Source organism: Dyella marensis, from assembly GCF_049532885.1.
In the GTDB taxonomy this organism is placed as follows: domain Bacteria; phylum Pseudomonadota; class Gammaproteobacteria; order Xanthomonadales; family Rhodanobacteraceae; genus Dyella_D; species Dyella_D marensis.
The window spans coordinates 571,752-625,046 of the sequence record NZ_CP064029.1 but is presented as its reverse complement, the minus strand read 5'-3'; the positions used below and the strand labels follow the sequence as shown (position 1 = coordinate 625,046).

General features: G+C 65.6%; 66 protein-coding genes, 1 tRNA gene and 1 other RNA gene (2 of these 68 running past the window's edge). 30 read left to right on the top strand and 38 right to left on the bottom strand.

Annotated elements, in window-relative coordinates; translation table 11 throughout:
* The 7 genes from dld to cydX all read left to right on the top strand — a co-directional run.
* Positions 1-617, top strand: the end of a protein-coding gene (gene dld, locus ISN75_RS02760; protein ID WP_343819471.1) for a D-lactate dehydrogenase. The gene continues 1,087 nt to the left of window position 1, outside the view; only the last 617 of its 1,704 coding nucleotides appear in the window; its start codon lies off the left edge, out of view; its stop codon occupies positions 615-617.
* A gap of 95 nt (positions 618-712) precedes the next feature.
* Positions 713-2,035, top strand: a complete 1,323-nt coding sequence (gene pepQ, locus ISN75_RS02755; protein ID WP_343819473.1) for a Xaa-Pro dipeptidase — start codon at positions 713-715, stop codon at positions 2,033-2,035.
* 8 nt (positions 2,036-2,043) lie between these two features.
* Complete coding sequence (locus ISN75_RS02750; protein ID WP_167252589.1) at positions 2,044-2,499, top strand: hypothetical protein; 456 nt, start codon at positions 2,044-2,046, stop codon at positions 2,497-2,499.
* Between the two features lie 131 nt (positions 2,500-2,630).
* Positions 2,631-2,858, top strand: a complete 228-nt coding sequence (cydP, locus tag ISN75_RS02745; protein WP_167252590.1) for a cytochrome oxidase putative small subunit CydP — start codon at positions 2,631-2,633, stop codon at positions 2,856-2,858.
* On the top strand, positions 2,855-4,432 hold the full coding sequence (locus ISN75_RS02740) for a cytochrome ubiquinol oxidase subunit I (RefSeq protein WP_167252591.1): 1,578 nt from the start codon (positions 2,855-2,857) through the stop codon (positions 4,430-4,432). The genes cydP and ISN75_RS02740 overlap by 4 nt, the downstream gene beginning before the upstream one ends.
* 10 nt (positions 4,433-4,442) lie before the next feature.
* A complete protein-coding gene (gene cydB / locus ISN75_RS02735) occupies positions 4,443-5,573 on the top strand; it encodes a cytochrome d ubiquinol oxidase subunit II (protein ID WP_343819476.1) in 1,131 nt (376 codons plus the stop codon).
* 15 nt (positions 5,574-5,588) lie between these two features.
* A complete protein-coding gene (gene cydX, locus ISN75_RS02730) occupies positions 5,589-5,720 on the top strand; it encodes a cytochrome bd-I oxidase subunit CydX (RefSeq protein ID WP_167252593.1) in 132 nt (43 codons plus the stop codon).
* 141 nt (positions 5,721-5,861) lie between these two features.
* Here cydX and ISN75_RS02725 read toward each other — a convergent pair whose 3' ends face one another.
* Entirely contained in the window at positions 5,862-7,214 is a 1,353-nt protein-coding gene (locus tag ISN75_RS02725) for an aminopeptidase P N-terminal domain-containing protein (protein ID WP_343819479.1), read from the bottom strand.
* Positions 7,169-7,738, bottom strand: a complete 570-nt coding sequence (locus tag ISN75_RS02720; protein ID WP_167252595.1) for a UPF0149 family protein — start codon at positions 7,736-7,738, stop codon at positions 7,169-7,171. Before ISN75_RS02720 ends, ISN75_RS02725 begins: the two co-directional genes overlap by 46 nt.
* Before the next feature lie 102 nt (positions 7,739-7,840).
* Here ISN75_RS02720 and ISN75_RS02715 point away from each other — a divergent pair, with 102 nt between their 5' ends.
* The 6 genes from ISN75_RS02715 to rpiA all read left to right on the top strand — a co-directional run bounded on the left by ISN75_RS02715 (position 7,841) and on the right by rpiA (position 10,417).
* Positions 7,841-8,074, top strand: a complete 234-nt coding sequence (locus ISN75_RS02715) for a TIGR02449 family protein (protein WP_167252596.1) — start codon at positions 7,841-7,843, stop codon at positions 8,072-8,074.
* An 8-nt stretch (positions 8,075-8,082) separates the two neighbouring features.
* Positions 8,083-8,388, top strand: a complete 306-nt coding sequence (locus ISN75_RS02710) for a cell division protein ZapA (protein ID WP_167252597.1) — start codon at positions 8,083-8,085, stop codon at positions 8,386-8,388.
* Between the two features lie 7 nt (positions 8,389-8,395).
* Positions 8,396-8,582, top strand: a non-coding RNA gene (gene ssrS, locus ISN75_RS02705) — 6S RNA.
* 103 nt (positions 8,583-8,685) lie between these two features.
* Positions 8,686-9,309, top strand: a complete 624-nt coding sequence (locus ISN75_RS02700; protein WP_168647996.1) for a 5-formyltetrahydrofolate cyclo-ligase — start codon at positions 8,686-8,688, stop codon at positions 9,307-9,309.
* Positions 9,306-9,758: an EVE domain-containing protein gene (locus ISN75_RS02695; RefSeq protein ID WP_167252599.1), complete on the top strand. Its 453-nt coding sequence runs from the start codon at positions 9,306-9,308 to the stop codon at positions 9,756-9,758. The genes ISN75_RS02700 and ISN75_RS02695 overlap by 4 nt, the downstream gene beginning before the upstream one ends.
* 23 nt (positions 9,759-9,781) lie before the next feature.
* A complete protein-coding gene (rpiA, locus tag ISN75_RS02690; protein WP_167252600.1) occupies positions 9,782-10,417 on the top strand; it encodes a ribose-5-phosphate isomerase RpiA in 636 nt (211 codons plus the stop codon).
* A 46-nt stretch (positions 10,418-10,463) separates the two neighbouring features.
* Here the strand turns inward: rpiA and ISN75_RS02685 are convergent, their stop codons facing one another.
* The 5 genes from ISN75_RS02685 to rplM all read right to left on the bottom strand — a co-directional run bounded on the left by ISN75_RS02685 (position 10,464) and on the right by rplM (position 13,285).
* Positions 10,464-10,742, bottom strand: a complete 279-nt coding sequence (locus ISN75_RS02685) for a hypothetical protein (protein ID WP_167252601.1) — start codon at positions 10,740-10,742, stop codon at positions 10,464-10,466.
* Between the two features lie 178 nt (positions 10,743-10,920).
* A complete protein-coding gene (locus ISN75_RS02680; RefSeq protein ID WP_167252602.1) occupies positions 10,921-11,799 on the bottom strand; it encodes a hypothetical protein in 879 nt (292 codons plus the stop codon).
* Between the two features lie 512 nt (positions 11,800-12,311).
* Positions 12,312-12,385 (bottom strand) — tRNA-Gln (locus tag ISN75_RS02675).
* 69 nt (positions 12,386-12,454) lie between these two features.
* Complete coding sequence (gene rpsI / locus ISN75_RS02670) at positions 12,455-12,847, bottom strand: 30S ribosomal protein S9 (RefSeq protein WP_167252603.1); 393 nt, start codon at positions 12,845-12,847, stop codon at positions 12,455-12,457.
* A 9-nt stretch (positions 12,848-12,856) separates the two neighbouring features.
* Positions 12,857-13,285: a 50S ribosomal protein L13 gene (rplM, locus tag ISN75_RS02665; RefSeq protein ID WP_167252604.1), complete on the bottom strand. Its 429-nt coding sequence runs from the start codon at positions 13,283-13,285 to the stop codon at positions 12,857-12,859.
* 130 nt (positions 13,286-13,415) lie between these two features.
* Between rplM and ISN75_RS02660 the strand changes: the two genes are divergently transcribed.
* A complete protein-coding gene (locus ISN75_RS02660; RefSeq protein ID WP_343819482.1) occupies positions 13,416-14,618 on the top strand; it encodes a (Fe-S)-binding protein in 1,203 nt (400 codons plus the stop codon).
* A gap of 14 nt (positions 14,619-14,632) precedes the next feature.
* The gene (gene coq7, locus ISN75_RS02655; RefSeq protein ID WP_343819483.1) at positions 14,633-15,274 is read left to right on the top strand and encodes a 2-polyprenyl-3-methyl-6-methoxy-1,4-benzoquinone monooxygenase; all 642 of its coding nucleotides are present in this window, start codon (positions 14,633-14,635) and stop codon (positions 15,272-15,274) included.
* A 127-nt stretch (positions 15,275-15,401) separates the two neighbouring features.
* On the opposite strand, the gene speD is transcribed toward coq7, so the two are convergent.
* Positions 15,402-16,187: an adenosylmethionine decarboxylase gene (gene speD, locus ISN75_RS02650; RefSeq protein ID WP_026633844.1), complete on the bottom strand. Its 786-nt coding sequence runs from the start codon at positions 16,185-16,187 to the stop codon at positions 15,402-15,404.
* 374 nt (positions 16,188-16,561) lie between these two features.
* Between speD and crp the strand changes: the two genes are divergently transcribed.
* Positions 16,562-17,176, top strand: coding sequence for a cAMP-activated global transcriptional regulator CRP (crp, locus tag ISN75_RS02645; RefSeq protein ID WP_208399577.1), 615 nt, complete (start codon positions 16,562-16,564; stop codon positions 17,174-17,176).
* 65 nt (positions 17,177-17,241) lie between these two features.
* Here crp and ISN75_RS02640 read toward each other — a convergent pair whose 3' ends face one another.
* The 5 genes from ISN75_RS02640 to ISN75_RS02620 all read right to left on the bottom strand — a co-directional run bounded on the left by ISN75_RS02640 (position 17,242) and on the right by ISN75_RS02620 (position 21,567).
* Entirely contained in the window at positions 17,242-18,210 is a 969-nt protein-coding gene (locus ISN75_RS02640) for a helix-turn-helix domain-containing GNAT family N-acetyltransferase (protein ID WP_343819486.1), read from the bottom strand.
* 79 nt (positions 18,211-18,289) lie between these two features.
* Positions 18,290-18,988, bottom strand: coding sequence for an HAD family hydrolase (locus ISN75_RS02635; protein WP_168649284.1), 699 nt, complete (start codon positions 18,986-18,988; stop codon positions 18,290-18,292).
* A gap of 11 nt (positions 18,989-18,999) precedes the next feature.
* Positions 19,000-19,794: an indole-3-glycerol phosphate synthase TrpC gene (gene trpC, locus ISN75_RS02630; protein ID WP_167252609.1), complete on the bottom strand. Its 795-nt coding sequence runs from the start codon at positions 19,792-19,794 to the stop codon at positions 19,000-19,002.
* A gap of 121 nt (positions 19,795-19,915) precedes the next feature.
* Positions 19,916-20,974: an anthranilate phosphoribosyltransferase gene (trpD, locus tag ISN75_RS02625; protein WP_208399578.1), complete on the bottom strand. Its 1,059-nt coding sequence runs from the start codon at positions 20,972-20,974 to the stop codon at positions 19,916-19,918.
* Complete coding sequence (locus tag ISN75_RS02620) at positions 20,971-21,567, bottom strand: aminodeoxychorismate/anthranilate synthase component II (RefSeq protein WP_343819489.1); 597 nt, start codon at positions 21,565-21,567, stop codon at positions 20,971-20,973. The genes trpD and ISN75_RS02620 overlap by 4 nt, the downstream gene beginning before the upstream one ends.
* A 191-nt stretch (positions 21,568-21,758) precedes the next feature.
* On the opposite strand from ISN75_RS02620, the gene ISN75_RS02615 reads away from it, so the two are divergent.
* The 3 genes from ISN75_RS02615 (at position 21,759) to ISN75_RS02605 (ending at position 23,575) form a co-directional block, all read left to right on the top strand.
* Positions 21,759-21,956 (top strand): hypothetical protein, encoded by a 198-nt coding sequence (locus ISN75_RS02615; protein ID WP_343819491.1) that lies wholly within the window; start codon positions 21,759-21,761, stop codon positions 21,954-21,956.
* 681 nt (positions 21,957-22,637) lie between these two features.
* Positions 22,638-23,102, top strand: a complete 465-nt coding sequence (locus ISN75_RS02610; RefSeq protein ID WP_343819492.1) for a helix-turn-helix transcriptional regulator — start codon at positions 22,638-22,640, stop codon at positions 23,100-23,102.
* Positions 23,103-23,107: 5 nt separating this feature from the next.
* On the top strand, positions 23,108-23,575 hold the full coding sequence (locus tag ISN75_RS02605) for a DUF6941 family protein (RefSeq protein ID WP_343819493.1): 468 nt from the start codon (positions 23,108-23,110) through the stop codon (positions 23,573-23,575).
* Positions 23,576-23,741: 166 nt separating this feature from the next.
* Here ISN75_RS02605 and ISN75_RS02600 read toward each other — a convergent pair whose 3' ends face one another.
* From ISN75_RS02600 to ISN75_RS02585, 4 genes are all read right to left on the bottom strand, one after another.
* A complete protein-coding gene (locus tag ISN75_RS02600; RefSeq protein WP_343819495.1) occupies positions 23,742-24,497 on the bottom strand; it encodes an SDH family Clp fold serine proteinase in 756 nt (251 codons plus the stop codon).
* 124 nt (positions 24,498-24,621) lie between these two features.
* Entirely contained in the window at positions 24,622-24,834 is a 213-nt protein-coding gene (locus tag ISN75_RS02595; RefSeq protein ID WP_343819496.1) for a hypothetical protein, read from the bottom strand.
* Between the two features lie 251 nt (positions 24,835-25,085).
* Positions 25,086-25,346 (bottom strand): hypothetical protein, encoded by a 261-nt coding sequence (locus ISN75_RS02590; protein WP_343819498.1) that lies wholly within the window; start codon positions 25,344-25,346, stop codon positions 25,086-25,088.
* A 235-nt stretch (positions 25,347-25,581) separates the two neighbouring features.
* Positions 25,582-25,761 carry a hypothetical protein gene (locus tag ISN75_RS02585; RefSeq protein ID WP_343819500.1) on the bottom strand — a complete coding sequence of 60 codons (180 nt, stop codon included), beginning with the start codon at positions 25,759-25,761 and terminating at the stop codon, positions 25,582-25,584.
* 96 nt (positions 25,762-25,857) lie between these two features.
* Here ISN75_RS02585 and ISN75_RS02580 point away from each other — a divergent pair, with 96 nt between their 5' ends.
* Complete coding sequence (locus tag ISN75_RS02580) at positions 25,858-26,256, top strand: Arc family DNA-binding protein (protein WP_343819501.1); 399 nt, start codon at positions 25,858-25,860, stop codon at positions 26,254-26,256.
* A gap of 21 nt (positions 26,257-26,277) precedes the next feature.
* Here ISN75_RS02580 and ISN75_RS02575 read toward each other — a convergent pair whose 3' ends face one another.
* The 13 genes from ISN75_RS02575 to ISN75_RS02515 form a co-directional block, all read right to left on the bottom strand.
* The gene (locus ISN75_RS02575) at positions 26,278-26,766 is read right to left on the bottom strand and encodes a hypothetical protein (RefSeq protein ID WP_343819502.1); all 489 of its coding nucleotides are present in this window, start codon (positions 26,764-26,766) and stop codon (positions 26,278-26,280) included.
* 9 nt (positions 26,767-26,775) lie between these two features.
* Positions 26,776-29,127: a fibronectin type III domain-containing protein gene (locus ISN75_RS02570; protein WP_343819504.1), complete on the bottom strand. Its 2,352-nt coding sequence runs from the start codon at positions 29,125-29,127 to the stop codon at positions 26,776-26,778.
* Positions 29,127-31,949, bottom strand: coding sequence for a host specificity factor TipJ family phage tail protein (locus ISN75_RS02565; RefSeq protein WP_343819506.1), 2,823 nt, complete (start codon positions 31,947-31,949; stop codon positions 29,127-29,129). Before ISN75_RS02565 ends, ISN75_RS02570 begins: the two co-directional genes overlap by 1 nt.
* A 59-nt stretch (positions 31,950-32,008) precedes the next feature.
* Complete coding sequence (locus ISN75_RS02560) at positions 32,009-32,350, bottom strand: hypothetical protein (RefSeq protein ID WP_343819508.1); 342 nt, start codon at positions 32,348-32,350, stop codon at positions 32,009-32,011.
* Positions 32,351-32,360: 10 nt separating this feature from the next.
* Positions 32,361-32,771 (bottom strand): C40 family peptidase, encoded by a 411-nt coding sequence (locus ISN75_RS02555; protein ID WP_343819509.1) that lies wholly within the window; start codon positions 32,769-32,771, stop codon positions 32,361-32,363.
* Positions 32,768-33,394, bottom strand: a complete 627-nt coding sequence (locus ISN75_RS02550; RefSeq protein WP_343819510.1) for a hypothetical protein — start codon at positions 33,392-33,394, stop codon at positions 32,768-32,770. Before ISN75_RS02550 ends, ISN75_RS02555 begins: the two co-directional genes overlap by 4 nt.
* A gap of 45 nt (positions 33,395-33,439) precedes the next feature.
* On the bottom strand, positions 33,440-33,760 hold the full coding sequence (locus ISN75_RS02545; protein WP_343819584.1) for a DUF1833 family protein: 321 nt from the start codon (positions 33,758-33,760) through the stop codon (positions 33,440-33,442).
* Positions 33,761-33,893: 133 nt separating this feature from the next.
* Positions 33,894-34,337: a DUF1376 domain-containing protein gene (locus ISN75_RS02540; RefSeq protein WP_343819511.1), complete on the bottom strand. Its 444-nt coding sequence runs from the start codon at positions 34,335-34,337 to the stop codon at positions 33,894-33,896.
* Positions 34,337-34,555, bottom strand: coding sequence for a hypothetical protein (locus tag ISN75_RS02535; RefSeq protein WP_343819512.1), 219 nt, complete (start codon positions 34,553-34,555; stop codon positions 34,337-34,339). The genes ISN75_RS02540 and ISN75_RS02535 overlap by 1 nt, the downstream gene beginning before the upstream one ends.
* Before the next feature lie 144 nt (positions 34,556-34,699).
* Positions 34,700-34,996: a hypothetical protein gene (locus ISN75_RS02530; RefSeq protein ID WP_343819514.1), complete on the bottom strand. Its 297-nt coding sequence runs from the start codon at positions 34,994-34,996 to the stop codon at positions 34,700-34,702.
* Entirely contained in the window at positions 34,993-35,451 is a 459-nt protein-coding gene (locus tag ISN75_RS02525; RefSeq protein WP_343819515.1) for a phage regulatory CII family protein, read from the bottom strand. The genes ISN75_RS02530 and ISN75_RS02525 overlap by 4 nt, the downstream gene beginning before the upstream one ends.
* A 172-nt stretch (positions 35,452-35,623) precedes the next feature.
* A complete protein-coding gene (locus ISN75_RS02520; RefSeq protein WP_343819516.1) occupies positions 35,624-36,079 on the bottom strand; it encodes a hypothetical protein in 456 nt (151 codons plus the stop codon).
* Position 36,080: 1 nt separating this feature from the next.
* Positions 36,081-36,365 carry a transcriptional regulator gene (locus ISN75_RS02515; RefSeq protein ID WP_343819517.1) on the bottom strand — a complete coding sequence of 95 codons (285 nt, stop codon included), beginning with the start codon at positions 36,363-36,365 and terminating at the stop codon, positions 36,081-36,083.
* A gap of 84 nt (positions 36,366-36,449) precedes the next feature.
* Here ISN75_RS02515 and ISN75_RS02510 point away from each other — a divergent pair, with 84 nt between their 5' ends.
* The 6 genes from ISN75_RS02510 to ISN75_RS02485 all read left to right on the top strand — a co-directional run bounded on the left by ISN75_RS02510 (position 36,450) and on the right by ISN75_RS02485 (position 40,473).
* Complete coding sequence (locus ISN75_RS02510; protein ID WP_343819519.1) at positions 36,450-37,142, top strand: S24 family peptidase; 693 nt, start codon at positions 36,450-36,452, stop codon at positions 37,140-37,142.
* Positions 37,143-37,268: 126 nt separating this feature from the next.
* Positions 37,269-38,417, top strand: coding sequence for a transcriptional regulator (locus ISN75_RS02505; protein ID WP_343819521.1), 1,149 nt, complete (start codon positions 37,269-37,271; stop codon positions 38,415-38,417).
* Positions 38,414-39,055: a hypothetical protein gene (locus ISN75_RS02500; protein ID WP_343819523.1), complete on the top strand. Its 642-nt coding sequence runs from the start codon at positions 38,414-38,416 to the stop codon at positions 39,053-39,055. The genes ISN75_RS02505 and ISN75_RS02500 overlap by 4 nt, the downstream gene beginning before the upstream one ends.
* Positions 39,056-39,188: 133 nt before the next feature.
* Positions 39,189-39,893, top strand: a complete 705-nt coding sequence (locus ISN75_RS02495) for an HNH endonuclease signature motif containing protein (protein WP_423385124.1) — start codon at positions 39,189-39,191, stop codon at positions 39,891-39,893.
* Positions 39,890-40,168, top strand: coding sequence for a hypothetical protein (locus tag ISN75_RS02490; protein WP_343819524.1), 279 nt, complete (start codon positions 39,890-39,892; stop codon positions 40,166-40,168). Before ISN75_RS02495 ends, ISN75_RS02490 begins: the two co-directional genes overlap by 4 nt.
* 77 nt (positions 40,169-40,245) lie before the next feature.
* Positions 40,246-40,473: a helix-turn-helix transcriptional regulator gene (locus ISN75_RS02485; protein WP_423385123.1), complete on the top strand. Its 228-nt coding sequence runs from the start codon at positions 40,246-40,248 to the stop codon at positions 40,471-40,473.
* Here the strand turns inward: ISN75_RS02485 and ISN75_RS02480 are convergent.
* Positions 40,367-41,746, bottom strand: a complete 1,380-nt coding sequence (locus ISN75_RS02480; RefSeq protein WP_343819526.1) for a tyrosine-type recombinase/integrase — start codon at positions 41,744-41,746, stop codon at positions 40,367-40,369. The genes ISN75_RS02485 and ISN75_RS02480 overlap by 107 nt on opposite strands.
* A gap of 447 nt (positions 41,747-42,193) precedes the next feature.
* On the opposite strand from ISN75_RS02480, the gene ISN75_RS02475 reads away from it, so the two are divergent.
* Both ISN75_RS02475 and ISN75_RS02470 read left to right on the top strand, forming a co-directional pair.
* Complete coding sequence (locus tag ISN75_RS02475; protein ID WP_167252611.1) at positions 42,194-42,406, top strand: hypothetical protein; 213 nt, start codon at positions 42,194-42,196, stop codon at positions 42,404-42,406.
* Between the two features lie 93 nt (positions 42,407-42,499).
* Positions 42,500-43,636, top strand: a complete 1,137-nt coding sequence (locus tag ISN75_RS02470; protein WP_343819527.1) for an acyltransferase — start codon at positions 42,500-42,502, stop codon at positions 43,634-43,636.
* 37 nt (positions 43,637-43,673) lie between these two features.
* Here the strand turns inward: ISN75_RS02470 and ISN75_RS02465 are convergent, their stop codons facing one another.
* The 7 genes from ISN75_RS02465 to ISN75_RS02435 form a co-directional block, all read right to left on the bottom strand.
* Positions 43,674-44,801, bottom strand: coding sequence for an FAD-dependent oxidoreductase (locus ISN75_RS02465; protein ID WP_343819528.1), 1,128 nt, complete (start codon positions 44,799-44,801; stop codon positions 43,674-43,676).
* Complete coding sequence (locus ISN75_RS02460) at positions 44,798-46,051, bottom strand: dicarboxylate/amino acid:cation symporter (protein ID WP_343819529.1); 1,254 nt, start codon at positions 46,049-46,051, stop codon at positions 44,798-44,800. Before ISN75_RS02460 ends, ISN75_RS02465 begins: the two co-directional genes overlap by 4 nt.
* Complete coding sequence (locus tag ISN75_RS02455) at positions 46,048-46,839, bottom strand: hypothetical protein (protein WP_343819531.1); 792 nt, start codon at positions 46,837-46,839, stop codon at positions 46,048-46,050. Before ISN75_RS02455 ends, ISN75_RS02460 begins: the two co-directional genes overlap by 4 nt.
* Positions 46,840-46,862: 23 nt before the next feature.
* A complete protein-coding gene (locus tag ISN75_RS02450) occupies positions 46,863-47,711 on the bottom strand; it encodes a MurR/RpiR family transcriptional regulator (protein WP_343819532.1) in 849 nt (282 codons plus the stop codon).
* Between the two features lie 37 nt (positions 47,712-47,748).
* A complete protein-coding gene (locus tag ISN75_RS02445) occupies positions 47,749-48,846 on the bottom strand; it encodes a dipeptide epimerase (protein WP_168649278.1) in 1,098 nt (365 codons plus the stop codon).
* Positions 48,847-48,880: 34 nt separating this feature from the next.
* Positions 48,881-50,266, bottom strand: coding sequence for an SH3 domain-containing protein (locus ISN75_RS02440; protein ID WP_343819534.1), 1,386 nt, complete (start codon positions 50,264-50,266; stop codon positions 48,881-48,883).
* Positions 50,267-50,337: 71 nt separating this feature from the next.
* Positions 50,338-51,486, bottom strand: coding sequence for a DUF819 domain-containing protein (locus ISN75_RS02435; protein ID WP_167252620.1), 1,149 nt, complete (start codon positions 51,484-51,486; stop codon positions 50,338-50,340).
* Between the two features lie 248 nt (positions 51,487-51,734).
* On the opposite strand from ISN75_RS02435, the gene ISN75_RS02430 reads away from it, so the two are divergent.
* Together ISN75_RS02430 and ISN75_RS02425 are read left to right on the top strand one after the other, a co-directional pair.
* A complete protein-coding gene (locus ISN75_RS02430; protein WP_343819536.1) occupies positions 51,735-53,168 on the top strand; it encodes a transglutaminase domain-containing protein in 1,434 nt (477 codons plus the stop codon).
* Positions 53,169-53,221: 53 nt separating this feature from the next.
* Positions 53,222-53,295: the start of a TonB-dependent receptor gene (locus ISN75_RS02425; protein WP_167252622.1), read on the top strand. It continues 2,923 nt past the right edge of the window; only the first 74 of its 2,997 coding nucleotides appear in the window; its start codon is at positions 53,222-53,224; the stop codon falls past the right edge of the window.

The window sequence follows — 53,295 nt, the reverse complement described above, 5'->3', positions numbered from 1 at the left end:
TCATGCAGTGGCTGAGCGAACGGCTGCCGGAACACCTGCCGGAGCGGCTGCGGCTGTATCGCAACCGCTACGAGCATCACCTGCTGCTCAAGGTGCCGGCCGCGGGCATCGACGAGGCGCGCGGTTTCCTGTCCGCACATTTTTCCGGCGAAGACGGCGCGTACTTCGAATGCACGGACGAGGAAGGCCACAAGGCCTTCCTGCACCGCTTCGCGGCGGCGAGCGCGGCGGTGCGCTACCGCGCCGTGCATCCGCGCGAGGTCGAGGACATCGTCGCGCTGGATATCGCCCTGCCGCGCAACCAGCGCGACTGGTTCGAGCGACTGCCGGCGGACATCGAGGCTTCGATACGGCGGAAGCTCTATTACGGGCACTTCCTGTGCCATGTGTTCCACCAGGACTACATCGTGGCGAAGGGCACGGATTGCGCGGCACTGGAACATCGGATGCTCGAACTGCTCGACCAGCGCGGTGCCGAATATCCGGCGGAGCACAACGTGGGCCATCTGTACAAGGCAAAACCCGCGCTCGCCGGCTTCTATGCGCAGCTGGACCCCTGCAACTGTTTCAACCCCGGCATCGGCGGCACGGCGAAGTCTGCCAGTCCACACCCTTAAGCGCCCGGACTGGCGGCGGCAGCGCCCGCGCGCGATCATGCGGCGGTTATCCGTCCGCCCCGGCCCCGCGCGGCGGACTCAAGCCAGGAAACCGCATGATCGACCGCCTCGCCCCGCTCTATCCCCAGCACCTGGCCACGGTGCGCCAGCACGCCGACCAGGCGCTTGCGCTGACCGGCCACGACCACCTGGTGATCGCCGCCGGCCTGCCGCCGCGCAAGTTCCTGGACGACCAGGACTACCCCTTTATCGCCAGCCCCCATTTCCGCCACTGGCTGCCGCTGATCGACGCGCCGGGCAGCTGGGTCGTGCATACGCCAGGCCAGCGGCCGCGGCTGGTGTTCCTGCAGCCGCGCGATTACTGGCATGTGGTGCCGCAGGCGCCCAGCGGCTACTGGGTCGAGCATTTCGACATCACCATCGTGCGCACGGCCGAAGAAGCGGTCGCCCAACTGCCCGGCGCGCAGACGCGCCGCGCGGTGATCGCGCCGGCCCAGCCCGCGCTGGCCGGCATCGAGCCGAACAACCCGCAGGACGTGCTCGACATCCTGCACTGGCACCGCTCGTACAAGACGCCCTACGAACTGGCGCTGATGCGCGAAGCCAGCCGCATCGGCGCGCGCGCGCACCGCGCCGCCGAGCAGGCGTTCCGCGCCGGGGCCAGCGAGCTGGGCATTCACCAGGCTTATCTGGCGGCGGCCGGCGCGATCGATGCGGAACTGCCGTACGCCAGCATCGTGGCGCTGAACCAGCACGGCGCCGTGCTGCACTACACGCACTTCGGCCGCGTGGCGCCGGAGTATCACCGCTCCTTTCTGATCGACGCCGGCGCGAGCGCGTTCGGCTACGCCAGCGACATCACCCGCACCTACGCCGGCCGCGGCGAGGACGAGTTCCAGGCGCTGATCGACAGCGTGGAAGCCGCCCAGCTCACGTTCGCCGCCAAGGTGCGCGCGGGACAGAGCTATCCGGACCTGCACATCCACGCCCACCACGTGCTGGCCGGCGTGCTGCGCGAGCACGGCTTTATCCGCATGGCCGCCGAGAGCGCGGTGGAAACCGGTGTGACCGCGGCGTTCTTCCCGCATGGCCTGGGCCATCCGATCGGCCTGCAGGTGCACGACGTGGCCGGCTTCCAGCAGGGCGAGCGCGGCGGCAGCATTCCGCGCCCCGCCGGACATCCGTACCTGCGCATGACGCGCACGCTGGAACCGGGCATGGTGGTCACCATCGAACCGGGCCTGTACTTCATCGACATGCTGCTCGACGAACTGCGCGATACGCCGGTGGCCAAGGACATCGACTGGGAGCGCATCGAGCTGTTCAAGCCCTACGGCGGCATCCGCATCGAGGACGACGTGGCCTGCACCGCCGGCGAACCCGAAAACCTCACGCGCGACGCGTTCGCGCAAGCCTGAGCCACGCCATGGACCCGCTGCCGCCGCTAGGCCCCGCCCCGCTGCCCCCGCCGCCGGTAGCCGCACCGCCGCGCAAGCGCGTGCCGCTGTGGCTGATCCTGCTGGGCAGCCTGATCGTGGCCATCGTGGCCGCGGTCGGCGGGCTGGCCTGGTGGGGCTGGCTGGCATTCGAGCAGCAGGCGGTGGTGGCGATGGCGGCCGACCCGGTCATCGCCGAACACATCGGCAGCATCCGCAGCAGCGAGTTCGACTGGACCTTGACCAGTTCCGAACCCGACGAGGACACCTTCGCCTTTCATCTGAAAGGCGAGCGCGGCAGCGGCACCGTGGTCGCGCGCTTCATCACCGAGGACGCCGACAGCGAGACCATCGACGGCGGCGTGCTGATCATGCAGGACGGCTCGCGCATCCCCCTGCGCAGCCGCGGCACGCAGGACGGCAGCGCAGACGACGAACACGGCTGAGGCCCCGGCGGCCCTGCCGTTTCCTGATCTGGATCAAGCCCCTGCGGCCGGCTGCCGCGCGGCAATGCTTCGCGCGACATGCACGTGAACGCGGCGTATCCTGCCCTGCAGCTGAAGCAGGGGAGCCTCGGATGTCCACGCCGTCGACCCAACCCGGCAGCCGCGAGCCGCAGCGACCGGTGCTGCGCCGGCTGGCCCGCGAGCTGATCCTGATCGTGATCGCCAAGATCGTGCTGCTCACCCTGATCTGGTGGGTGGCGATCGCCCCGCATCCCCGTCCCGATACCCGTCCGGCCGCGATCGAGCATCTGCTCGCGCCGGCCGCTCCGTCCTCCGCCGCGAGCCAAGGCCACCCATGATCATCGACGCCGATGTCGTCACCTTGTCGCGCCTGCAGTTCGCACTGACGGCGCTCTATCACTTCCTGTTCGTGCCGCTCACGCTGGGACTGGTGTGGATCCTCGCCATCATGGAGAGCGTCTACGTCATGACCGGCCGCGAAGTATGGAAACGCATGACCCAGTTCTGGGGCGTGCTGTTCGGCATCAACTTCGCCATGGGCGTGGCCACCGGCATCACCATGGAATTCCAGTTCGGCATGAACTGGGCCTATTACGCGCACTACGTCGGCGACGTGTTCGGCACGCCGCTGGCGATCGAAGGACTGATGGCGTTCTTCCTGGAAGGCACCCTGATCGGCGTGTTCTTCATGGGCTGGACGCGCGTGTCGCCGGTGAAGCACCTGCTGGTGACCTGGTTCCTGGCGCTGGCCACCAGCCTGTCCGCGCTGTGGATCCTGGTGGCCAATGCGTGGATGCAGAATCCGGTGGGCTCGGCCTTCAATCCCGAGACCATGCGCATGGAAGTGACCTCGTTCGCCGAGGTGTTCTTCAATCCGGTGGCGCAGGCCAAGTTCGTGCACACGGTGAGCGCGGGCTATGTGCTGGGCTCGATGTTCGTGCTGTCGATCAGCGCCTGGTACCTGCTGCGCGGACGCAACGTGGATTTCGCCAAGCGCTCGATGACGGTGGCCGCCAGCTTCGGCCTGGCCGCGGCGCTGTCGGTGGTGGTGCTGGGCGACGAATCCGGCTACGCGGTGTCGGAGAACCAGAAGATGAAGATGGCCGCGATCGAGGCCATGTGGGAGACGGAACCGGCGCCCGCTTCGTTCACCGTGTTCGGCATTCCCGACGTCAGGAACCGCACCACGCACTACGCGCTGCAGGTGCCGTGGGTGATGGGCCTGATCGGCACGCGCTCTACGACCAAGCCGATCCCCGGCATCAACAACCTGGTGGAAGACACCAAGGGCAAGATCGACAACGGCATCCGCGCCTACGACGCCATGCTGGTGCTGCGCGAGGACAAGCACAACGCGCAGGCCAAGGAGATTCTGGCCGCGCACGACAAGGATCTCGGCTACGCCCTGCTGCTGAAGCACTTCGTCGAAGACCCGCGCAAGGCCACGCCGGAAGACATCCAGAAGGCCGCCGACAGCACCATCCCGAACGTGCCGGTGCTGTTCTGGTCGTTCCGCATCATGGTGGCCTGCGGCTTCTACTTCATCGCGCTGTTCGCGTATTCGTTCTGGCTGTCCAGCCGGCGCCGGCTGGACCGCAACCGCTGGTACCTGAAGCTGGCCTTCTACAGCCTGCCGCTGCCGTGGCTGGCGGCGGAGCTGGGCTGGATCGTGGCCGAATACGGCCGCCAGCCCTGGGCCATCGAAGGCATCCTGCCGACCTCGCTGGGCGTGTCCAGCGTGAGCGCCGGCCAGGTATGGACCTCGCTCGGCGGCTTCGTGCTGTTCTACACGGCGCTGGCGGTGGTGGACGTGGTGCTGATGCTGAAGTTCGCTCGCAAGGGGCCGGATGGATTAGGCATCTGGCCCATGGTCACGCGCGACCCGTCGCTGCGTCCCGCCCTGGAAGATTGAGGAGCCTGCCATGTTCGATCTCGACACTCTGCGGGTGATCTGGTGGGCGCTGCTGGGCATCCTGCTGGTCGCCTTCGCCGTCACCGACGGCTTCGACTTCGGCACCGCGGCGCTGCTGCGCGTGCTCGGCCGCGACTCCGACGAGCGCCACGTGCTGCTGGAAACCATCGAGCCGACCTGGGAAGGCAACCAGGTGTGGTTCGTGCTGGGCGGCGGCGCCGCGTTCGCGGCCTGGCCGATGCTGTATGCCGTGTCGTTCTCCGGCATGTACCTGGCGATCTTCCTGGTGCTGGTCGCCTTCATCCTGCGGCCGGTGGGCTTCAATTTCCGCAGCAAGATCGAGCACACGCGCTGGCAGGGACTGTGGGACTGGGTGCTGGTCGCCTCCGGCACCGCGGTGCCGCTGCTCACCGGCGTGGCCTTCGGCAACCTGTTCCTGGGCGTGCCGTTCCGCTTCGACGACGACCTGCGCATGAGCTGGCACGGCAGCTTCTTCGAGCTGCTGCATCCGTTCGCACTGGTCGCGGGGCTGGTGTCGCTGAGCATGCTGCTGGCTCACGGCGCCGCCTGGGTAGCGTTCAAGGCCGACCGCAGCATCGCCGCGCGCGCCGCCCGCGTCGCGCGCTGGACCTGCCTGGCCTGGGCCGTGCTGTACGTGGCCGCGGGCATCTGGCTGGCCTACGGCATTCCCGGCTATGCGATCGCCAGCGAGGTGGTGCCGGGCGGCCCGTCCAACCCGCTGTTCAAGCAGGTGGCGACGGGCAGCAGCTGGTTCGCCAGCTATATGCGCCATCCGTGGTTCTGGGCGGCGCCGCTGGTGGCGTTCGGCGGCGCGCTGCTGCTGCAGTGGCAGGTGGCGAAGCAGGGCTTCGCGGGCTTCCTGGGCAGCAGCCTGATGGTGATCGGCACCATTCTGTCGGCCGGCTTCGCGCTGTTTCCCTTCCTGCTGCCGTCGAGCATCGACCCGCGTTCCAGCCTCACGGTGTGGGACGCCTCCTCCAGCCGCAGCACCCTGCTGCTGATGCTCGGCGCCGTCATGGTGTTCCTGCCCTTGATCGTGCTGTACACCTCATGGGTGTTCCGCGTGATGCGCGGCCGGGTGACCCTGGAACACGTGCGCGGCACGCACCGCAGCTACTGATACGGAGAGCGGACCATGTGGTATTTCAGCTGGATTCTCGGCCTGGGCCTGGCCTGCGCCTTCGGCATCCTCAATGCGATGTGGTACGAGGTGCATGCGTCGGATGAAGCGCGGCAGCGCGAGGACACAAATCCGCCGGAACATTAAAGCTCGTCATCCCGGCGCAGGCCGGGATCCAGTGGCGTCATCGTTCGGTGGTCGCCGGAGACTCAAGAGCCGGGCTTTGGGGTGTGTTTGCTCTTATGGAACTTATCGCTACTGGATCCCGGCCTGCGCCGGGATGACGAGCTAACGTTCCGCGAGCATCGCTTCAATCGCCTCCGCTTCCTTCGGCACCGCGGCGGTAAGCACTTCGTTGCCGTCGCGGGTCACCGCCACGTCGTCCTCGATGCGGATGCCGATGCCGCGCCAGCGCTCGTGCACCGAGCGCTCGCCGGGCGGCACGTAGAGGCCCGGCTCCACCGTCACCACCATGCCCGGCTCCAGGATGCGCGGCTCGCCGTCGATGCGGTAATCGCCCACGTCGTGCACGTCCAGGCCCAGCCAGTGGCCGGTCTTGGCGGGGAAGAAACGCTTGTAGCTGCCTTCGGCGATGGCGGTTTCGGCGTCGCCCTGCAGCAGGCCCAGCGAACACAGGCCTTCGGCGAGCAGATACACGGCCGCCTCGTGCGCGGCGCTGAACGGGCGGCCGGGCCGCACCTCGTCGATGGCGGCCTGCTGCGCGGCCAGTACCACCTCGTAAAGCGCGCGCTGTTCGCGGCTGTAGCGGCCGTTGACGGGGAAGCTGCGGCTGATGTCCGAGGCGTAGCAGTCCAGTTCCGCGCCGGCGTCGATCAGCAGCAGGTCGCCGTCGCGCAGCGGCGCGCGGTTGGCCTGGTAGTGCATGACGCAGGCGTTGGCGCCGGAGGCCACGATCGGCGGGAAGGCCGGCACCGCGCCGCGGCTGCGCATGGTGCGCACCAGCTCGGCTTCCACTTCGTATTCGTGCCGGCCCGGCTGCGCCATGCGCATGGCCGAAAGATGCGCCTCGGCGGCAATGGCGGCGGAGCTGCGCATCAGGCGCAGTTCGGCGCGCGACTTGTACAGGCGCAGGTCGTGCAGCAGATGGCCCAGCGCCACGAATTCCTTCGGCACCACGCCGCCGCCGCGCAGCTGGCGCAGGCGGCGCATCCAGCCGAGCAGGCGGGCGTCGAATTCCGGCTCGCGGCCGAAGTGGCAATACACGCGGCCGCGGCCTTCGATCATGCCGGGCAGGATGTCGTCGATGTCGTCGATCGGGAAGGCGTCGTCCATGCCGTGCTCGGACACGGCGCGCTCGGTGCCGATCGATTCGCCGTGCCAGCGCTCGCGCTCGTCGTCGCGCTCGCGGCAGAACAGCACCGCCTCGCCGTGCAGGCGGCCGGGCAGCAGGGCCAGCACGGCGTCCGGCTCGGGGAAGCCCGAGAGGTAATGCAGGTCGGAGTCCTGGCGGTAGGGCCAGGCGGCGTCGGCGTTGCGGATGCGTTCGGGCGCGGCGGCGACCAGCAGCACCGCGTCCTCGCCGGCCATCTTCATCAGCTGCCGGCGGCGGCGGGCGTATTCGTCCTGCGCGATGCTCAATGCACGGTGTCGCTGTTGGGCTTGTTGCGGCCGCCCACGCATTCGGCGTGCAGCAGCATGGCGGCGACGCGCACGAATTCGTGCAGTTCGATCAGCGCGTCCTCGTCGTCGCGGCTGTCGCCGAATTCGAATTCGGAAGCGGCGATGGTGTTCAGGTCGCGCAGGATCTCCTGCGCTTCGTCGGACAGCTTGCCGAACTTCTCCGGCCCGGCCAGGCCGAAGCCGCCGAGGAAGCCGCGGCACCAGTCGCCCAGCGAGTCGGCGCGTTCTTCCAGCGGGCGGTCGTCGGCGGGGAGCAGCGGCTCGAAGCCCAGTTCCGGGTCGGCCAGTTCCTGTTCGCTCTGGCGCACCAGCTGTTCGAGCAGGGCGCGGTCGTTGGCCGAGGGGCTGACCTGTTCGCCGCCATCGAGCTGCAACACGGCCAGCAGCGCATCCTTGCCGACGCGGCCGCCGCCGCTGAGATAGCCGCAGAGCGAACCGTGCAGTTCGCTGGCGTCGACGGCCAGTTTCAGGCGCGCCGCGACGCCGTCCAGTTCCTCGTGACCGATCAGCTCGGCAGGCGCCATGGAAGTACTCCTTCGGGGTCAAGACGGCAGTTTAATGCAGCCTCCGGAAATGCGCCGGGAGTGGCAGCTGACACGGCCGGGCCTCCTGCTATAGTTCCGCGCATGAGCACCGCCCCGTTCAACGATCCGGTCAAGCAGGAACTTGCCGCGCTAGGCGAGCAGGTCGACCGCCTGCTGGACGCGGTGCGCCGCCTGGCCGAGGAAAACCGCAGCCTGCGCCACAGCCAGGAACAGCTGGCCAGCGAGCGAGCCGGCCTGATGGCCCGCAACGAGCAGGCGCGCAGTCGCGTCGAAGCGATGATCCAGCGCCTCAAGGCACTTGAGAACAACGGCTGAGCACCCAGATGACGAACTCCAGTGAACCCGTCGCGCTGCGGCTGATCGATCGCGAATTCCTGATCGCCTGCGCGCCGGAGGAACGGGAGGGCCTGCTGGAATCGGCCGCCTACCTGGACCGCAAGATGCGCGAGCTGCGCGCCAACGCCAAGACCCCGGGCTTCGACCGCCTGGCCGTGCTGGCGGCGATCAGCATCACCCACGAGTTCCTGGCCCTGCGCAAAACCCATAGCGGAGCTGACCAGAGCGTGGGCGATACACTTGCCGCGATGCGGCGCAAGCTTGAAGCGGCCCTCGACGGGCAACTAAAATAGTCCTCGGCGTTTACTGCGGTGTGCGCCAGCACACTCTTACATTTGCCTTGTTCCTAAATACGGCCCCGGGTCGGCTTTTCATCGGCTGTTGTGCATGTCCGCTGCGTGCGGAAAGCCTTGAGGCCATGTAGCCCTCCCACCTGATCCATCGTGGATCAAGGTCGTTTGGTGGGCAGCGGCACCGCGGTGGACGCCACCTTTTTACCGCTACGGCCGAGCTTGTTCCGACATCGGCCGGGCCCGCGGAAACCGCCCGCAGCGCTTGCGCTGCGGGCGTTCTCTTGAGGAGACCTCGACGTGGACGCCACCGCCCAGCGCCGCGAGCTACGCCAACGGCTGGCCGAACGCCGCCGGGAGCTCTCCCCGCCCCAGCGCATGGCCGCCGCCCAGGGGCTGCGCCGCAGCCTGGAGCAGCTGCCCGAATACCACACCGACGTCCGCGTGGCCGGCTACTGGGCCACCAACGGCGAGCTGCCGCTGAACCTGGCGATCCCGCCCCTGGCCACGCGCGGCCAGCAGTTCATGCTGCCGGTGATCGGCCCCGGCAAGCGCCTGCGCTTCGCGCCGTGGAGCGCCGGCCAGGACGTGCAGCCGAACCGCTACGGCATTCCCGAACCCGTGGACCCCGCCGAGCTGTTCGAGCCCTTCCAGCTCGATCTGGTGCTGCTGCCCCTGCTCGCCTTCGACCGGCTCGGCAACCGCCTGGGCTACGGCGGCGGCTATTACGACCGCGGCTTCGCCTTCCTCAAGGACCAGGCGCGCCCCACCGAACCGCTGCTGGTCGGCATCGGCTACGCCTTCCAGGAACTGCCCGCGATCGAGCCGGCCGCCTGGGACGTGCAGCTGGACTACATCGCGACCGAGCAGGAACTGATCGATTGCCACGCCGACGCGGCCGGCAACGGAGACGCCCACGCATGAACCACTGGCTGATGAAGTCCGAGCCGGACGCCTTTTCCATCGACGACCTCAAGCGCAAGGGCAAGGAGGCCTGGGACGGCGTGCGCAACTACCAGGCGCGCAATTACATGCGCGACGGCATGCGCAAGGGCGACAAGGTGTTCTTCTACCACTCCAACTGCGCCGAGCCGGGCATCGTCGGCGTGGCCGAAGTGGTGACCGAGGCCTATCCGGACCCGACCCAGTTCGACCCCAAGAGCAACTACTTCGACCCCGGCAGTTCGCGCGACAACCCGCGCTGGATGCTGGTCGAGGTGAAGTTCGTGAAGAAGCTCAAGCGCACCATCTCGCTGAAGGAACTGCAGGCCGACCCGGCCCTGGCGGAGATGCCGCTGGTGCGCAAGGGCAACCGCCTGTCGGTGATGCCGGTGGCCGCCGCCGAGTGGCGCCACATCCTCACGCTCGAATAATTCCCTACTGTCCGGACTGCATCATGAGCAACGAAAAACGCCTGGCGGGCGAAGCCGCCATCCGCTACGTCGAGGAAGGCGGCATCGTCGGCGTCGGCACCGGCTCCACCGTGGCGTTCTTCATCGACGCGCTGGCGGACCTGAAGGACCGCATCCAGGGCGCGGTGTCCAGCTCCGAGCAGTCGACCGCGCAGCTCAAGCGCCTCGGCATCCCGGTGCTCGACCTCAACGCCACCGGCCCGCTGTCGATCTACGTCGACGGCGCCGACGAATGCGACCCCTACAAGCGCCTGATCAAGGGCGGCGGCGCCGCGCTGACGCGCGAGAAGATCATCGCCGCGGCCAGCGCGAAGTTCGTGTGCATCATCGATTCCAGCAAGCGCGTGGAACTGCTGGGCAAGTTCCCGCTGCCGATCGAGGTGATCCCGATGGCGCGCAGCCTGGTCGGCCGCGAGATCGTCAAGCGCGGCGGCAACCCGGTGTGGCGCGACGGCGTGGTCACCGACAACGGCAACTGGGTGATCGACGTGCACGGCTGGCAGATCGCCGACCCGGTGGCGCTGGAGAAAGAGCTCAACCAGATTCCCGGCATCGTCACCGTGGGCCTGTTCGCGCAGCGCGCGGCGGACGTGGTGCTGATCGGCGACCGCGAGATGTAAGCCGCTCGGCGAACCGCGTCCGCAAGCGCGGACGCGGTTGCGCCTTTCAGTGGATCGCCGCCTTGCTGATGGCCACGTGCGCGGCGAATGCGCCGGATACGGCGTCGCCGGCCTTGGCGTTGTCGAGCAAGGCACCGTAGACCGCATTCAATTCGCTCTGCAGCTGTTTTTTCGCGGCAGCGGTGAGCGCACCGTTCTTGGTTGGACCGCCCATCGGCACGATCACATCCCACAGCGCGGGATTGCGCAGCGCCGCCAGTGCGGCGACACCGTATTTCTCCACCAGCCCTTCCAGGGTCAGGGCCTGCCTCTTCTGCGTAGCCATCGTCGCCTCCTTTCGCGCCCAATGCGCGGTGCGGGCAGGGAAGCTACATCCGGCGTGCCGGCCTCGCAGCTAGCCAGGGGCGATAGGGCTTATTGCCGGGCGTGGCTGCTGGATATGTGCGTCAGCGCACGGCGCGGGCGAGGAATTCGGAGGCGCAATACGCGGTTGCCCGCTCCGTCTACTTCAGGGTCTTGGCCCCGCCGCGCAGCGCGAACGGCGCCAGCGTGGCGGCATTCTTGACGAAGACATCCTCGAAGTTGCGGCCACCCTTGACGTGCTCCAGCGCGCCGCTCACCTTGCTGCTGTCGGCACCGCCGCCGCCGTGCAATTCCCTGCCGCGCTCGGCAAGCATCAGCGTGCCCATCTTGTGCACCCACTTGAGGCCCTTGGCGGTGAGTCCGGCGTTGTCGAACGATTCCTGGGCCTTGTCGTTATGCCCGGCAATCAGGTGCTGCAGGCCTTGGGTGACGCGGGAGCGGCGGTCGGCCGCTTTGATCTTGCTGTCGAAGTAGGTCTTGCCCTTGGCTTTGCCATTGCTCTGCAAGCGCTTGTCGAGCTTGGGGGCGAGATCCGGATAGTCGTAGACCTTGCTGGTGCGGCTATTGGACACCGCGGCGATGTCATTGGCGACGTGCAGCGAATGGACGTCGGACGCGCCCTCGCGGTAGACGACCTGGCGATTGACCGGCTTTACCTTCTTGCGGACCGCGGTGATGTTCTTGTTCCCGCGAACCTGCTGCGACATCTTCAAGATGGCGGGCAGCTCGGTATCGAGTTTGGCGAAATCGAGCCTGGTCAGTTTCGTTACGGCTGCCTTGGTTCGCGGACCGGGAATGCCCACGCCGCCATGCATGTTGATGGTGGGCTGCCGGTTGCCCAAGTCGATCGCCGCGCGATAGGCCGCCTCCGGCATTTTCTCGAGGCGCCGCGTCGAACGGCGCAGATCCGGCGCCTTGTGCGCATCGATCAGCTTCTTGGGAGGAATGACCTTGTGCTTCTTGTCGGTCGCACTCTTGCCGGCCGCGCTCTTTCGCGGCTGCGTCTTGACCTTGCCCATGACTCACCCCCTGACAGGACTGGAGCAGGCTGTGCCTGGGCAGGCGGGCTGTCAAGGGTATGGGCGCGCAAAAAGGTTACCTGGACTTCCGGGCGTGCTCCGCAGACCAAAAATGAAAAACCCGCCACGAGGGCGGGTTCTTCATTTTTGGCTGGGAGACTAGGATTGCGAGCCCCATCCATGGGGCTCGCCCCTCCGCGCTACGCGCTCCGGGGCCAGCGCTGCGCGCTGTCCAAATTCGTTCCCGACGAATTTGTCGAACGTGGTTCGCCTCCTGTGCTCCGCAGACCAAAAATGAAAAACCCGCCACAAGGGCGGGTTCTTCATTTTTGGCTGGGAGACTAGGATTGCGAGCCCCATCCATGGGGCTCGCCCCTCCGCGCTACGCGCTCCGGGGCCAGCGCTGCGCGCTGTCCAAATTCGTTCCTGACGAATTTGTCGAACGTGGTTCGCCTCCTGTGCTCCGCAGATCAAAAATGAAAAACCCGCCACGAGGGCGGGTTCTTCATTTTTGGCTGGGAGACTAGGATTCGAACCTAGATAAACGGAGTCAGAGTCCGTTGTCCTACCGTTAGACGATCTCCCAACATTCTGCCGATGCGGCGCGCTCTGACCTGCATGCGCTGCATCGTTGAAACGAAACCCCCGAAGGGAATTAGCGCTTCGAGAACTGGGTAGCGCGACGTGCCTTGTGCAGACCGACCTTCTTACGCTCGACCTCACGGGCGTCGCGGGTCACGAAGCCGGCCTTGCGCAGCTGGGTCTTCAGGCTTTCGTCGTACTCGATCAGCGCGCGGGCGATGCCCAGGCGGATCGCACCGGCCTGGCCGGTGATGCCGCCGCCGGCGACGGTGACGAGCACGTCGAACTTGTCGGTGGCTTCGATCAGTTCGAGCGGCTGGCGCACGATCATGCGCGAGGTCTCGCGACCGAAGAACTGATCAAGCGGCTTGCCGTTGACGACAATGTCGCCCTTGCCCTTGCGCAGGAACACGCGGGCGGCGGAGGTCTTGCGGCGGCCGGTGCCGTAATTCTGCTGGATCGCCATGTTGGTTCCTTAGATTTCCAGCGCCTGCGGCTGCTGTGCGGTATGCGGATGCTCGGCGCCGCCGTAGACCTTGAGCTTGCGGTACATGGCGCGGCCCAGCGGGTTCTTCGGCAGCATGCCCTTCACGGCGATCTCGATGACGCGCTCGGGGTGGCTGGCCAGCATGTCCTTCAGACTGGTGGTCTTCAGGTTGCCGACGTAGCCGGTGAAGCGGTGGTACATCTTGTCGTCCAGCTTGGCGCCGGTGACGTGCACCTTCTCGGCGTTGATCACGACGATGTAGTCGCCGGTATCGACGTGCGGGGTGAACTCCGGCTTGTGCTTGCCGCGCAGGCGACGAGCGATCTCGGTCGAGAGACGACCGAGCGTCTTGTCAGTCGCGTCGATCACGAACCAATCGCGCTTGACGCTTTCCGGCTTGGCGCTGAACGTTTTCATTTCGGAATACCTAGTCTGCCGCCACATGGGCGGTTGGCATAATCGGCGGTGCAAAGGCGCGAGATGATAGCGGAGCTTGCATCGATCGCGCAAGCCCACCGTCGGCGGGCTGCGAGCTGGCAATAATAGCATGATGAACCGGTCCGAAGAAAAGCCCCCTACACGCATTGCCGCACTGGCCGACCAGTGCGTGCAGTGCGGCCTGTGCCTGCCCGTCTGCCCCACGTATGCGCTGGATCGCAATGAGGCCGAGTCGCCGCGCGGGCGCATCGCCATCGCCGCCGCGCTCGCCCGCGGCCAGGCGGAATCCACCGAGGAGCTGCGCGAGCACCTGGATCACTGCCTGGGCTGCATGGGCTGCGAGAAGGTCTGCCCGGCCAACGTCCGCTATGGCGAATTGCTGGTGGAGACGCGGGCGTTGCTGGGGCCGGCCCCGGGGCGGCCGGAGCGGGAAATCGGACTTATCCGTCAGCCAATGCGTTGGCGGCGCCTGCGGCAGGTCCTCGGCGGAGTGGGCTTCGCCGGCTGGAAATCGCTGGTGGCGAAAAGCCTGCCCGAGAAGTCCGCGCTGCGCAGCGCCCTGGCGCTGTGGCCGCGCACCCCGCTGCCGGCGCCCTATATCCCGCAGCCCGCGTCCGATGCTCCCCCGGATGCCGACACCATCGCCCTCTTTCCCGGCTGCATCGCCAGCGTCGAGGACGCCGACGCGCAGCGCGCCGCACTCACGCTGCTGCGCGCCGCCGGCTATCGCATCGTCGAGCTTCCCGCCTTCTGCTGCGGCGCCATGGATCTGCACGGCGGCGACACGGCCAACGCCAAGCGTGCGGCCGCGCAGGTCGACGCCGCCTGGCGGAGCGCGAAGGCGGCCCACCTGGTGACGATTACTCCTGGCTGCATCGGCACGCTGCGCCACGCCCTGCCCGGCGTGCGCGTGGCCGATCCCGTGGCACTGCTGGCAGCACGCGCCGAACGCCTGTCGTTCCGCCCGCTGCAGGCGCGCGTCGCCGTCCATCTGCCCTGCACGCAGACCAATGTCGCCCGCAGCGACGATGCGCTGCTGCGGCTGCTGCGCCGCGTGCCCGGACTCGACGTCGCCCCGCTGCCCAAGCCCCCGCACTGCTGCGGCGCCGCCGGCACGCACATGCTGGAATTCCCCGAACGCGCCGCCCGCCTGCGCGAAGACGCCCTGCGGCAGGTCGCCGCGTTGGCGCCGCAGCGGCTGTTGTCGTCCAATATCGGCTGTCGCCTGCATCTCGCCGCAGGCATGCAGGACGCGCGGCAGTGGCCGCACCAGCACCCGCTGGTCCTGCTGGCGCAGCAGCTGGAAACTTAGAGATGGAGGCCGCCATGAATGTCCGCACCCTGTCGTCGCTCGACCGCCTGCTGGTCGGCCTGGAACGCGCCCTGGAAACCGTGGGTGGCAGCCCCGAAGCCGCCCGCCCCTCGCCTTCCGCCGGTATCGGCGAGGCCGAGCTGGACGACGCCGAGCGCCGCCACGCCGCCGGCCTGATGCGCATCAACCACACCGGCGAGGTCTGCGCGCAGGCGCTGTACGACGGCCAGGCCGCGCTCGCCCGCAGCGAGCAGAACCGCGAGCACCTGCTGCATGCCGCCGCCGAGGAAACCGACCACCTCGCCTGGTGCGCCGAGCGCCTGAAGGAACTGGACAGCCGCCCCAGCCTGCTCAATCCGCTGTGGTACGCCGGCAGCTACGCGATCGGCGCCCTGGCCGCGCTGGCGGGCGATCCGGTGAGCCTGGGCTTCGTGGTGGAAACCGAGCGGCAGGTGGAAGCGCACCTGGAGGAACACCTGGAAACGCTGCCGGCGCAGGACCAGCGCTCGCGCGCCGTGCTCGCACAGATGCAGGAAGACGAAGTGCGCCATGCGGAGCAGGCGAAGGAACGCGGCGGCATCGAGCTGCCATTCCCGCTGCCCGGGCTGATGCATCTGAGTTCGATGGTGATGAAGAAGGTGGCGTACCGGATCTGAGGCCGCCGAAACCCGCAAAAGAAAAACCCGCCTTCCGGCGGGTGCCACGCTCAAAAGAAAAACCCGCCTTCCGGCGGGTGCCACGCTCAAAAGAAAAACCCGCCTTCCGGCGGGTTTTTCATGCACGTCACATCAGGTTGCGCCCGTGGAACAGCTCTTCGATCTCGCGCCGCAACAGCGACTCGATGCGCTGGCGCTCCTTGAACGACAGATCGTCCGCATGCGCCTCGAACAGGTAGGTGTCGAGGTCGAAGTCCTTGATGTGCATCTTCGTGTGGAACATGTTTTCCTGGTACACGTTGACGTCGAACATCTCGTACTTCTGGCGGATGTGCTTGGCCAGGTAGTCCTGCACCGAGTTGATCTTGTGGTCGATGAAGTGCTTCTTGCCCTTCACGTCGCGGGTGAAGCCGCGCACGCGGTAGTCGGCGATCACGATGTCCGACTCGAAGCTGTCGATCAGGTAGTTCAGGGCCTTCAGCGGCGAGATCACGCCGCAGGTGGCCACGTCGATGTCCGCGCGGAAGGTGGCGATGCCGTTGTGCGGATGCGTTTCCGGATAGGTGTGGACGGTGATGTGGCTCTTGTCCATGTGCGCCACCACGGCACCGGAAATGGTGTCGCGGCCGAGCTTCTCCACCACCGGCTCCTCGGAGATGAGGATGGTCACGGACGCACCCTGCGGGTCGTAGTCCTGGCGGGCGATGTTGAGGATGTTGGCGCCGATGATCTCCGCCACGTCCGTGAGGATCTGGGTAAGGCGGTCGGCGTCGTACTGCTCGTCGATGTATTCGATGTAGCGCTGGCGCTGTTCTTCCGACACCGCGTAGCAGATGTCGTAGATGTTGAAGCTCAGGGCCTTGGTCAGGTTGTTGAAGCCCTGCAGGCGCAGGCGCGGGAGGGGTTTCACCACGGCGACTCTCCATGGCCGGGGGGCGGCCAGCAGTAGAGGCGGGTTAGCGACAAGGGTCCCCGCAGAAAAAGAAAAACGACGCGAAGACGTAAGCCTCCGCGACCCTTGTGACCGGGCGGCGACAACGCCGTGACCGAAAGACCGTGAAGTATGCGACAAAATAGGGAGAAACTGAACCTTGGCAGGCTGCGCTGGTTTGCCATAATGCCGCGGGGTCAACAGAAGAACGAACCGAAGTCCAGCCGCCGCCCTCAGGGGCCTGGCGGCTGCCGCCCTCCAAGCTGGGATAGATCGTGGCGCAACTCAAATACCAACTCCAACAAGCTTTTGAACGCTCCCAGGCCCCTGCCAGCTTCGCCCCCGACCCGGCGTCGATGGAGCGCTTCCTGGCCCTTTGCCACCGTCGCCGCTATCCCGGCAAGACGGCGATCATCCGGCCGGGCGACCCGGCCAACACCTTGTATTACATCGTCGACGGCTCGCTGGCGGTCTGCACCGAGGACGAGCAGGGCCGCGAACTGATCCTGGCCTACCTCAGCCGCGGCCAGTTCATCGGCGAAATGGGGCTGTTCGTGGAGCAGGCCCAGCGCGAGTCGATGGTGCGCACCCGCACCCCCTGCGAAATGGCCGAAATCAGCTACGAGCGCCTGTTCCACCTGATGGAAGGCCCGCTGCGCGAGGAATGCCCGAAGATCCTGTTCGCGATCGGTTCCCAGCTCACCCATCGCCTGCTGCGCACCTCCCGCCAGGTCAGCCGCATGGCCTTCATGGACGTGACCAACCGCATCTCCCGCACCCTGCTGGACCTGTGCCAGGAACCGGACGCCATGAGCCACCCGGACGGCACCCAGATCCGCATCTCCCGCCAGGAAGTCAGCCGCATCGTGGGCTGCTCGCGCGAGATGGTGGGCCGCGTGCTCAAGCAGCTGGAGGAGCAGGGCATGATCGACGTGGCCGGCAAGACCATCGTGGTGCGCGGCACCCGCTGAGCGCTCCGCCCCGTCCGATCCCGACGAACCCGGCCCCGGCCGGGTTCGTTCGTTTCAGGGACGGCTCAACCGGCCAGGCGCTCGGCGGGCGCCCGGTAGATCATGTACACGTCGGCCCGCTCGTAATGCGAACCGGCGCGGGTGGACGGCTGCAGCTCGAAACCGGCCTGCTCGTACATGCGCAGGGCCGTGCGCAGCCTGCTGTTGGATTCCAGGAACAGCTCGCGCCCGCCGCGGCGGTGGAATTCGGCGATGGCCGCATCCAGCAGCTTCCGCCCGGCGCCCAGGCCCTGGAAGCTCTCGTCCACGCTCATCTTCGACAGCTCGTACACGCCAGGCGACTCGTGCAGCAGGGCGCAGGTGCCGATGGCCTGCCCGCCCATGCGGGCGAACAGCAGGGCGCCGCCGGGCGCCAGCACATAGCGCTCGGGGTCGCTGAGCATCTGGCGGTCAATCTCCTCCACCCGGAAATAGCGCTCCAGCCACTGCACGTTGAGGCGGTAGAAATCCGCGGCCAGGGCCGGCGCGTAGGGCACGATCTCCAGCGGCTGGGCCAGCAGGGCCGAGTGCTCGGCCAGGATGGCCGGCACGATCGGGCGCTCCTTCAGCGCCTCCTCGCAAGCCGCCAGCGCCGCCAGCAGCCGCTCGCCCTGCTCGCCCAGCGAGGCGGTGACGCCGCGGCGGATCGCCTGCCAGACCGGCCCCAGCGCGCCCAGCGCCTGGCGCGCCTCGCCGGTCAGCACCAGGATGCTGCGGCGGCCGTCCTGCGGGTCGCGCTCGCGGCGGACCATGCCGGCGGCGTCCAGCTTGTCCACCAATTGGCTGACCGCCGAATGGGTCTGGCCGATCGCCGCCGCCACTTCGCCCACGGTGCCGGGGCCGCTCTCCCACAGATAGCGCAGCACCGGGAACCAGCGCGATTCGATGGAGGCGCCGCAGGCGCGGTAGACCTCGTCGGCCGCGGCATAGAACTGGTCGCTGAGCGCCTTCAGGCGGCTGCCGAGCGCCAGCTCGGCGAGGGTGGACAGGTACATGGGGAATGGGACCGGCGGTGATATGTAAGCGCTAACATAATCACTTGGAAGGCCGTCGACAAGGCCTCCCGCCGCGGTCTCAGAACCACTCCACCCGCGTCACCGAACGGCCCAGCACCTTCTCCAGCCGCTTGCACACCTTGGGCGTGCCATTGACCAGCACCGCCTCCCCGGCGCCCTTGAGCATGGGGATATCGGCCAGCGAATCGCTGTAGGCCAGCTGCCATTCGCGCACGCCGTGCGCGGCGAGGCGCTCCAGCTTGCGCCGGCCCACGTTGTGGAATTTCACGCGCATGCCGAACGGTCCCGGCTTGAACTCCGAGGCCAGCAGCTCCAGCCCGTCCAGCCCGAGCTGGTCGAGGATGCCGCGCGCCACCGTGCGCTCGCAGCCGGTCACCACGATCACCCGGTCGCCCGCGGCCTGGTGCCGGCGCAGCGCCTGCAGGCCGTCGCGGTAGAACTGCCTGGGCCGGCGCACCAGCGCGGCGGCGAAGGCCTGCGCCTCGGCGGTGTAGCGGCGCTCGCCGACGCCGAGCAGGCCGATATGCACCAGGCTGCGCACCACCGTGCGCCAGGACAGCGGCCACACCAGCAGCATCCACGGCAGATTGGCGCAGGCCAGCAGCTTGCGCAGCGGCGCGCGCGCGTAGCGCTCTGTGATGAACACGCGGAAGCTGTCGCCCTGGAACAGCACGCCGTCGAAATCGAACAGCACGGTGCGCGGCGCCACGGCCGCGTCGCCCGCCGTCTCCGGCGAGGTGGAGGTTTCCCCTGTCAACGTCGTCGGCCCTACTGCGCGGCGAACAGCCGCTTGAGTTCGGCGCCCGGGTCCTGCGCGCGCATGAACGCTTCGCCGACCAGGAACGCATGGATGCCGGCATCGCGCAGGCGCTCGACGTCGTCGGGCGTGTGGATGCCCGACTCGGCGACCAGGATGCGGTTGTAGTCCATCAGCTCGCGCAGCTCGATCGAGGTATCCAGCGTGGTCTCGAAGGTGCGCAGGTTGCGGTTGTTCACGCCGATCAGGCGCACCGGCAGCGCCTGGGCGCGCTCCAGTTCCTCGGCGTCGTGCACTTCGCACAGCACGTCCATGTCCAGCTCGGCGGCCTGCATCGAAAGATCCTCCAGCTCGGAATCCTCCAGCGCCGCGACGATCAGCAGGATGCAGTCGGCGCCGATCGCACGGGCCTCGTACACCTGGTAGGGATGGATCACGAAATCCTTGCGCAGCACCGGCAGCGAGCAGGCCTCGCGCGCCTGGCGCAGGAACTCCTCGCTGCCCTGGAAGAAGTCCTTGTCGGTCAGCACCGACAGGCAGGCCGCGCCGGCGAGCTCGTAGCTGCGCGCGATCGAGGCCGGGTCGAAGTCGGCGCGGATCACGCCCTTGCTGGGGCTGGCCTTCTTCACTTCGGCGATCACCGCCGGCAGGTCGGCTTCGATCTTGGCCTCGACGGCATCGGCGAACGGACGCGTCTCGGTGGCATCGGCCAGGCGCGCCTTGAGCTCGGCCAGCGGCAGCCGTGCGCTGCGCTCGGCGATCTCCTCCGTCTTGCGCGTCAGGATGCGTTGCAGGATGTCGGTCATGGGTCGGCCTGGATGCGTCAGCGTGGGTCGGGGAAACGCGCGGTGCGCGGCCCAAGGTTACACAAGCTTCGGCCGCGCCGCGCGCGGACCGAATGCCTAGGGCGATTGGCCTACCTTGGGCTTACGACGCTGCCGCAAGCCTTCGGGTGGTAGCCACGAAAGCGTCCATTTTTGCACGAGCCGCGCCGCTGGCAATGGTCGCGCGCGCCAATTCGATACCCGCGGCGATCGAAGTCGCGACATCGGCCGCATACAGCGCCGCGCCGGCATTGAGGCAGACGATGTCGTGCGGCACGCCGCGGCGCCCTTCCAGCGCCTCCAGCAGCATGGCGCGCGACTCGGCCGCGTTCTCCACGCGCAGGTTGCGGCTTGAGGCCATGGCCAGGCCGAAGTCCTCCGGCTCCACCTCGTACTCGCGCACTTCGCCATCGCGCAGCTCGCCGACCAGGGTGGCGGCGCCCAGCGAGATCTCGTCCATGCCGTCGCGGCCCCACACCACCAGCGCATGCCTGGCGCCCAGCTGCTGCAGCACGCGCACCTGGATGCCGACCAGGTCGGGGTGGAACACCCCCATCAGAATATTCTGCGCACCGGCCGGATTGGTCAGCGGCCCCAGGATATTGAACAGGGTGCGCACGCCCATTTCCTTGCGCACCGGCGCCACCACCTTCATGGCCGGATGATGGTTGGGCGCGAACATGAAGCCGATGTCGGTCTCGCCCATGCACTGCGCCACCTGCGCCGGCGGCAGGTCGATCGCCGCGCCGAGCGCCTCGAGCACGTCCGCGCTGCCCGATTTGGACGACACGCTGCGCCCGCCATGCTTGGCCACGCGCGCACCCGCCGCCGCCGCGACGAACATCGACGCGGTGGAGATATTGAAACTGGAGGCGCCGTCGCCGCCGGTGCCGACGATGTCGACGAAATGCGGATGCGGCGCGGCGTCCACCTTCGCCGCCAGCTCGCGCATCACGCGAGCGGCGCCGGTGATCTCGCCGATGGTTTCCTTCTTCACGCGCAGGCCGGTGATGATCGCCGCGGTCATCAGCGGGCTGACTTCGCCGCGCATGATCTGGCGCATCAGCTCGATCATCTCGTCGTGGAAGATCTCGCGGTGCTCGATGGTTCGCTGCAGCGCTTCCTGCGGGGTGATGGTGATGCTGCGCCCGGCACCGTTCATGCGGCGAGCTTCAGCGGCAGGCCGAGGAAGTTGCGCAGCAGGTCGTGGCCGTGCTGGGTAAGGATGGATTCGGGGTGGAACTGCACGCCCTCGATCTGCAGGGTCTTGTGGCGCAGGCCCATGATCTCGTCGATCGAACCGTCCGCATGCTCGGTCCAGGCGGTGACTTCCAGGCAGTCCGGCAGCGAGCCCTGCTCCACCACCAGCGAGTGGTAGCGCGTGGCCTCGAACGGGTCCGGCAGCCCGGCGAACACGCCGCGGCCGCGATGGCGCACCGGCGAGGTCTTGCCGTGCATGATCTGCTTGGCGCGGATCACCTTGCCGCCGAAGGCCTGGCCGATGGCCTGGTGCCCAAGGCATACCCCGAACACCGGCACTTCCCCCGCCAGCTGCCGCAGCACGTCCAGCGACACGCCCGCGTCGTCCGGCGTGCCCGGGCCGGGCGAGATCATGATGTGCGAGGGCCGCAGCGCGCGGATGCCGGCCACGTCGAGAGCGTCGTTGCGCACCACCTTCACTTCCTGTCCCAGCTCGCCCAGGTACTGGACGAGGTTGAAGGTGAAGCTGTCGTAGTTGTCGATCATCAGCAACATAAACAGTATAAATCCATGATTTATTTGGTGATATGGCAGCCATCGTGCCGTTTCGTACCCGCTTTCATACCCGCTTATTGGTGCGCTGAGCGGCTGCAGAAAGCGATGCAGTGCAACAGAATAGCCTGCCACGGCCCGTTGCGGCGGCGGCTAAACTTGGATCTAGGTGACTGCGCTAAGGGTGATAGAAGATGGCACGCGCATCTAAAAAGAAGCAGGACCAGTACATGGCTAGCGTTGAGCTGCAAATGATTGCCTCAATCTCCCTGACCGAAGCGGAGCGCGCCGAGTTGAAAATCTGGGAGAAGGAGCACGTCACAGGAGATGGCCAGTTCGCAACGTCCGATTGGCCGGGCTGGGCGGTCGCGTACAAGCGCGTCGCGCACTGAGATAAAGACGACCGCCAGCTTGAGCAGCCCAGCATGGAGCTTAGGCTAGGCCGCTGGGTACTAGGATGGCCGCCAGCCCCTTCCGCACTACCGTGGGCACCCCTGCGGGGTATGGCACTTCGCCGCAGTGAATGATCGGGCCACCTATCTGAATCTATCGAACGATCAGGTAAGGTCAGCCGAACGGATTATGTCGGTTTCACGGACTGACCGGGACGCCAACCAAGGCATTGATATATAAAGATTTTCTCTTTAGGACGAAGGGGGATGCTGAATGTTGTGGATTGAGAATTCCATCGTTGCACCCATATATCTTGGAAGATATAGTGGCGCACCTTAAGATAAGTTCGGAGGTCGTAGAGGATCTTCGAGCCATCGCGCAATCAGGCGAAGTCTCAGCCCGAAGCGTTGTCACAAAAGTGGCTGCTTTACTGCGTGAAGCTCAGGATGATCCTTCACTTGCTGACCGCTTTATCGTCCATGGAGATGCGTCATCGACAGCTTCCAACTTGGATTTCAATGTCGATTCTTATCGCACGCTGCAGGACCAGGGCATTGACGCATGGCGTCTAAAAATTCTCGACCTCACACGGGTCGGACTTCAGTACCGAATCATCTATGCCTGGTTTCCCCAGGCAGAGACCATCATCGTTCTAGCAGTCATACATCGGAGCGTTGGATATGACGACCCTGGGCACCCAACCACGCAACGGATTATCGCCCGCTACCAGTCTCTCCGTGAAGATGGCTGGGAGTAATCATGCCGCCGTGTCGTCGGTTTGCGAGTTGATCATCGCTCGCGCTGTGCACTTGAGCGGCCGCATCCGAGAGAAGGATGGATTCGTCTCGGGTGATGATCTTATGGCATCACTCGGCGTCACCGAAGATGAGCAGTCGGAAGCGACGCAGTGGGTGCATGAACAGCTCTATGCCAATGCCCCCGTAACGTTACGAACTCTTCGACTGGCAAAAGGGTTGTCACAAACACGCATGGCTCAGCTGATGAATTCTACCCAGCCCTATATTTCAAGGATTGAGTCTGGGGCTGAGAATATTACGTGGGACATCGGAAGGCGCCTAGCGTCAGTGCTTGACGTTGATATGAATACGATCGACACGGCGCTTAGCAACCAACATGGTCGGTGAGTGAGATGTCCGTTGATACACGATCGGTCTATGCAACATTCTGCGATGACATCAGGTTTGAGGCGGGCAACAAGATCTCTCTCATTGGCGTTTATGACAATGAGATGCTTGTACAAAATATCCCTACCCTTCTTCCCAAACTAGGCATCGTGGTCGTCACCATAGCGCCAATCTCGAAACCAATTCATCGATTGAGAATTGAAGTTCGATTTGAAGATCAAGTTCTTGATGCCGCTGAAGCCGATTTGTCGCCGGGAGTTGGAGAAAAATTGGCTACGCACAATGAGGATGGCCTCCCATTTCGCGGCCGGATGAATAAAGCCGTCTTTCTCTTCAGCCCGTTGCCTGTGACCAAGAAAGGGGTCATTCGTGTTCATGCGTTTGCGGACGGAGAAGAATTGCTTTCGAACGGCCTATTTGTTCGTCAGGCAGCTCTCCAGTCACCCCAGGATCCGGCAGTTTCGAAAGCCTGAAGGACTTCAGGCAACAGAATAGCGTCGTCGGTGCCAGGGCACGAGGCGATGTTGGAGAGGATCGAGGAATTGGCGACACACCACCCATCGCATGGACGTCCCATGTTGAACGGGAAAGTAGGGACTGGGGCACCAGGTAAAAACACTGGTGCTTCCCGCGGCGCTTTCAGACTTCCACAGCCGCCGTCACATAGGAACTGCCCTGGTCGTTCTCGATGATCTTTACCGACCTAGTTTCGGACATCGTGATCGTAAGTGCGTGATGCAGAGTTAAGACGTAATCCTGCAGCTTTTGGTCACCCTCAAGGTCCACAATCCTAAGGCCCGCTGCCTTAGCCTTGGTTGGATTGATATGGCGAGCATGGTTCTTTGAGGTGGCCTGCTTACCAAGCAGGTCCGAGATAGCCTCGATCTTTGGGTTTCGCTCCGCCTCGCTGAGATCTGCGAACATGCAATTGGCCAAATAGGTCCGTAAAAGATCATCCGACCAATTGATTGCGTGTTCGCAATTGGTGATCAGCGTGGGCCAATACTTTTGAATGACCTGGTTCCACATCGGAATCGATGCGGGATTCTTGGTCGTCTCGTCAACGGCGCGCTTGAATTCTTCGATGACGCCCTGTGCGGCCCAGTGACCGATCTGCGGATCCACAGGTCCGAGACTCGATTGCCTTCCCATAACAATGTCGCGGCACGATACCGCCATCAGCGTCCCGCCAGACATGGCAAGCTGCGGCACGATTGCCCTGATATTTCCGTCGTAAAGCGAATGGAGGTAGTCGATGATAGATTCCGTCGCCGCCACATCGCCGCCCGGCGTGTGCAAAACAAGGTCCAAACCTTTGGAACGGTCGACCCCGTGCGAGCAGGACATCAACCCAGTCTTGTCAGCGTCGCTGATCGCGAAATCGACACCTGGCATGCGGCGGCCCTTTTGGAGCCACCCGGAATAGTAAACAAGCACATTACGACCAGTATGGCCGGAAAGCTTCTTAAGCCACTTGTGCCGCAGCCGGTCGTGCGGGCCTTGCGAGTTGTTCCGAAGCTCAGCGAGCGTCTTGCTCCAATTTGGCATCCGTGCCCCCCAGCATAGATTGGCCTGTTCCATCCGACAGTACGGTGCGATAGGACACTACCTTGCCGTCGCGCCGATCACCCTCGCCCTCGTACTGATACTCGTTTAGCTGTTCCTCTCGCTCGCGCTGCTTAGGGTCCAGCCCCATGCGCTCAAACATTGCGTAGATATCAGCCTCGTTCATCAGTGCACCATCCTTTTGACGTCCGCAACGAGAGTTGGGTACGGAAACGGGCCGCAACCACCCCCTAGCTGCGTGCCCGTTCGTGGAACACTCATGTTCCACGGCGCGTTTGTACATCAAGGTTATTAACGTCGCCACAAGAATTTTGTGAACGTAGCGACAGCCGCATTTTAACGGCGCACAATATAACCAATTGATTTTTAGAGTATAGGCACTGGAGCATCGGGTGCGTCAGTTAGCCGCACCATGACTTACGATCTAGCCACGCGGCCCGGCTCGACTCGGTAGGCCATGGCAAAGCGAATCTCGACATCCCTGGGCGCCCTTCCCTCGACTTGGCAGGTGTAAAGCAGTCCCCGAAGGCGGGCGTTGCAACGCTCCTGCCAATTAAGCGAATCGAAGGTCTCGTCGAGTTCGCGGCGCAGCTCAGCCACCTGTTCGGCCAGCGGCGCTCGATCGAGCGCAAAAACGTGAGGTTGCGTGTGGTCGGCCGCCGCCGTATCCTCGTGCATGTGGTTGATTCCTTTGTCGGGTCACTACGTTCCAGAAAGCCCCGGTGCCGCAAACACCGGGGCTTTCGCTTTTCTGGCCAGCCGTCACCAGCTTGACCAGTCCTGCCTTCGTTTGGAAGGCCGTAACAAGGGCTTTTCCAGGCCCTCAAAATCCGTCTTACCACCAGCCTACCGTCGCGCAAGCCCCGCCTACCGGCGAAAGGGTCCACTTATTCCGCGGGTTTTCTCCCCTGCCCTACGGTGGCCGCTTCGACGGCACCGGGCCGCGCTCATCGAGCTTGCGCGATCGCTCCAAGCGTTCGCTGATCTCTTGGGCAAGGCTGTGGCCGTTGTCGACGGCCTGGTGCTTGAGGTATTGCTTAAGGTCTTCGTCCAGCTTGATCTTCGTCCAGCTGGGCGCGTTCGTGCTGGGCATGGCCGCTTCTCCGAGGGACCATATTGGTCCGTTACGAACCATGGGACCACTTTGGTCCGTTGGTGTCAAGGACCACTCTGGTCCAACATATCGGGTATGGCCGATGAGACATCCCTAACCCAGTTCAAGCTTCGGCTGCCCGCGCTGCTCAAAGAGCGGCTGGAGATCGCGGCCGCCGAAAATGCCCGCTCCATAACCGCGGAGATCGTCCAGCGGCTGGAAGACAGCTTCCCGAGCATCGAAACGGCCCTTATGCATAACCGTCGGGAGGAGTTGCGGCGCCTCGAAATGGAAATAGCCATGACCAGAGAACGGGTCATGTACCTCCGATCGAGGCTGGTGACGATCACGGGAGATCGTGATCCGACTGCCGCGGTCCAGTTGAGGGAGCTGGAAGAGCAGCTTGAAGTGTTCCAGATGCTTGAGAACGAATCGGCACGCGCGCTCGCCTTGCTGGAAAAGCGCCTACAGTCGAAGAAAACGCACTCCGCTTGATCTCGCCTTGATTGTTCTCGATTACAGCAGATCAGCCAGCGAGGTCACCTGACCGGCGCACGCCACCGCAGCGATCGCCTGTCGAATGCTGATGTTGGCCAGGAAGTTGGCGTCCCAGCGCATCATCGACATCGTTTCGCCGGGCTGGCCATCGGGCACGGCAACCTGCGTGGTGGGTTCACCCAGCACGGCGAGGACATGCTCCTTCGTGAGTGCGTCGGCACCATAGTCCTGGATGTCCTTCTGCACGCTGGCAGTCCGGACCTCGATCACGATTTCCTTGCCGGCCACGCACAACTTGGTGCTGCCGTCGGCATTGATGAGGCGGGCCGAGGTGTAGAACGCCAGGCCCGCGTTGTTTTCCTGCCACGTACGCTCGACGTAGACCGCCACGAACTCGCCGGTGTCGAGCTGCACGGCCACCTCGCTGGGATAGAGACCGGGGGCTGCGATATCGTCGTTGTTGGGATCACGCAGCTGTGGCTGTGGGGAAACCTTCGTATAGCTCATGCTGCCCTCTCAGGGTTTCAGGTTGTGGTGGCCGATGTAGCGACCGCGCGTGCGTCCGGCGAGGAACACGCTGTTCTCGCAGGTGATGTGGATGACCTCGCGCTCGCCGATGTCCTCGACCGCGGCGACGCGCTCGTGGCGGTGATCGCCGAAATCGCTGACGGGGATCAGTCGGCCGGCCAGGTCAGGCGCCAGCACCAACGATTCATCGCTGCAGAGAATCGGCGCTGTGGTGGAGCAGTCCAGCGAGATACCGCTCTCGGTGATGATGCGCACGCACGGCGCCAGCTTCCGCACTGCGTAGGTCACGCGTCCCGCGCGGCGGCGGAACGTGGCGGCGTCCACCACCAGCTCCAGCAGGTCGTCCACCGCAATCGCGCCGGCCTCGCCGTGGCCCGGTAGCCACGAATCGACGGTGACGCATGCGCCGCCGCCGGAGCCGCCACCGGTGCCGCTGGTGGGAAACACCACCGTCGCAGTACCCAGCAGCAGGCGGTTGTTGTTCGCCATCGCAGTGATGTTGTTGGTAGTGGCCTGCAGGGTCTGGCTTCCACCCGTGAGGTTCGGATCGTCGTAGTACAGGTAGAACTTCACCGTGGCGCCAGCCGAGCCGGTGACGCCGACGGCGGATGCGTTGTACGAGATCGTGTCATTGCCCGCCTGCAGCGTGGCCGCGGTGGCGGTGATGGTCGCCGTAGTGGGCGTTGCGTTGTAGCCGAACGACAGGCCGATCCAGCCGCTGCCATAGTTCCCGAACGACACGGTGGGCAGGTTGCGCTGCGTGCTCAGCGTGCCCTTCACCTCGGTGGCCAGGCTGCGCAAGCGCGACAGCCGCACGCCGTCGAACGCCGACTGCGAGCCGGCCGGGCCGTTGTTCTGCAGATAGAGGCGGAACGAGATCGAGCCCGCCGGAGCCGTCACCTGCTGCTGGTAGGTGTTCCAGCTGCCGGACGTCGTCGACGGGCCACCCGAGCCGACCACGGTGCCGTTCTTGTCGAAGAACACCAGCTGCGCATACGTGGGGCCGGTGTTGATCCAGTTCACCATAGCCGCCGAGATCAGGAACACGTCGCCCGGGCTGCATGGATACACGCGGTTGCTGACCGCCGCACCGTACTGCTGCGACGTGGTCACTGCGAGGCTCTGATTGCCGGCGAAGGCAGCACCGGCGGTGGCATACGAGAGATTGGCGCTGCCGCCCGTCCACCCCGGCACCGGAGTCGAGGACGTGCTGGCCTCGAAGTCGGCGTTGTCCACCAGCTCGGCGACGGACGACTGGATGCCGCGCGTGTAGACCGAGCTATCGGGCACCTCATCCAGGCTGCTGGGCTGGATGTTGATCGTAGCCCCGCAGTAGGTGAAATAACCCGTGGTGTGCGACACGGCCGCCAGCTCGCACACGGCGTAGACCGCGTTCGCCGGCGCCGTCGCCACCACCTTGGTCACGCACTGCGTGTAGGTGCCCGTGCCGGCCGAACCGCAACGCGGGTAAGCGGTGCTGCCATCCGGCACCGAGGTCGACAGCTCGGCATTGTTGATGTCGCGCCAGGAAATCCGGGCGTAAGCCAGCGCGCCAGCATTCGGCGCGCCGATCGCCTTCACGCAGCACGTAGCCACCACCTGCTGACCTGGTCGAACGTTGATGTGGAAGCTGTTGCGCAGGTTGTCCGTTGCCGTCGACCCGGCCATGGCCGTGCTGCCGGCGTGCACAACGTAGGTGTTGAAGGTCGGGTCAGGGTTGTTGCCCGTGCCCGTCTCCCAGTACCAGCCCGGCGAATGATCCGGCGTCCACTTGGACAGATCCTTCTGGAAGTACGGATTGCCGACATTGATGCCGGTCTGCTGGCCGGTGACGTCGGCGCCATCCGCCGAGGTCTTGCCGCGGCCACTGACGATCGGCGAATAGGCACCCGTGACGCCGGCGAAGTTGATCGCCCGAACCTTGTACCAGCGCACCACGCCGTCGGTGATGCCGTCGGTGTAGCTGAGCGTGCGCGCGCGGTTGAGCAGCGCATAGGTGCCGCCGCTGGTATCACTGCGCCATACCTCATACTCCACGCCGGCGGGCGGCGTGGTGGACGTGGTCCAGGTGAGCAGGACGCCATCGGAAACCGACTGGGCGGCCAGCGTGGCCACCGCCGGCGGCGCCGACGAGTTGGGCACGCTGTAGCCGCTCGGCACCCATACCGATTTCGCGCCGCACGCCGACACGGCGCGCACCTCGAAGTCGTAGCTCTTCGAGCGATCGAGGCCGGTCACCACCAGCTCGGACGTCACCGACGCCGTGGTGACCTTGCTCCACTGCAGCGTGCCCGTCTCGCGCCAGCGGATTTCGTATTGGACGGGGGCGGATGCGGCCATTACTCAACCTCGGCGGCGCGTTTGTTGTGGTGGAGGATGTAGCGGCCCGGCTCAGCGCCAGCCCAAAAACAACCGTCGCTGACGGTGATGTGCTGCACGACCTGCATGCCGATGCCGCGCAGGCTGGCCACGGCCTCCCAGCGCATGCCGTTGCCGTCCTGCACCGCGACCTGGCGGCCGGCCAGCCTGGGCGCCAGCACCACGCCGTCGGGCGTCGGGATCGGCGCCGACGTCGAGCAGCGCAGCACCGCGCCCGAGCTGGTGACGATCTCGACGCAGGGCTGCAGCTTCGGTTCGCTGTACGTCACCCGGTCGGTGCGGTCGGCCAGCGTCACCTGGTCGGCCATCTGCAGGTAATCGCCCACGGCTACCTCGCCGGCCCGGCGCATGTCCGGCAGCAGCGAGTCGACCACCACGCAGCCGCCGGCGGCGATCGGCACGCGGTAGATGCCCGGCGCCGGCGCGCCCGAGACGCCCGGGCTGGCCTGGACCACGCCGGCATCGTCCGCGGCGCTGTCGCCGGCCCGGATGGTCACGACCGGCGGATCCGGCGGTGCGCACCAGGACACGCCGGTGATGTCGCTCACGAAGGGCGGCGGCGTGCCGGCGTCGGCCGTCAGCACGTCCGGCGCGGCGTCGATGCATACCAGCTGCGCCGTCAGGTCGTTCGACGGCAGTACCGACTTCACGACCAGCTCGGCCACCGTCCTGTTCACCTCGCCCAGCACGAACAGGTCGCCCGGCGAGCCCGCCGGCGTGCTGCCGAGTGTCAGCGAGATCCAGGTGCCCGCCCCGTTGGTCACGTTGGCGGTTGATTCGGTGCCATTGGCGCCGCGGATACGTACCTGATAGCTCTTGCCCGACTCCAGGGTCACCGGGCCATCCAGGGTGATGCTGCTGCCGCCCAGCGCCTTCACGCGGCCCCAGGCCGTGCCCCAGGCGATGATGTCGTGCGCGACGTGCACCAGGTCGCCGCGCTCGCACACCATGTGCTCGATGTCGGCGTTGAAGGTGTACGTGGTCGGCCGCTTCCAGATCACCGCCAGGTGATAGCGCCCGAGGCGCCACGCGGCGTCCGGGTCGATCACCATCCGCAGGTCCAGCTCTTCGAACCGCGTGGCGTTGGTGGCGTCGTAGCCGTCCCAGTAGACGACGCGGACGTCCTGCTGCCAGCTCGCCTCCGGGTTGGTGAACTTCACCCGCAGCGCATGCGGCGGATTACTGAACACGCGGGCATAGCTGAAGCCGTAGCTGTTCACCGGCGTGAACATCTGCACCGGCACGGTCTGCGACAGGTCGCGCACGCCGCTGTACCGGCCATTGCGCAGCCCGAAGCTGGCCCGGCCGGCGGCCAGCACGTCGCGCACCACATCGCCGAACGCGCGGGAGCTGTCCATCACGAACCCGATCTGCAGCCCCTTCGTGTCGCACTCGCTCGCCCAGTCGGCAATGCCATCCAGGTCCAGCCGCGAGTCCGGCAACCGGCGCATGACGGCCGGGCATCGCGTCATCAGCCAGGCATAGATCCACGCCGGGTTGTTGGTGGCCACGTCGGGCAACCACGCCTGCGCGCCCTTGTCCCACCGCGGAATCTTCTGCGAGGCCAGCACGGACAGGTTCTGCACCACGCCCTGCAGCTGGTCGGTGGCCTTGATGCGCACGGCCAGTTTCAGCGTGCCGGTAGTGCTGGGCAGCTGCGGGTTGATCGAGCGCAGCACCGACCAGGCGGCCGCGCTCTGCGCGAACTGGACGCCGGTAAAGGCCGTCGTGCCGCGGGTGACCTTGACGTCATACTGGCCGCTGGGCACCGTCCACCGAATGCCCGTGCGCAGCGTCTGCTTGGCAGAGCTGGAAATGTTGAAGGTCGAGCCGCCATTCGTCAGGCCGCCGGTTAGGCTGAGCCCCGTAGCGCCATTGGCATTCGTCCAGGTGCCCGATCCGACCGCCCGGTACTGCACCGTGAAGCTGGTCGACCCGCTGACGGTGCGGTTCTTGTTGTCGATGCCGTAGAAGCCGCCACTGAACACGATGTCGAGCGAGATTTCCGTGGTACCGGCCTGCGTCGTGCGCGTGTCGGTGTCGCCGCTGTTATTCAGCGGCGTTCCCACCGAGGCCTCGAAAATGTCCTGCGAGAACAACGTGGGCGTGGTGCTGATCTGCCACTCGACGTCGTCATAGTTCTCGATCGGCGTCGAGCCGATTTGGATATCCGAAACATCGAGGTCGCCATAGCCCAAGTCCAGCAGCATGCGCAGATACTGGTCGTTGCCGCTGATCTCGGTATAGGGCAGCGCGGCGTGTGGCGGGAACATCCGGTAGGAGCCGACAACGCACGGGATCACGTTGTATGGCGCGGCCTGGTTGCTCGTGCCTGTGATCGTCGCCAGCTGGTTGAACGGATCGCCACCACCGCCGGAGGCCTTTTGCGAGGGCGGCGGAATCAGTGCATTGATAAGCAGCGAGCCGACAGCCATGACGATGCCGGCACCGACTGCCGCTGAAACGCCTATGGTCGCGCCGAGCCACGTACCCACAGGACCTGCAACAGCGGTCAACGCGACGATGGCAGCAATGCGAAGGATTTTTCCGCCGTTCCCGCCTTGTGGAAACACCACGACATGCACGTACTGACCGGCGCGCGGCTTCACCTTCGCCCACATCGCGCGAGGCACTGGATAACCGCCGATCTGCACTTCGCAGGCATGGCTGGCGAACTCGCCAAGCATTTCGGAAATCGACTGGCCAGCTTGGAACTGGGCAAAGACGCGCTCATCGCCGTTCATCACGTTCGGCTGCGCAACAACGGTGCATTCGTAGGTCATGATCGCCCATAAAAAAAGCCCGCCGAGTGGCGGGCTTTCGTCATCGCCTCGAAGGGCGGTTAGATACAGGTCTGCGCTTTTTCCCACAGACTATTCATGTTTCCCAGCGTGGTGCGCATTTCCACTCGGCTCCCGGTTCCCATTGGCGTCGCCGTAAATGTCGTCATCACCGCCTCGGCGCCGATGCCACCCGTCGGCATGACGACCACGCGTGTATCTCCGTCGGTGGTTACGTGCGTGGTCGAATTGAAGTCCATCCATTTCTTCGCGACGCACTCTGCAACCTGCTGCGGAGCAAGGGCAGAATCTGCCGCATGCGCCGGCGGCTTACTTTGAATGCCCGAATAGGTGGAGCATCCAGCCAACAGGCATACGCACATCCCAAGCAGTACGTGTCGCATAGTCGATCCTTCATTCCCCAGTTCGACCAATACGATATACCCCTTCGATCCGCCGCGCCCACTGCGGGGAATCCAGGCGCTCGATGCAGCTGGTGGCCCGCGGCGGCCAATGCAGGAACCGGTCGGCCGTGACCAAGATCCCGCAGTGCCACGGGCGGCCGGCGATGCGGAGTATGAGCAGGTCGCCGGCGGCGGGCGCCGAAACCGGCTCCCAGCCAGCGGCCAAGCCCGCCGCCACCGCGCCAGCGACCGCCGCCCTATCCTCGGCCGAGGGGTAGGCGTCGCCGTAGTCCGGCAGCAGCAGGCCGAACACCTCCGCCAGCACCAGCCGCACGCCGCCCCAGCAGTCCGCGCCGTCGCGCGTGCGGCCCTTGTCGGCGTACGGCAGGCCCACGTAGGGGCCGGCCCAGGCGGGGATCACGGCTGCGCCGCGCCGATCTTTCTGGCGACCCACTCAGCGTGGTAGGTGCCCGGCTTCATCGCGAGGTCTTTGCGCAGCTCGTCGGCATCGGCCAGGACGAACTTGGCGCCGGTCCCGTTGAGGCGATCCGCCAGTTCATCGATCTTTGCGTACAGATCGTTGGCACGTCCCGCGCGCTCATGCATGACGTTCTGATTAAGCACGCCGCCCCGCAATTCGATAAGTGAGGCCTGCAGCAGGTTCCGCAGTAGCTGAAGCTCATACCAGAAGCGCACCACATCGCCGGTGGTTTTGGGGTCAAGTAGACCGAGCTGCCCGCCGATCTTGTCCAGCACGATGCTGATGGGTGGCGCGCAGCGCGCAGCAACTGCCTCGACATCCGCGCTTGGATTCGGCTGATGGACGAACCAGTGGAGGTAGCCCAGGCGGTCCTTGAGCGCCAAGCTCATCGCGATCAATTCCGCAACGGCGGCGGCCAACACCGAATCCACGTTCTCACCACGCATACGGTCATCCCTTCGTCGATTCAGATGCGCGTTCAGCAAGGCGCCAAGCACCAGCGCCAGGAAGCCGATAGAGCTTCCAATGGCGTTGCCGAGCCACATCGATAGATGCCAGTCCATAGCCACTCCCCTGTCGGTGTGGCTGCATCCTGGCACGCGGTTAGTTCAGAGGAACAGCCCGGGGCTGTTCGTGGGCAGGTACTGCTGCCCGGGGCAGGCCTGGGAAAAGACGTCCTCTTCGTACGCCAGCGTGCCGGTGATCGTCTCGGTGGTGGCGGTGATGTCGGATAGCGAGAAGGCGAACGGGCCGGCCTCGATGGTGTTCGGCTGGCTCGCCAGCACTACGTCGAGCGTCACCGCCGGCATACCAGTGAGGTCGCGGATCGCCGAATTGATCGACAGGTCCGTATTGTCGAAGGTGATCGTGACCTGCGGCACCTGGTCCTCGCGCTGATCCGGCAGGTTCACCTGGAACGCAAATGGCAGGTAGCTGCCGTCCGTGCGGGAGACGGTTTGGCGCGCTTGAGGTCCGCTAGGAAGCGCTTCGCCGCCTGCTGGATCAACAGGCCGTGGTGCTCCCGCTTCTTGTCGGCAAGGACTTCGTTGGCATAGTCGATCGCTACGCCGACGTAGTCAGGAGATCGCGAGCAAGCTGCATTTCGTGCTCGATCGGCTCCGGATCGAACACCGCATTCCATCGAACGACATTGCCGGATCCGCTCCTGAGGCGCTGCGCCAGCTTCTCCAGCCAAGCCTCAAGCACCTTTTCGGCGACGACCGGATGGTAGTAACGGCCATCGTCGGCCAGCTGCCAGCCACGCAGGACATGCTCCTTCACGCTGGGCCAGTCTCGCGCCATCGACAGGTGCGCCAGCATCCGGTCATTGCCGGGAATCGAGCCAGCCGGCACTTGGTGCCAACTGGCCAGCCACAACGTCATCGCAGCGGCACGCTCATCCCCGCTGCCGAGCACCCACGTTTCCGAGGTCAGCAGGCGATGGACGTCCACCGGCATGAACGCGAAGTCGCGCAGGTCTACGGCAGCGGGAACGAGCGCTTTCATCAATTACCCCCGCGTTCTTTCCAGATGGCCTGGAGAGTGCCGATCACCTCCGGAAGATCACCCAGCGGGATGATCACGTCGTTGTGATCGACGCTGTCGAAGCCGTCGGAAATGGTGGCGGTGGCGATCCTCACGTCGCCGAACTCGGTAATCTCCACGGATACCTGTGGGCGATCCTGGATAACCAGGCGAAGATCTCGCTTGTCTACGTCGGACACTGTCGTCTCCTAGATGCCTAGTGAATGGCCGCACGCCAACCCGCTAGGCTCGGGCTGTCCGCCGGAGATCAGGCCGGCGTTAGGCAATGCGGTTTGAACCACGATTCTCCGCACGCATTTCTCATGCGGAGAGACGAAAAATTCCTAGGCGTTCAGATCGATCGCGGCCTGCGCCAGCAGCTCCAGGTGCTCCTTCGTTACCCAGGTCTTGGGCGCCAGCTGCCGGATCCAGAAGCCGACGCCAGCGGCGCGCTGCAGGTCGGCCACGGGCACGTCGTAGGTCTCGCGCTCGGTGCCGTCTTCGTAGCGGTCGAACAGCACCAGGAAATCGCCCTCGCGCTTGATGAGCGGAAAGGCGCGGCGGTGCTGCAGGTGGGCGATGAACTGGTCGGCGGCCTCGCGGGCCGAGTACTCGTGCGGGTCGCGAATCTGCGCATTCATGCGGCGGCTCCGATCCGGCGCTCGCCGGAGCTGGTGTGGACGCTGGACAGCAACGTGATGAGCATCTGCTGGCCGGCCGAGGCCGCCGCGTCGATGCCCTTCAATTCATTCGGGGTGATGCGGCCGTCGGCGATCGCATCGGCGATCGAGCGCGACAGGTCGCCGATCGCGGCGTTCAGCGCCAGCACGCCAGTGGTGATGTTCGGCGTTGCCTCGGTGTCGTCCAGCTTCGTCAGCGAGAAGCCGTGCCGCTGCGCCAGCGCGTGCAGGATCTGGAAGTCGCCCGTCACGCCCATGATTTCGTCCGCCTCTTCGAGCGCCAGGCGGTGCGTGGTGGTGTTCGGGTTGACCTTGTTGCGCAGCACCGCCGGCGATATGCCGATGCGCGGGCCCAGCGATTCACTGCCGCCCGGATAGCGCTGCACGGTCGCGTGCGCGGCGTCGATGATGTTCATGCGGCTTGCTCCAGGGAGGTGGCGGCGACCGGCCGCGCGGGCTGCACCGGTGGTGGTGCGAGCGGTTGCTTGACGGGCTGCGGCTTCGGAAGCGGCGCGGACGGTGCCGGTGCGCGCGGCGCCAACGGCACGACCTTCTGCGGCCCAGGCACCTGGGCAGGCACGGATGCGGTCACGGTTCGATACCTCGCGAAGACGAAAGGAGCGGCGCGGCGCTGCGATTGATTGCGAAGTCGCCGCCACCCAGCGCGGCGTCACGCGGGATGCGATGGCCGAACGGCGTGAGCCATCCCATGTGCTGCCACCAGCCCAGGCCGATCGAGCGGTAGATTGGTCGCATGCGCGGAAGCGGCCGCGCGACAGCAAGGCGCCCGTCCCTCTTGCGCAACAGCGGCAGGAGCAGCTCCGGGCCGTTTTCTCCCATGTACTTGCCGGCAAATGCACGGCGCAGCAGCTCCACCGCTTCATCGGTCAGGGGGATCGATGAGCTGATCCCCGTAGCTTCCGAAGCGCGCAGATACACGTTCACCGGCTTCGCACGCGAACGTAGAAGCGCCTTCGTGTGGCGGATAACTTCGCCGCACAAACACCGCACAGGGGAGAACACCATGGAAGACAGCAACGTCATTTCACTGCGCCTCGCTCGTAAGCGGCGAGGCGTCAGGCACAACAGGCGCGACCCGGGCGCGATATCCAATCACCCGGCCCTGGTCATTCCGTTCCCAATCAAGGTCGGGACGCAGGCTCTCGCACGAAACCGCTCCACCCGTCGCCGCCTCGATGGCAGCGGAAAGCGCCTCGCTCGGCCGGCGGCGGCCCGTGGCAACCTGGTACAGGTAGTGGGGGTTGCTGTTGAGGGCGGCGGCGAGGCGCTTCCGGACGGCGACGTCGGCGATATAGGTGGTGAGGTCCATGCCGCGGATGCTAGCTCTTTGCTATCTAGCAAATCAAGCATTTCGCTAGACGCGCTGCGTCTAGCAAAGGGATATCATTGCTGTATGAAGCCAATCAAAGACTTGCGCAGAGAGAACTTCGTCAAGCTCATGGCGGAGCAAGGCGGCCAATCGGCGGTAGCGGCGCGCATAAAGCGCGATCGCAACCAGGTCTACCAATGGACATTGGACCCATCCAACCCGGCCAGTCGCGGCATCGGCGACAAGCTCGCGCGAGTGATCGAGCAAGCGCTACAAGTTCCAATCGGTTGGTTGGACGCCGATCATCCGAGTAGCACCAACCCTCCTGCGCCAAAGCTCGAAGCAATTGGCGGGGAAGCCTCTCCTGCAGCCTTTCGGCGGGTGCCTATCACGGGAGCTGCGAGTTTAGATCTGGCTGGCTATTGGCATGACTTGGACCGCCCATCAGACGAAAACGGCGGCTATTTCGAGTTCCACACCAAGGATCCCAATGCCTACGCTTTGCAGGTCAACGGTACTGCTATGTCTCCGGCAATCCGCTCCGGCTGGTATGTGATCATTGAACCTGGCAAGCCGCCCAAAGGAGGCGAGTTCGTCCTCGTGAAGCTCAAGGACGGGCGCAGCACTTTGAAGGAATACCTGTGGTATCACGATGGTTGGTATACCTTGAGCGCGATCAGCACAAACCAAGATGATCGCCAAGTCCTGCGCGATACCGAGATAGAGTCCGTCCACCATGTGGCCGGCATTCTGCCCAGGAGCGGACGGATCATTTAGGCGCTAGACATCAAAAGCTAAGGCGCTAGCTTGTTTTTGGTTGTCTAGCTTTTAGCTATTGACATTGCGTCTAGCTAAGAGCTATCGTCTTCCCATCTGCAACAGCCCGACACGGAGGGCAACGCGATGGGACACCCGAATATGGCATGCGCCATCCCCCTGCACCGGTTCGCGGTCATCGACGCGGCGGTGCAGGCGGCCGGCGGCACCGATGAAAGCCTGGCCGAGAAGATCGGCGTCTCGCGTGGGCTGATCGGCCACTGGCGCTGCAGCCGCCGCGAGATCGACCCCACTTACTGCATCCAGATCGAGAGCATTTGCTCGGGCGCTGGTGCTGCTGACGTCACCTGCGAAGCGCTGCGTCCGGACCTGCATTGGGTTCGCGACAACGGCATCGTCGTGGGCTACATCACCCCGCTCGATGGCACCGAACCCGGCTACGCCGCGCAGTGCGTACGTAACGACGGGCGCACCTTCTCTAAGCTGCGCGCGATCCGACAGAATGAGTACCTGCGCAACATGCCGGGGGACGTCGATGAGGCGCCGCTGGTGCACCTGGCTGCCAAATTGTTCCCGACGCTGTCGCCGCAATATCAGGGCTACATCGCCGGCCAAGTCGATGAGTGGGGAAAAGAGGCTCTCAAAGAGATCGGCGCCATGTTCAAGGGCGTTGAGAAGTGGGACGACCATGCGCTGTACGAGCTGTTCGAAGCCGGTCGGAAGGCTAGCGACGACCGTATGTTCCATTACTGCTACGGGATGCTTTACGACTTCCATGACGATGCGCGGGACGCGCTTTTTAAGAAGTTCGGCTGCGCCGACCATCAGACGTTCCCGGTAACCCGTGACAAGGAACTGTGGGAGGAGGCGCAGCGCATCCGTCGGGAGCATCCGGAACAGATCGATCCCGAAAGGGCGCTGGTGGCCCTGCCGGCGCCGTCTGCTGCTGGCACGCTGGACATCTTCCAGCACCCGCTTCACATCGATCCGGCATATGTGCCGCCGGTGATACCCGGCTTGAACATCAGCTGGGTTCCTTCGCTCAAGTTTGACGCGCCCGATTCGCTGGAAACGCCATATGCGACGCTCGACGATGCGCTGAACGACATCGCGGGCTTCTTCACTTCGGCGCTGCGGGTGCTGACCTGCGAGGACATGGCGAAGCTGAGCCCGGCCGGTTGGTCGGCTGTCCATATGCTCTGCCTCGCCGAGGAGCTGCACAACGCTGTCCACACCACGCTCATTCAGCTGACGAAGCCGGGAGCGCAGGCATGAGCGCGGTGGCGCAGAAGCGCCTCAGCAACCCGCGCAAGGTGAAACCGCCCGCGGAGACCAACCGTGACCCCACCGCCCCGGAACCTTTCAAGTTCCGCTATGACCCTGACGCCAATATTCCCTTGCATGGATGCCCGTTCGTGGCGCGTCCCAGCGAAAGCGCCGTCAACGTCGGACTGAATTTTTGGGCAGTGCCCGCCACGACGGGTTACGAACCAGGCTGGCGAATCGGATCCATCATGGCCAGATTCTTCCTGCGCGCCATATCGCAAGACGGCGGTGCGTGCGTGTCGGGAAGCTACCTGTCTCACATCATCATTGACCTGATGGAGCGTCTAGACGGGGTCGATAGGCAAACCGAGGCGGGTATGGATGAGCACTATTCCCTGCGCGGCCAACTCTACGGCTTCCTTAAAACCATCGAGCACGCCGCCCGATGCGGAGCCCGCGATCACGCCAAGGAGTTCACGCAGTTCGATGTGGATAAGGCCCTTCGGCTCGCCAACGCGGGCCTGATCCTGGACGAAAAGGCGTACCAGGACAAGAGAGCCCGAATGCACCGGCTGAAAGAGCAGATGGCCGCAATGCCTGGCGCCGAGATCATGGCCGGCAATAGCCTCGAATTGCTGCTGGAGTAATGTTGGTGATCGTGTTCGAGAAAACCTCTATCCGTTATGGATTGTCGCAAGCCGTGATCTGATAGAAATCGCCGCGAACAACAAGGAGCTACGTTCAGAGCGTGCGAATTCCGCACAAATCTGGAACAAAGCAATGAGAACTAGAACTGATAGAGCCGCAGCCAATGTCGGCGACTTACCTAAAGATGGAAGGTCCAACCCTCGTCCTTGGTCGGCAGAGGAAGTAAGCCAGCTGCATGAGCTATGGCCGAATAATCCACTGTGGCTGGTAGCAAAAAAGATCGGCAGAAGTCAGACCAGTGTGCGGGGCAAAGTAACGCACTTGAAACTCAAAAAGGCACCGCGACGCATCGATATCAAAAATCCCCGTTGCAATCCATGGACTCTTGCTGATATCGAGAGGCTTAAGTGCTTGTATGCGACTCACACTGCGTCTCAAGTCGCCTCACTGATGGGGAAATCTGCATCGCGCATTAAGGCTGCAGTAGCAGCATACGGCTTGGCGAGAAGCCGATCATCAATGCCTAGAACACCCATAGGTGCAGAGCGAATAATGCACGGCTATAGGTATGTAAAGGTCACAGACACCGGCGCTAGGTCGCAAGATTGGAAGCGAGCCCATCACGTCTTATGGGAAGAAACCAATGGCCCCATACCCGTCGACTTTGTTCTCAAGTTCAAGGATGGCAATCGATCAAACTTGTCGATCGATAATCTTGTCCTGATGCCGCGATCCGATCACCTAAAGCAGAATCCATTCTATCAGTATCCAACTGAGCTTCGCAGTGCAATGAGCTTACTGAGACTGCTTAAGCGCAGAATGGAGACCACCAAATGAAGAACAAGATGCAGGATCTCCGCGACAACCTATTCATAATGATGGAAAACGTCATGGACGAGGATGTAAAGATCGATAAGGAGCGCTACACGCTAGGCGCCACCATCGCGCAAACTATCATTAACTCCGTGAAAGTCGAGGTCGATTTTCTCCGAGCCACCGACAGCGTTAGAGGTACCGGATTTATTCCATCCGATGCCAATCAGCTACCAACGAAAAGCAATACCACCCATACCCCACTCGAAATAGCTAGCGACCCACAACCCCGGAAATAACAAAGCGGGCTAGTTGCAGCTATTACATCAGAGGCGACTAGCCCTGCCTTGCATAAAGCCTGGAGACTCGAACCGCCATGACGCAGTCCAATTACCTTACGATCAAAGACGTCCTGCAGAAACTGAACATGAAGAGCGCCAGCACCATCTACCGCTGGATCGACAAGGGCAAGTTCCCGGCGCCGGTCAAGCTCGGGCTTAGCTCGCGCTGGGTGGAGTCCGAGGTGAACGCCTGGATGAAGGAGAAGGAGAACGACCGGCCCGGCGCGCAGGCGCCGCAGGATCCGGCGCGGGCTGCGGCGTGATCTCGGCCTCGATCGCATCGATGTAGTCGGCCCAGGCCTGCATCATCGACTTGCGTTCGTCCAGGTAGGCGGCGTGGTTGTACGCCGCCCCGCTCTTCCCCCGCTTCTCCTTGGCATGTGCAAGCTGCATATCGACGATCTCGTCCCGGTAGCCCATTTCGTGCAGGGCGGTCGACGCCGTCGCGCGGAAGTCGTGGCCAGTGAAGTACCCGGACGCGTAGCCCATATGCTCCAGCGCCCGGTTGACTGTCGTCGCCGACATCACGTCGCGCGGCCGGCGGTTGTTCGGGAACAGGTTGGCGTTCGCCCCGGTGATCGCCTGCAGTTCTTCCAGCAGCGCCACCGCCTGCCGCGGTAGAGGCACCATGTGCTTGCGCCGCTTCTTCATCCGCTCGGCCGGGATCGTCCACACCTTCGACGCCAGCGCCGGCCTGATCTCTGCCCATGGCGTGCGGCGCATTTCGTTGGTCCGAACGAACAGCAGCAGCATCAGGCGCAGCGCCAGCGCCGTGGTGCGGTTGCCGCCGTAGGTCGCCACGCGGCCCAGCAGATCCTTGATCGCCTCCCGGTCCTTGGCGTCGGCGTGCTGCACCGGCGGCCGGGTCACCGCGCGCCTGACCGAGTAGGTCGGGTCGCTCTCGGCCTTGAGGTTGTTGATCGCGTAGGTGTAGACCTGGGAGACGTTCTGGCGCAGCAGGATCGCCGCCGTTGGCGCGCCGCGGTTCTCCACCGCCTTGATGCAGCCGAGCCACTCGTGTGGAGTGATGGACGTGATAGGCCGGTTGCCGAGGGTCGGATACACGTCGCGCTCGAAGTAGGAGCGCACCTGGCCGGCGTAGTACGGCGACCAGCCCTTGCGCGTCTCGGTGGCCACCTTCGTGCCCATCCATTCCTCCGCCATCACGCGGAACGTGTCCTCGTTCTGCGCCAGGCGCTCCGCCTTGCCCTTCGCGCGCTCATGGGCAGGGTGTGTGCCGCCGGCGACCAGGCGCGCCGCGCGTGCGTGTTCCTCGCGGGCCTGGGCCAGGTTGATCTCGGGATAGAACCCCAGCGCGTACATGTTCTCCTTGCCGGCGAGGCGGTAGCGGTAGCGCCATGCCTTCTTGCCGTTGACCTGCACCAGCAGGTGGAGGCCATGGCCATCGGAGAGCTTGTAGGGCTTTTCCGCCGGCTTGGCCTGGCGGATTTTCACGTCGGTGAGGGGCATGCGGGTATAAACGCGCGGGCTGGATTCGTACCCGCAGTTATACCCGCTTTTTTCGGCGCTGGTCATCCATGGGATGCAACGGGAGGCAACACCGAATGCCTGGGAAACCGCACCACTACGCGGTTTCGCGTGTCAGGATGCAACAGGAAAAGTCTCGCAGCACTGCCAATGATAGTTGTCGATCATCAGCAACATGAGCGCTGCAACCCTATGAATTTAACCGTGTTACGGGCCATGGCCCGGACTTCGCGCCCGCCTGGGCGGGCCGTGGGGAGCGCACAGGATAGCGCGCCTGCCGGGGCATGACGGAACGGATCGGCATGTAGTCCCCGCCATGGCGCTTGGACGTCCATTTCGCCCCTTCGTGACCGCGGAAAGCATCTAACACCCGTCGTCTGTCCCGAATGCAGTGCCCCGGGCGCCATTTCAGCCTGCGCCTAAGAGACGCCTCTACACCCCCGCGCCAAGATGCAGCGGTGGTCCGCCGCATCCGCGGCAGTCGGAGCATCGACGATGAAAGCGCAGCGCAACCGCCCATCCGCAAAAAAGCATGGGCGCGGCCCGAAACAGATCACGCTGCTGCTGAGCGCGCTGGCGCTGATGCTGCTGAGCATCGTCAGCGGCGCCAGCAAGCCCGTGGCGGGAGCGATCCTGGTCGGCGTGGCCGCGGGCATCGCGCTGGCCATCCTGCTGCGCATGGCGCTGAACTTCGATCCGGAGGAATAGATCCGGCGCGAGCATCGGAATACGCCCAAATTGATTGCGGATTCAGACAGCCTTAAGTCTAAAATCCGCGGACGATGCGACCACGGGCGCCCCATGGCGGAACGACACAAGCTTGACTGGATCCAGGCGCTGCGCGGCGTCGCCGCCCTGCTGGTAGTGCTGACGCATGCGCGCCGCTATCTGCTGGAGACCGAATGGCGCCCGTTCGTGGAGCACTACATCATGCCCGCGGCGCAGGGCGTGGACCTGTTCTTCCTGGTCAGCGGCTTCATCATGGTCTACACCACGCGCGGCGCCGACGGCTCGCTGCGCTATGCCAGCGGCTTCCTGATCAAGCGCTTCGCCCGCGTGTGGCCCGTATATGCGGTGGCGGTGCTGCTGTGGATAGCCTTCCTGGCCGCGACGACGCAGCCGATCGCGCCGCTGGCGAACATTCTTAAGAGCCTGTGCTTCCTGCCGGTATCCACCCACCAGCCGCCCTATCTGGGCCTGCCGTATGCGATCGGCTGGACGCTCAACTACGAGTTCTATTTCTACGTGGTGTTCGGCCTGTCGATTCTGTTCGGCACGGCGCGCTGGATCGCCTTCATGGCCTGGCTGGCCCTGACCCTGGTGCTGGTCCCGTGGCTGGCGGCCGGCTACGTGTCGCTGCTGGCCAATAACGACTACCACTTCGGCAGCGCGCTGGCCGGGCAGCTCACCAGTCCCATGGTGTGGGAGTTCGCGGCAGGCGTGCTGATCGGCCTGCTGTACCGGTCGAAGCTGAGCCTGCCGCGCTCGAAGCTGACCGATGCCCTGATCGCCGCCTGCGTCCTGCTGATCGTCGCCACCGCCTGGCGCACCGCGCCGGTGTGGGTCCACGGCCCGATCCGCTGGGGCGCGCCGCTGATGCTGATGTTCGCGGTGATGGCGCTCACCTACAAGAACGCCGAGCCGCGCGTGCCGCGCGTCCTGGTCTGGCTGGGCGGCATCTCCTATTCGCTGTACCTGCTGCACTACATCGTGTTCTGCGCGATCACCCAGCTTTTCGTCCTGGCCGGACAGGAAAAGCTCACCGCGACCTGGCCCTACGCCATCCTGATCGTGCCGGTACCGCTGGCCGTGGCCGCGCTTTCCAAGCGCTACGTCGAGGACGGCCTGGCGGTGCGCGTGCGCGACCGCCTGCTGGCGCTGCATGCGCGCATCTTCGCCTCGTCCGCGCCGGCGGATGGCCGCGTAAGCCCCAGCTGATCGGCCTCGCGGCGATGGCCTCGCCGGCCGGATTCCCCTAGCCGCGCGGCGCCAGCATCGCCGCGCTAAGCCCTGCATCCTGCAGATGGCCCGGCAGCGTCCTGCCCAGCGCCAGGCTCGCGCAGGCTTCGCCCATCGCCGCGCTGGTCTGGATGCCGTAGCCGCCTTGCGCCGCCACCCAGAAGAACCCCGGCGCATCCGTGGCGAAGCCGCCCACCAGGTCGCCGTCGGCAACGAAGGAACGCAATCCCGCCCAGGTACGCACCGGCCGGCGGATGCTCAGCGTGGTGGCTTCCTCGATGCGGTAGATGCCCAGGGCCACGTCGAGTTCTTCGGGTTGCACATCGTGCGGCAGTACCGGGTCGGCGTTTGCGCAAGAACCCAGCAGCAATCCAGCGTCGGGTTTGAAGTAGAAGCTTTCGTCGGCATCGATCACGAACGGCCAGCGCGCGGTGGCCAGGCCATCCGGCGCTGCGAACAGGAAGGCCGAGCGGCGGCGCGGCTCGATGCCCAGCGGATGGACGCCGGCCAGGTTCGCCACCTGGTCGACCCAGGCGCCCGCCGCGTTGAGCACCAGCGGCGCGCGATACACCGTGTCGCCCGCATCCACATACCAATGCCCGGGGCCGCGTTCGATCGCGCCGATCTCCACGCCGGTGCGCAGCTGTCCGCCGCGTGCGCGCAGGCCGCGCAGAAAGCCCTGGTGCAGTTCGTTGACGTCGATGTCCGCGGCGCCGGGCTCGTGCAGGCCGATGCGTGCCGCTTCCGGGCGCAGCACCGGTACCATCGCCAGCAACTCGTCCGGCGACAGCAGTTTCAGATCGGAGGTATGCGACGACATCGCATCGTGCATCGCCACCACCGCATCGACCCTGTCCGCATCGCCGATGATCACGGTGCCGCGCGGCGTGAGGATGGGATGCGCCGCGAAACCTTCCGGCGGATGCTCGAGAAACGGCCGCGTCGCCCGCGTCAGCGCGCGCACCTGCGGCGAGCCGTAGGTTTCGGAGAACAGCGCCGCCGAGCGCCCGGTGGCATGCACGCCCGGATGCGTCTCGCGCTCCAGCACCACCACCCGCGCATGCGGCGCCAGGAAGTACGCCACCGAGGCGCCGGCCATGCCGGCGCCGATCACCACCGCATCGACCTCCACGATCCGGCTCATGCGCTCTCCACCGCGGCGGCATCCGCCGCCGATTGCTTCGCCACGACACTGGTGGCGGTGAGATCGGCCGTGACATTGCCCAGCGTGGCCAGCGCATCCGGCAGCGTGTCCACTGCCAGCATCAGGCCCAGCGGCCCCACCGGCACGCCCATCGCCTGCGCCACCGGCAGGTTGGTCGCCATAAAGCTCACCTGCCCCGGCAGGCCCACCGAACCCAGGCTGATCACCACCGCCAGCAGCGCGCCGAGCACCAGCTGCGCCGCGCCCAGTTCGATGCCGAAGGCCCAGGCGATAAAACAGGCCGAGGTGACGTACTGCACCGGACTGGTCAGGCGGAACAGGCTGACCGCCATCGGCAGCACCAGCGCATTGACGTGCTGCGGATAACCCAATCGCGTGCCGGCGCTTTCCAGCATGGCCGGCATCGAGGCCAGCGAGGACTGCGTGCTCAGCGCCATCACCTGCGGCGGCGCCAGCGCGGCGACGAAGCGGCGTATGCGCTCGCCACCCCACAGCACCGCCACCGGCAGCATCAGCAAGGTCACCGCCAGGTACAGCAGGCATTCGACCAGCACATAGATGCCCAGCGCACCGAGCATATGCAGCCCGGCCCGCGCGCATACGGCCAGGATCAGCGCGAACACGCCCGCCGGCGCCGCCCACAGCACCCAGCGCACCACCACGATCATGGTGTCGGCGATGGCCTGGAAGAAATTCACCACCAAGGTGCGGCGCGCCGCCTCGATCCGCGTCAGCGCAAAGCCGAAGAACAGCGCGAACACCACCGTCGGCAACATCGCGCTCTGCGCGGCGGCCATGATCGCGTTGCTCGGCACGATGCCGTTGAACCAGTCCGCCCAGCCCATCGGCGCCACCGTCGACGCCGGCCCCGCCACCGTCTTGCCCAGCGCCGCGGCCAACGCCGGGCTGCGCGGAAACAGCGCGAAGACCGAGGGCGCGGCGAACGCCGCCAGCAGCGCGCCACCGGCCAGGATCACGATGAACACCCCGATCGCGCGCCGCGCCACACGTCCGGAGGCGGCCGCATCGGTGGCGGTGTTCACGCCCACCACGATCAGCGCCAGCACCAGTGGCACCACCGTCATCTGCAAGGCGTTCAGCCATAGCCGGCCCAGCGGTTGCGCAACGTCGGCGACGCGCACCGCAAGCGCGGGACTCATCGCGTCCAGCGCCAGCCCCAGCGCCGCGCCGGCGGCGAGGCCGGCCAGTACCCGCGCGGTGGGACTCATGGCGCGGCGTCCGGCGCCGGCAGCGCCCAGTCGCGCTGCAGCTTGGTATAGGCCTGGCGCGGCAGCAGCGCGAACACCGGGTGTTCTTCCGGCTTCAGCCAGCCCAGCAGCTGGCGCATCGCCGCTTCGTCCATCGCGGTGCAGCCGGCGGTGCTGTCGGTGGGCGAGCGCCACAGGTGGGCGAAGATGCAGGAGCCGGCGCCGCGCTGCCCGTCCGGATTGTGCTCGATCACGAAGCCCAGCTTGTAGCGCTGGTCGCCGTGCGCGTGCAGGTCCAGCCGCATCGCCTCGGTCGAACCGGCCACCGCCTTGGCGTCTTCATGGTTGGCGTCGACGATGCGGTTATAGAGCGGCGAGCCGTCCACGTCGACGCAGTAGTCCGACACGGTCAGGGCGCGGTACGCCAGCGCCGTATCCGCATGCCCGGCATAGCCGAAGGCCTCGCCGATACGGAACACGCCCGCGGCACTGCGGCCGTCGCCTTCATGCTTTACCGGGCCATCCGTGCGCGGCGCATGCAGGCCCACGCCCCAGGCGGCGCCGGAGCGGCCGATGGTGACCGGCACCGCATCCGCCACCGGCTGCCACGCATCGCCATGGCGCTCGTACGCACGCATCCGGCCGTGGTCGACATTCCAGTCGTCGGTAACGACCAGCACCAGCTGGCGCGCATCCTTCCATGCGAGGGCATCGGTGCGCGGCGGCGGCGAAGCAGCGCAACCGGCCAAGGCAAGCAGCGCCAGGCCAACGATCGAACGCAGTGTGGACAGACGGAAAGCGTGGATCATGCGGCCCCGGAATCGTCAGGCGGTCAGGGTTCCAGCAGCAGCTGGAGCCGTTCCAGATTGGTGAGCAGCTGCGCGTGGCGGCGTTCGTCGCCCTCGCACAGCTCGATGAACAACCCGTCCAGCAGATGCTGCAGGGCGGATTGATAGACGATCGACTGCACATACGGCTGCTCGTCGTGCGCCGACACCAGCAGCGCCAGGTCGGCCAGCGCGCGCAGCGGATTGGACGTGTGGCGCGTCACCGTCAGCAAACGGCCGCGCTGCTCGCGGAACAGCCGCCCCATCTTGCACAGCGCCGGATGGTGGCCATGCTCGGAGAAGATCAGCAGCACGTCGCCCGCGCCTCCGGAAGAGATGCTCGCCATCATCCGCGCCACGTCGAAGCTCTGCACGGTGGCGATGCCCAGCATCGACAGCTTCAGCGCGAAGCCGCGCGAGTAGATGTCGTCCTCGCCCACGCCGATCACGAACACCTTGCCTGCCTTGCCCAGCGCCTCCGCCGCGCCGCGCAGGGTTTCCGGCGGATTGATCAGCCGCGTCGCCTCTTCCGCCTCCGACTTGCGCCGCCACAGGCTGGTGGCCAGCGACTCGCGCTCGCCGCCGGCCACCGGGTGCGCCGCCACCGCGGCCTCGCCGTTGTCGGCGCGCGCGATCGCCTCGCCGACCGAGTACTTCAGGTCCGGATAGCCCTTGAAACCCAGCTTCTGGGTGAACTTCACCACGCTGGACTGGCTGATCCCCAGCGCGTTCGCTAACTGCTGCGAGGAGTAGTCGCGCAGCAGCTGCGCGTTCTCCAGGATGAAGTCGGCGATGCGCCGCTCCACTGCCGACATCTGGTCGCGCTCGGAGCGGATCTTCACCAGTGGTGACATGGGCGGTGCGGGCAGCGATGCGGCCATAATCGGACTCCTAGCCATCGATCGGCTCCAGGCCGCGGATCTGGCGGATGCCCAATCCAGGCGCGGCGCTGATCGAGATCTCCGACTCGTTGAAGTTCACCCCGCCGTCCACAGGGTCGTACTGGCACAGCGAGGGGCCGTCCAGGTCCACCTTGGTGATCACGTCGGCCTTGGCCACCGCCACGTGCACCGCGGCGGCCACGCTGATGCTGGTTTCCAGCATGCAGCCGATCATGCAGTCGATGCCGTGCAGGCCGGCGATGTCGGCGATGCGGATGGCATTGGAAATGCCGCCGGTCTTCATCAGCTTGATGTTGATGATGTCGGCCGCGCGCAGGCGGATCAGCTCGATCACCTCCATCGGGCCGAACACGCTCTCGTCCGCCATCACCGGCGTATGCACGCGCTCGGTGACATAGCGCATGCCTTCCAGGTCGCGCGCCTTCACCGGCTGCTCGACCAGTTCCAGCTTCACGCCGGCGTCTTCCAGCGTCTGCAGCGCGTACACCGCCTGCTTGGCGGTCCAGCCCTGGTTGGCGTCCAGGCGCAGCAGCGCGCGGTCTTCCACTGCGGCGTAGATCGCCTTGACGCGCTCGATGTCGACGCCGATGTCCTTGCCCACCTTGATCTTCAGCGACTCGAAGCCGCGCTCTACCGCGCTGATCGAATCGGCCACCATCTTGTCGATGTAGTCCACGCTGATGGTGATGTCGGTGGTGATCACCGGATCGCCGCCGCCCAGCAGCTGGTACAGCGGCGCCTTGTAGAGCTGGCCCCACAGGTCGTACACCGCGATCTCCACCGCCGCCTTGGCGCTGGTGTTCTTTTCCATCGAGGCCTGGATCAGGTGGGTGATCCGGTTGAGGTCCGCCACCTCGTGCCCGATCAGCCGCGGCGCGATGTAATGGCGGATGGCGTCGACGATGGAACCGTGCGTGTCGCCGGTGATCACCGCGGTGGCCGGCGCCTCGCCGAAGCCGACGTGGCCGGTGTCGGTATGCACCATCACCACGATGTCCTCCACGCGCTCGACCGTGCGCAAGGCCGTCTTGAAGGGCGTCTTCAGCGGCACCCGCAGCATGCCGAACTGGATATCGGTGATTTTCATGAGGTCCGTCTGTGTGGGTCGGGTCGTCGGTCGGTCAGCGGATGCGCACGATGCTGGTCATGCGGTCGATATAGCGCTGCGTGTCGTTGAACATCAGCGGACGCAGCGGCGTCACCGACACTTCATTGAGCTGGACCCGCCGCATCGCGCCGTCCTGGCGGTAGCTGAGGCCGTTGGTGTCGTGGATCACGTAGGGTTCGCCGTCGATGCGGCCGAGCATCATCATCACGTGGCCGGGGATGTAGATCAGGTCGCCGATCTGCAGCTCGTCGATCGCCTTCTCGCGCACCGCGCGGCTGTCCTTGTCGGTGAACAAGGTGTGCTCCAGCCCCGGGCTGACCGCCTGCGCGCTGGTATTGCGCGGCATCTGCACGCCCATGCTGCGGTAGACGTCGGAGACGAAGCCGCTGCAGTCGCGCGCGTCGTAGGCATGGCCCCAGCCATAGCGTTCGCCGAGGAACTTGAAGGCCTGGCGGATCAGGTTGGCATGGGTCAGCGGCAGATAGTCCGCCGCGCTGTCGGTGTTCTTCTGCAGCAGCGCGGGGCTGAAGGCGAGCGAGCCGTCGGCCTGGCGGACCGGCAGCTCCAGCGTCCACGAGCTGTAGGCGTGCTGGCCGTTGACCGGCTGGTCCGCCGCCAGGCCCTGCGCCAGCGGCACGCGCGTGCCCATGTCCAGCTGCAGCTGCGAGACGCCCGGCTGTTCGCGGGTGTAGACGGTGCGCTCGGTAGCGCCGGTGACCACGCGGTACGGCGCTTTGTCGGCATAGCCGAGCACCTGTTCGCGACTGCCTTCGGCGATCGCGTCGCGTTCCACCCAGGCCGCATAGCGCGGGCTCACCACGAACAGCCAGCGGCCGTCCTGGCTGGCATGCACGATCGCCACCGGTGTGCCGGGGAATTCGGCGGTTTCCTGGAAGCGGTCGATATCGGTGTCGCCCTTGTGGCTGAACACCCGCAGCGAGGTGGGAAAGGAACGCAGCGCGGCGCGCTTCACCACCAGGCCGTAGCGGGTCTTCTGCGTGGCCGGCACCTGGTCCAGCGCCAGCGACGGCAGCAGGGCATCGAGCGTGGCGGCGGGTACGCTGCGGCCGGCTTCGTCGTAAAGCTCGTGCGTGGGGCGCCTGGAAAGGTCCTGGATCCACTTCAGCACCTGCGCGCGCTCCAGCGTGGCCGGCAGCGCCTGCAGGTCGTGCATGCTGGGATCGACCTGCAGCAGTTTCGCATTGCGCGCGGCGATGGTGGCGGCATCCAGCACCACGGCGTCGGGCGACGGCGCCTGGCGCAGCCAGAACGCCGGATCCAGCTGCTCGGCGCCCACGCCGATCACGCCCGAGGGCGGCACCGCCATCTCGCGCGCTTGCAGCGCGGCGCTCATCGGCAGCAGCAGGACCAGGCAGGCGGCGGCAAGCGGGTGACGCATGGTCGGTTTCTTCATTGCCGATTTCCTCATCCCGATTTCCTCAACGCGTTCTCCTCATCGATAGCCGCCGCTCACGACGACAGCATCGACAGCACCTGGGCCACCAGCAGGCCGAAGCCGGTGCCGAGGATATAGCCGAGCAGGGCCAGCAGGACGCCCACCGGCACCAGCGGACGCGCATAGGTGGCGGCCAGCACCGGGGTGGCGGCGACGCCGCCGATATGCGCCAGCGAGGAAATGCCGCACAGGTACAGGTCGAAGCGGAACAGCTTAGCGAACAGCGCCAGCAGCACGCCCTGGATGCCGATGATGCAGACGCCGCACAGCAGGTACAGCGGCGCGCGGCCCATGCCTTCGAAATTGCTTTGCGAGGCCAGCACCGCCACCACCGCCACCAGCAAGGTGCCGGAAATCTTGCCCGCGCCCGGCAGCCGCGCCAGCGGCGTATGCGCCGCGAGCAGGCCCAAGCCCGTAGCCAGCAGGATGGTCCAGGTGGTGGGACTGACCATGCCGGACGCCGGCAGCCGGTCGCCCAGCCACGCCGAACCCGCCGCCACCAGCAGGGCCAGGCCCAGCCACAGCAGCACGCTGTCGGTGGTGGGCGGACTGTCGACGCGCGTTTCCGCCACGATCAGGTCCGCGCTGGAGGTGGCGCGGGTCCAGCGGTTGAAGGCCGGCGCCAGGCGCGCCACCGAGAACAGCACCACCACCCACATCGAGTAGCACAGCGCGTCGGTGAGCAGGCTCATGGCCAGGTGTGTGTCGGACATGCCGATCGCCTGCTTCACCGCGATCATGTTCGCCGTGCCGCCCATCCAGCTGCCGCTGAGCGCAGCCAGCGGATGCCAGGCGTCGCCCGGCAGCCAGTGGCGGAACATCAGGTAGGTGACCACGAAGGCGGTGAACAGGCTCACCGAGGTGCAGGCGAACACCGCCAGCACGCGCGGACCCAGCGCGAAGATCGCGCGCAGGTCGCAGTTGATCATCAGCAGGAACACCAGCGCCGGCACCATGCGCTCCACCAGCATGCCCTGCGCGGCCTGGATCTCGGCGGTGTTCTTCCACAGCCCCGACACGGCCAGGGCGGTGACCAGCAGATAGGTGAGCACGATAGGCGGCAGCACGTTGAAGATCCGCCAGCCGAACTGCCTTTCCAGCGCGGGGAATGCCCCGGCCGCCAACAGCATCAGCGCCAGATAAGGCCAGACCGTCTGGATCATCGAACCCCCTTCGTCAGTGGCTGCCGGGCGGCTGGCCCATGGCAATTCGGCAGGCTTGGAATAGCTAATTCCTGTCAATTTCTATCGAAGCATAAATTATTGACCAGGGATTGCAAGCATGCTACACAGCGTTTTCAACAACTTCTTGCGGGGGAGTTCTGGTGTTGAAAACGGCAGGCTCGGCACCGGGTTCCGCGGCCGCGCGCGCACTGCGCCGCACCGCTTTTGCGCTGGCCCTGGGCTGCGCCATGTCTCCCGTTTTCGCCGCGGCCGGCGACACGCCCGCGGGCTTGAACGCCACCGTCGCGCAGATCGACGCCGGCCACTTCAAGCAGGCCGAAGCCGCGATCGGCCAGGCGCTGGCCCAGCCGGGACTCTCCGCCCAGGCGCGCCAGGACTGGCTGTTCCAGCGCGAGCGCATGCGCCGCATCCTGCTCGACTTCACCCTCGACGCCGACGCGGTGAAGGCGCGGGTGCGCAAGCAGATGCCGGACCTGAGCGACGCCGACTTCGCGCGCTGGGACGCCGCCGGCCTGTTCGAACACCAGACCATCGACGGCCGCACGCTGTACTTCAAGCGCTCGCCCGGCAACCTGTTCCGCCTGAGCGCCGAGGCACGCGGGCGCCGCACGGACAAGACGCCGCTCACCGACGGCCCGATGGAGTCGCTCAACGACTACCACCGCCAGGTGCGCGCCGCCGCGCTGACCGCACACGCAACCCACGTGCTGCCGCATCGCGTGCGCATGACGCAGACGCTGACCGTCGATGCCAACGCCTTGCCCGCGGGCGAAACGGTGCGTGCCTGGATTCCCTATCCGCAGGAACTGCCCGGCCAGCAGGACGACATCCGCTACGTGACCAGCGTGCCGGCGAAGCACGACATCGCGCCGGCCAGTGCGCCGATGCGCACGGTGTACCTGGAGCAGCCCGCGAAGGCCGGCGAGAAGACCGTGTTCTCGGTGACCTATGAAGTGAGCTTGTCCGCGCAGTACCGCGAGATCGACCCGGACCAGGTCACCGCCACGCGCATCACGCCAGAACTTGCACCCTACGTGGCCGAGCGCGCGCCGCACGTGGTGTTCACCGACGACCTGCGCAAGTTCTCCAAGGATGTGGTGGGCGAGGAGAAGAACCCCTACCGCATCGCGCAGAAGCTGTTCGCCGCGGTGGACCGCATCCCCTGGGCCGGTGCGCGCGAGTATTCGACCATCAGCAACATCAGCGACTACACCTTGCACGCCGGCCACGGCGACTGCGGGCAGCAGACGCTGCTGCTGATCGCCCTGCTGCGGCTCAACGGCATTCCGGCGCGCTGGCAGTCCGGCATGGTGTTCGCCGAAAACGGCTACGACAACATCCACGACTGGGGCCAGGTGTATCTGGCGCCCTACGGCTGGGTGCCGATGGACGTGACCACCGGCCAGCTGCATCCGGCCGCGCCGGCCGACGCGCCGCTGCAGTGGTTCTACCTCGGCGGCCTGGACGCCTGGCGCATCGCCTTCAACCGCGATTTCGGCCAGCCCTTTACGCCGCCCAAGCAGCAGTTCCGCTCCGACAACGTCGATTCGCAACGCGGCGAGGTCGAGTGGAAGGGCGGGAATCTGTACTTCGACCAGTGGGACTACCACTTCCAGTGGCAGCTGCTGCCGGACGCGCGGGGGCGTGCCGGCGGCGCCTGAGTTCTTTTCGCTAACGCATCGACATCACGTTGGGAGACGGGGAGATGGGGGAGATGAGCAGTCGGTATCTGCGCAAGACCGCGCTATGTCTGGGGCTGGGCCTGGCCTTCGGCCTGCCCGCCTGGCA

Coding starts and splice junctions, on each gene's coding strand:
- pepQ (WP_343819473.1), top strand. CDS start 713: ATGATCGACCGCCTCGCCCCGCTCTATCCCCAGCACCTGGCCACGGTG.
- ISN75_RS02750 (WP_167252589.1), top strand. CDS start 2,044: ATGGACCCGCTGCCGCCGCTAGGCCCCGCCCCGCTGCCCCCGCCGCCG.
- cydP (WP_167252590.1), top strand. CDS start 2,631: ATGTCCACGCCGTCGACCCAACCCGGCAGCCGCGAGCCGCAGCGACCG.
- ISN75_RS02740 (WP_167252591.1), top strand. CDS start 2,855: ATGATCATCGACGCCGATGTCGTCACCTTGTCGCGCCTGCAGTTCGCA.
- cydB (WP_343819476.1), top strand. CDS start 4,443: ATGTTCGATCTCGACACTCTGCGGGTGATCTGGTGGGCGCTGCTGGGC.
- cydX (WP_167252593.1), top strand. CDS start 5,589: ATGTGGTATTTCAGCTGGATTCTCGGCCTGGGCCTGGCCTGCGCCTTC.
- ISN75_RS02725 (WP_343819479.1), bottom strand. CDS start 7,214: ATGCGTGGGCGGCCGCAACAAGCCCAACAGCGACACCGTGCATTGAGC.
- ISN75_RS02720 (WP_167252595.1), bottom strand. CDS start 7,738: ATGGCGCCTGCCGAGCTGATCGGTCACGAGGAACTGGACGGCGTCGCG.
- ISN75_RS02715 (WP_167252596.1), top strand. CDS start 7,841: ATGAGCACCGCCCCGTTCAACGATCCGGTCAAGCAGGAACTTGCCGCG.
- ISN75_RS02710 (WP_167252597.1), top strand. CDS start 8,083: ATGACGAACTCCAGTGAACCCGTCGCGCTGCGGCTGATCGATCGCGAA.
- ISN75_RS02695 (WP_167252599.1), top strand. CDS start 9,306: ATGAACCACTGGCTGATGAAGTCCGAGCCGGACGCCTTTTCCATCGAC.
- rpiA (WP_167252600.1), top strand. CDS start 9,782: ATGAGCAACGAAAAACGCCTGGCGGGCGAAGCCGCCATCCGCTACGTC.
- ISN75_RS02685 (WP_167252601.1), bottom strand. CDS start 10,742: ATGGCTACGCAGAAGAGGCAGGCCCTGACCCTGGAAGGGCTGGTGGAG.
- ISN75_RS02680 (WP_167252602.1), bottom strand. CDS start 11,799: ATGGGCAAGGTCAAGACGCAGCCGCGAAAGAGCGCGGCCGGCAAGAGT.
- rpsI (WP_167252603.1), bottom strand. CDS start 12,847: ATGGCGATCCAGCAGAATTACGGCACCGGCCGCCGCAAGACCTCCGCC.
- rplM (WP_167252604.1), bottom strand. CDS start 13,285: ATGAAAACGTTCAGCGCCAAGCCGGAAAGCGTCAAGCGCGATTGGTTC.
- ISN75_RS02660 (WP_343819482.1), top strand. CDS start 13,416: ATGATGAACCGGTCCGAAGAAAAGCCCCCTACACGCATTGCCGCACTG.
- coq7 (WP_343819483.1), top strand. CDS start 14,633: ATGAATGTCCGCACCCTGTCGTCGCTCGACCGCCTGCTGGTCGGCCTG.
- crp (WP_208399577.1), top strand. CDS start 16,562: ATGGAGCGCTTCCTGGCCCTTTGCCACCGTCGCCGCTATCCCGGCAAG.
- ISN75_RS02640 (WP_343819486.1), bottom strand. CDS start 18,210: ATGTACCTGTCCACCCTCGCCGAGCTGGCGCTCGGCAGCCGCCTGAAG.
- trpC (WP_167252609.1), bottom strand. CDS start 19,794: ATGACCGACATCCTGCAACGCATCCTGACGCGCAAGACGGAGGAGATC.
- trpD (WP_208399578.1), bottom strand. CDS start 20,974: ATGAACGGTGCCGGGCGCAGCATCACCATCACCCCGCAGGAAGCGCTG.
- ISN75_RS02620 (WP_343819489.1), bottom strand. CDS start 21,567: ATGTTGCTGATGATCGACAACTACGACAGCTTCACCTTCAACCTCGTC.
- ISN75_RS02615 (WP_343819491.1), top strand. CDS start 21,759: ATGGCACGCGCATCTAAAAAGAAGCAGGACCAGTACATGGCTAGCGTT.
- ISN75_RS02610 (WP_343819492.1), top strand. CDS start 22,638: ATGACGACCCTGGGCACCCAACCACGCAACGGATTATCGCCCGCTACC.
- ISN75_RS02605 (WP_343819493.1), top strand. CDS start 23,108: ATGTCCGTTGATACACGATCGGTCTATGCAACATTCTGCGATGACATC.
- ISN75_RS02600 (WP_343819495.1), bottom strand. CDS start 24,497: ATGCCAGGTGTCGATTTCGCGATCAGCGACGCTGACAAGACTGGGTTG.
- ISN75_RS02595 (WP_343819496.1), bottom strand. CDS start 24,834: ATGAACGAGGCTGATATCTACGCAATGTTTGAGCGCATGGGGCTGGAC.
- ISN75_RS02590 (WP_343819498.1), bottom strand. CDS start 25,346: ATGCACGAGGATACGGCGGCGGCCGACCACACGCAACCTCACGTTTTT.
- ISN75_RS02585 (WP_343819500.1), bottom strand. CDS start 25,761: ATGCCCAGCACGAACGCGCCCAGCTGGACGAAGATCAAGCTGGACGAA.
- ISN75_RS02580 (WP_343819501.1), top strand. CDS start 25,858: ATGGCCGATGAGACATCCCTAACCCAGTTCAAGCTTCGGCTGCCCGCG.
- ISN75_RS02575 (WP_343819502.1), bottom strand. CDS start 26,766: ATGAGCTATACGAAGGTTTCCCCACAGCCACAGCTGCGTGATCCCAAC.
- ISN75_RS02570 (WP_343819504.1), bottom strand. CDS start 29,127: ATGGCCGCATCCGCCCCCGTCCAATACGAAATCCGCTGGCGCGAGACG.
- ISN75_RS02565 (WP_343819506.1), bottom strand. CDS start 31,949: ATGACCTACGAATGCACCGTTGTTGCGCAGCCGAACGTGATGAACGGC.
- ISN75_RS02560 (WP_343819508.1), bottom strand. CDS start 32,350: ATGCGACACGTACTGCTTGGGATGTGCGTATGCCTGTTGGCTGGATGC.
- ISN75_RS02550 (WP_343819510.1), bottom strand. CDS start 33,394: ATGGACTGGCATCTATCGATGTGGCTCGGCAACGCCATTGGAAGCTCT.
- ISN75_RS02540 (WP_343819511.1), bottom strand. CDS start 34,337: ATGAAAGCGCTCGTTCCCGCTGCCGTAGACCTGCGCGACTTCGCGTTC.
- ISN75_RS02530 (WP_343819514.1), bottom strand. CDS start 34,996: ATGAATGCGCAGATTCGCGACCCGCACGAGTACTCGGCCCGCGAGGCC.
- ISN75_RS02525 (WP_343819515.1), bottom strand. CDS start 35,451: ATGAACATCATCGACGCCGCGCACGCGACCGTGCAGCGCTATCCGGGC.
- ISN75_RS02520 (WP_343819516.1), bottom strand. CDS start 36,079: ATGACGTTGCTGTCTTCCATGGTGTTCTCCCCTGTGCGGTGTTTGTGC.
- ISN75_RS02515 (WP_343819517.1), bottom strand. CDS start 36,365: ATGGACCTCACCACCTATATCGCCGACGTCGCCGTCCGGAAGCGCCTC.
- ISN75_RS02510 (WP_343819519.1), top strand. CDS start 36,450: ATGAAGCCAATCAAAGACTTGCGCAGAGAGAACTTCGTCAAGCTCATG.
- ISN75_RS02505 (WP_343819521.1), top strand. CDS start 37,269: ATGGGACACCCGAATATGGCATGCGCCATCCCCCTGCACCGGTTCGCG.
- ISN75_RS02500 (WP_343819523.1), top strand. CDS start 38,414: ATGAGCGCGGTGGCGCAGAAGCGCCTCAGCAACCCGCGCAAGGTGAAA.
- ISN75_RS02495 (WP_423385124.1), top strand. CDS start 39,189: ATGAGAACTAGAACTGATAGAGCCGCAGCCAATGTCGGCGACTTACCT.
- ISN75_RS02490 (WP_343819524.1), top strand. CDS start 39,890: ATGAAGAACAAGATGCAGGATCTCCGCGACAACCTATTCATAATGATG.
- ISN75_RS02485 (WP_423385123.1), top strand. CDS start 40,246: ATGACGCAGTCCAATTACCTTACGATCAAAGACGTCCTGCAGAAACTG.
- ISN75_RS02480 (WP_343819526.1), bottom strand. CDS start 41,746: ATGACCAGCGCCGAAAAAAGCGGGTATAACTGCGGGTACGAATCCAGC.
- ISN75_RS02475 (WP_167252611.1), top strand. CDS start 42,194: ATGAAAGCGCAGCGCAACCGCCCATCCGCAAAAAAGCATGGGCGCGGC.
- ISN75_RS02470 (WP_343819527.1), top strand. CDS start 42,500: ATGGCGGAACGACACAAGCTTGACTGGATCCAGGCGCTGCGCGGCGTC.
- ISN75_RS02465 (WP_343819528.1), bottom strand. CDS start 44,801: ATGAGCCGGATCGTGGAGGTCGATGCGGTGGTGATCGGCGCCGGCATG.
- ISN75_RS02460 (WP_343819529.1), bottom strand. CDS start 46,051: ATGAGTCCCACCGCGCGGGTACTGGCCGGCCTCGCCGCCGGCGCGGCG.
- ISN75_RS02455 (WP_343819531.1), bottom strand. CDS start 46,839: ATGATCCACGCTTTCCGTCTGTCCACACTGCGTTCGATCGTTGGCCTG.
- ISN75_RS02450 (WP_343819532.1), bottom strand. CDS start 47,711: ATGTCACCACTGGTGAAGATCCGCTCCGAGCGCGACCAGATGTCGGCA.
- ISN75_RS02445 (WP_168649278.1), bottom strand. CDS start 48,846: ATGAAAATCACCGATATCCAGTTCGGCATGCTGCGGGTGCCGCTGAAG.
- ISN75_RS02440 (WP_343819534.1), bottom strand. CDS start 50,266: ATGCGTCACCCGCTTGCCGCCGCCTGCCTGGTCCTGCTGCTGCCGATG.
- ISN75_RS02435 (WP_167252620.1), bottom strand. CDS start 51,486: ATGATCCAGACGGTCTGGCCTTATCTGGCGCTGATGCTGTTGGCGGCC.
- ISN75_RS02430 (WP_343819536.1), top strand. CDS start 51,735: ATGTCTCCCGTTTTCGCCGCGGCCGGCGACACGCCCGCGGGCTTGAAC.